We start from the raw sequence: 57,090 nt of genomic DNA, 5'->3' as shown, positions 1-57,090 counted from the left end.
GCACCATTTATTGTCAATATTGATTTATATTTTCAACATCATTTTTTTCAGTACCCCGTGTCCAGCTACCTCACCGCCGCCGAAACCGCCGAACGCCTGGGTGTCTCGCGCGCCACGCTGTACGCGTACGTGAGCCGGGGCATGCTGCATGCCCACCCCGGCCCCACGCCGCGCGAAAGCCGCTATGCGCTGGCCGACGTGGACATGCTGGCGGGCCAGCGCAAGCGCGGGCGCAAGCCGAGGGAGGTGGCCAAGGCCACGCTCAGCTGGGGGCTGCCGGTGCTCGAATCGGCAATCACCTTGATCGAGGACGGCCGGCTGTACCTGCGCGGTGCCAGCATCGAAGGCCTGGCGCAGACCAGCAGCGTGGAGGCCGTGGCCGCCCGGCTCTGGCAGTGCGCGCAATCCGTCTCCTTTGGACCCGTGGCACCGACCTCCCCTGCCGTGTTGGCGCCAGTGCAGGCCCACATGGCCCGCCAGCGGCCCGAAGAATCGCTGCTGCCCCTGTTCACCCTGGCCTCCGAAGACGCCCCCACCGCCCAGTGGCAGGCCACGCCCGAGCGCCTGGCCGACGGCTGCGGTGCCCTGGTGCGCCTGCTGGCCGCCTGCCTGCTGGGCACGGCGCCCAGCGCCGACCCCCTCCACCTGCAATGCGCCAGGGCCTGGCAGCTCGATGGCGAAGGTACCGATCTGGTGCGCATGGCACTGGTGCTGTGCGCCGACCACGAGCTCAATGCCTCCAGCTTCACCGCGCGCTGCGTGGCCTCCACCGGGGCCAGCCTGCGCGCGGCCGTGGTGGGCGGGCTGGCGGCACTGACCGGCGCACGCCACGGCGGAGCCACGGCCCGGGTGGAGGCTCTGTGGGACGAGTTGGGCGATTCTTCGCCCGCCGCAGGCCTGCACCAACGGCTGGCCCGCGGCGAGGCCCTGCCCGGCTTTGGCCACCACCTGTACCCCGAAGGCGACGTGCGCGCGCGGCTGCTGCTGGCGCGCATCCTGCCCCTGCGGCCCACATGGGCGCCCTGGATCAGCGAAGCCCAGGCCCTGGTGGGCCAGCCCCCGTCGCTGGACTTTGCGCTGGTGGCCGTGCGCCGCCACCTGGCCCTGCCGCAGGGCGCCGCCTACGGGCTGTTTGCCCTGGGCCGATCCCTGGGCTGGATCGCGCATGCGCTGGAGCAGCGCAGCAGCGACGGCCTGATACGCCCTCGGGCTGCCTACACGGGCCCACGGCCCTGAGTTTGGAAGTTTTGGCGCTCGGGTTATAATGGAGGGCTTTTTCTGCGGAAAGTACGCTGGATGCTCCACGGCGCAAAGGTTGCTCCGGGTCCAGCACGGCTCCCGCACTTGACAAGGATTGATCATGAAAGAAGGCATTCACCCCAACTACCGCGAAGTTCTGTTCGTGGACCTGTCCAACGGTTTCAAGTTCGTCACCCGCTCGTGCGTGAACACCAAGGAAATGGGCAAGACCGAAGACGGCCGTGAGCTGCCCCTGTTCAAGCTCGACACCTCCAGCGAATCGCACCCCTTCTACACGGGCACGCAAAAGTCCGTGGACAACATGGGCGGCCGCGTGGAACGTTTCCGCAACCGTTTCGGCAAGACCACGTCGACGACCGCTGCGCCTGCTGCTGCCGACAAGTAATCTGCACGCAATGCGCCAAGAGGCAGCCCGGGCAACCGTGCTGCCTTTTTTCTTGGGCGCGCCGTGCCCTGTGACCGGGGTTACCAGATTTACCCTGACCACCACAGCCTGCTGACGGAACCCGGGCGCTTATCCCTTATTCTTGGCGGCTCCCCAAAGCCACTGACCACCGCGTGAACCCACCGACCCCAGCCATCGTTACCCAGAATGCCGTGCGGCCACTGCCGCGCTGGGCCCTGATGCTGCTGTGCATTGCCTACGTGGTCCCCGGCTTCGTCGGGCGCGCGCCCTGGAAGAGCGCCGACATTACCGCCTACGGCTACATGCTGGAGCTGGCGCAAGGGCGCACCGACTGGCTCAACCCGCTGCTGGGCGGCATGGCGCCCGAAACCGAAGGCCTGCTGCCCTACTGGATCGGGGCGCTGGCCATCCAGTGGGCGCCGTCCTGGCTGTCGCCCGAGATGGCAGTTCGCCTTCCGTTTGCCGCCCTGCTGGCGCTCACGCTCATGGCCACCTGGTATGGCGTGTACTACCTGGCGCGCAGCCCGGGTGCCCAGCCCGTGGCCTTTGCCTTCGGCGGCGAGGCCCCCCCGCTCGACTACGCGCGTGCCATTGCCGATGGCGCCCTGCTCGCCCTGATCGCCTGCCTGGGCCTGGCCCAGCTCTCGCACGAGGTGACCAGCTACCTGGTGCAGCTCAGTTGCACCTCCTTCCTGTTCTTCGCCTTTGCTGCGCTGCCCTACCACGCCGGCAAGGCGCTGGGCGCCATGCTGGTGGGCGCCTTCGGCCTCACGCTCGCCGGGGCACCCGCGCTCACGGTGCTGTTGGGTGCCAGCGGCGTGCTGCTGGCCTTGCGTCTGCCAGACAAGGACGAGCGCCAGTGCAAGTCCTGGGCGGTGGCCACGGCGCTGGTCATCGTGGCAGCCGCCGCGCTGGCCTGGCAGCTCGACCTGTGGCGCTGGCGCATCGTGGGCACCGAGGAAGGCGGCAAGGAATGGGCGAGCCTGGCCCGGTTGCTGGTCTGGTTCGGCTGGCCCGCCTGGCCCCTGGCGCTGTGGACACTGTGGCGCTGGCGCAAGCAGATCGCCAGCCGCCAGTGGCACCGCCACCTGCTGCTGCCGCTGTGGTTCACGGCCATCTCCATCGGCGCCACCATCACCACCCAGCCGGCCGACCGTGCGCTGCTGCTGGGCCTGCCCGCACTGGCGGCACTGGCGGCCTTCGCCCTGCCCACGCTCAGCCGCAGCATGGGAGCGCTGATCGACTGGTTCACGCTGCTGTTCTTCAGCGTCTCGGCGCTGGCCATCTGGGTGATCTGGATCGCCATGCAGACCGGCGTGCCCGCCAAGCCGGCCGCCAACGTGGCCAAGCTGGCGCCCGGCTTCGTGCCCGAGTTTTCGCTGCTGGCCCTGGTGGTGGCGCTCGCGGCCTCGGTGGGCTGGTGCGCGCTGGTGTGGTGGCGCGCCTCGCGCAACCGTGCCCCGATCTGGAAGAGCCTGGTGCTGCCCGCCAGCGGCGCCGCGCTGAGTTGGCTGCTGCTCATGAGCCTGTGGCTGCCGCTCCTGGACTTCGCGCGCAGCTACGTGCCGCAGATGCGCGCCATCAACGCCGTCGTGGGCGAGAACCCGGGCTGCGTGCAGACCGTGGGCCTGAGCCGCGCCCAGGTGGCCGCCCTGCAGTACCACGCCGGCTTCACGCTGCGCCCTGCCAGCCTGTCGGTGAGCGGCTGCGAGTGGCTGGTCTCGGACATCGCCTCCTGGCCCGCACCCGCATCCACGGTGGACGGGCTGCAATGGGAACGCGTGGCCACGGTGGTGCGCCCCACCGACAAGACCGATTTCCTGCTCGTGTTCCGGCGCATCGAAACCGAAACCAAAAACTGATGAGCGAGCTGTCGACCATTTCCCGCCACGCCGTGACGGTGCTGGCCGGGCAACTGGCGGTGATGGCCTTCGGCGTGGCCGACACCATCGTCGCGGGCCGCTACAGCGAAGCATCTCTGGCCGCGCTGTCGGTGGGCTCGGCCATCTTCATCAGTGTCTACGTGGCGCTGATCGGGGTGCTCAGCGCCCTGCTGCCGGTATGGGCCGAGCAGCGCGGCGCAGGGCACCAGCGGCAGCTGGGCGCCTCGCTGCGCCAGTCGCTGTACCTGTGTGCCGTGGCCAGCGCCCTGGGCATGGCGGTGCTGCTCTCGCCCGGCGCCGTGCTGCGCTGGACCGAGGTGCCAGATGCGCTGCGCAGCGAGGTCGAAAACTACCTGGCCGTGCTCGCGCTGGCACTGCCGCCAGCCCTGCTGTTTCGCGTCTACAGCACGCTCAACCAGGCCCTCGGGCGCCCGCAGCTGGTCACCTGGCTGCAGGTGGGCTCGCTGTTCATCAAGGTGCCGCTGTCCATCTGGTTCACCTTTGGCGGCGCGGGCCTGCCCGCGCAGGGCGCCGTGGGCTGCGCCTGGGCCACGCTGGTGGTCAACTGCAGCATGCTCGCGCTGGCGGTGTGGCTGCTGCGCACGCAGTCGTTGTATGAGCCGCTGGCCATCTGGAAGCCGCTGGAGCGCCCGCACTGGCCCACCATCGCAGGCTTTGCGCGCCTGGGTGTGCCGGCCGGCCTGGCGGTGATGGTGGAGGTGACCTCGTTCACGCTGATGGCCCTGTTCATAGCGCGCCAGGGCACGATTGCCTCGGCCGCGCACCAGATCGCGTCCAACCTCGCAGCCGTGCTGTACATGGTGCCGCTGTCGCTGTCCATTGCCACCAGTGCGCGCGTGAGCTACTGGCTGGGCGCAGGCGAGCCGCAGCGCGCGCGCCAGGTGGCACTGCTGGGCGTGCGCCTGGCCTGCGCCATCGGCCTGGGCCTGGCGGCGCTGATGTTCCTGGCGCGCAACCACCTGGGTGCGCTGTACTCATCGAACGCACTGGTGGTGGCGGTGACGGGCGGGCTGCTGGCCTGGGTGGCGGCCTACCATGTGGCCGACGCGCTGCAGACCCTGTGCGTGTTCGTGCTGCGCTGCTACCGCATCACGGTGGCACCGCTGGTGGTGTACTGCACGCTGCTGTGGGGCGCCGGCCTGGGCGGCGGCTACCTGCTGGCCTACCAGGGCCTGGGGCCCTGGGGCGCGGTGGCCACACCGGCCACCTTCTGGGCCGCCAGCGCCGCAGCCCTGGTCGTGACGGCCGCCTTGTTCGCGGCCATGCTCTGGCGCGCGATCAGGCTGCCAGCGCCTGCGGCACTGGCGCGCGCAGCCGGCTGACCGGAAAGGTGACGCAGAAGGTCGAGCCCTTGCCCAGGGTGCTCTGGATGTTCAGCGTGGCGCCATGGCGCTGCAGCACATGCTTGACGATGGCCAGGCCCAGGCCCGTGCCACCGGTTTCGCGCGAGCGGCTGCGGTCCACCCGGTAAAAGCGCTCGGTCAGCCGCGGAATGTGCTCGGGCGCGATGCCCGGGCCCGTGTCCTTGACCGAGAACGCGGCCGAGCCATCGTCCTTGCGCACCCAGCTCACCGTGATCGTGCCGCCTGCAGGCGTGTAGCGCACGGCGTTGTTGATGATGTTGGACAGCGCGCTCTGCAGTTCCGCCGGCACACCGGCAATGTCCCCCTGGGCCCGCAGCTCCTGCGCCGATGGAAAGATGAGCGTGTGGTGGCGCTGCTGGGTCTGCGTGAGCAGGGCCGACAGGGCACGGCTTTCCTCCTCGCAGCGCTGCACCAGGCCCTGCACGGGCATCCACTCGGCCATGCCGGGCGGCGGGCTGCCCTCCAGGCGCGACAGCGTGAGCAGGTCCTGCACCACGCTCTGCATGCGTGCAGCCTGCTGGGACATCATGCCCAGATAACGGGCGCGCTCGTCCTGCGCCAGCGGCAGGGTCTGCAGCGTCTCGACGAAGCCCATGAGCACCGTGAGCGGCGTGCGGATCTCGTGCGAGACGTTGGCCACGAAGTCACGGCGCATGGCCTCGGCCTGCTCCAGCGCTGTCACATCGCGCGACAGCAGCAGCGTGCGGCCGTCGCCATAGGGGTGCAGCTGCACCGAGATGCGCACCGGGCGCGACGAGGTGCTGAAGCGCCCTTCCAGCACCACATCGTGCGTGAAATCCTGGGTGGTGTAGTAGGCGGTGAAATCGGGGTCGCGCACCAGATTGCCGATCGACTGCATGACATCGCGCTGCGCGTCGAAGCCGAACTGGCTGGCCGCCATCTGGTTGCACCACTCGATGTGGCCCTGCGCATCCAGCAGCACCACGCCGTTGGGCGTGGCCTGCAGCGCGGCCAGGATCTCCTGCAGGCGGTTCTGGCTGCTCTGCACCTCCTGGGCCTGCAGGCGCAGCAGGCGCCGCGAGCGGTCGGCCGCCTCGCCCCACATGCCGCGCATGACCGGCGCGTTCGACAGGTCGCCCGTGCGCAGCCAGTGCAGCACGCGCGCGCCGCGCAGCAGGTCCCACACGAACCAGGCCCAGGCCGCTATCGCCGCTCCCAGGGCCGCCCCCCAGGGCCCACCCTGCCACCAACCGAGTCCGCCACCGGCGATTTGCCAGAGCAGAAAATACGTGAATCGCCAGAGCATGCGGATTGCAAAGCCTTCTCAGAAAACCGAGGGCGCCACCGTGGCGCCCTGTGACCCGTCAGGCTTGCAGCTGCTGCACCTGGGGTTGCGATTGCGCCGTGAGCCGGTAGCCGGCACCGCGCACCGTTTCCACCATCACCGATGCGGCGCCCAGCGCTTCGCGCAGGCGCTTGACGTGCACGTCCACTGTACGCTCTTCGATGAAGACATGGTCGCCCCAGACCTTGTCCAGGAGCTGCGAGCGGCTGTGCACGCGCTCGGCATGCTTCATGAGGTAATGCAGCAGCTTGAACTCGGTGGGGCCGACCTTGAGCTGTTGACCCTGAAACGTTACCCGGTAGGTGCCCGCGTCCAACGCCAATTCGCCGATGGTCACGCTGTCGCTGACCTGCTCGGGCGCGCGGCGGCGCAGCACGGCACGGATGCGCGCCAGCAGTTCCTGCGTGGAGAACGGCTTGGTGATGTAGTCGTCGGCACCGGCGTCCAGGCCCGCCACCTTGTCCGGCTCGTCGCCGCGGGCCGTGAGCATGAGGATGGGGATGGGCTTGGTGCGCGCATCGGCACGCCACTTGCGCGCCAGCGACAGGCCACTCTGGCCAGGCAGCATCCAGTCGAGCAGGATGACGTCGGGCAGCACGGCATCGAGCTCGCGCTGGGCCGACTCGCCATCTTCGGCCCAGAAGGGCTGGAATCCGTTGTGCCGCAGGTTGACCGCGATCAGCTCGGCGATCGCAGGTTCGTCTTCGACGATCAGAACACGGGGTAGCTTTCTCATACAGCGTTCACGGGCCTACAGTACGGCCGATTCGATCTCATCGAGGGCCGTGTGGCGCACGTCCTTGCCCTTGACCAGGTAGATGATGAGTTCGGCCACATTCTTCGAATGGTCGCCGATGCGCTCGATGGCCTTGGCCAGGAACAAAAGGTCCAGGCTCGGGGAGATGGTGCGGGGGTCTTCCATCATGTAGGTGACCAGCTTGCGCACGAAGCCATCGAACTCCTTGTCGATCAGGTCATCCTCCTTGAGGATGGACACGGCCATCGTGGTGTCCAGGCGGGCGAAGGCATCGAGCGCCTTGCGCAGCAGGCCCGAGGCCAGCTCGGCGGCCACACGCAGGTCGCTCGACGGCAGCGAGCGCGCGGCGCCGCTCTCGATGATGGAGCGCACCATGCGCGCCATCTTGTTGGCCTCGTCGCCCATGCGCTCCAGGTTGGCGGTGGCCTTGGAGAAGGCCATCAGCAGGCGCAGGTCGCGTGCGGTGGGCTGTCGGCGGGCGATGATGGAGGACAGCTCGTGGTCGATCTCCACTTCCATGGCGTTCACGCGCACTTCGATGGCGGCGACCTGTTCCACGGCCTCCAGGCTGAACTGCGACAGGGCGTACACGGCCTGGCGGATCTGCGACTCCACGAGACCGCCCATTTCCATGACGCGGGCGGAGACGCTGTTGAGTTCGGAGTCGAACTGCGACGAAAGGTGCTTGTCGGGCATTGCTGTCTCCTTAGCCGAAACGGCCGGTAATGTAGTCTTCGGTTTCCTTGCGCTGCGGCTTGAAGAACATCTGTTCCGTCTCGCCGAACTCCACCAGGTCGCCCAGGTACATGTAGGCGGTGTAGTCGCTGCAGCGCGCGGCCTGCTGCATGTTGTGGGTCACGATGACCACTGTGTAGTCGTTCTTGAGCTCGGCGATCAGCTCTTCCACCTTGGCGGTCGAGATCGGGTCCAGGGCCGAGCAGGGCTCATCAAGCAGCAGCACTTCTGGCTTGATGGCAATGCCGCGGGCAATGCACAGGCGCTGCTGCTGGCCGCCCGAGAGGCTGGAACCGCTCTGGTTGAGCTTGTCCTTGACCTCGTTCCACAATGCGGCCTTGCGCAGCGCCCATTCCACACGGTCGTCCATGTCGGTGGCGTTCAGGCTCTCGAAGAGCTTCACGCCGAAGGCGATGTTGTCGTAGATCGACATCGGGAACGGCGTGGGCTTCTGGAACACCATGCCGACCTTGGCGCGCACCAGGGCCACGTCCTGCTTGCTCTTGAGCAGGTTCTCCCCGTCCAGCACGATCTGGCCTTCGGCGCGTTGCTCGGGGTACAGCTCGAACATGCGGTTGAAGGTGCGCAGCAGCGTGGATTTGCCACAGCCCGAGGGACCGATGAAGGCCGTGACCTTGTTCTCGGGGATGTCGAGGTTGATAGCCTTCAGGGCATGGAACTTGCCGTAGTAGAAGTTCAGGTCGCGCACCGTGATCTTGGACTTGTTGGGCGCGTCGTTCTTGAGAATAGCGGACATGAGGGTGTCTTTCTTGCTGCTGGGGCTTACTTTTGGCGGGTCAGGACCCGCGCCAGGATGTTCAGGCCGAGAACTGCGACGGTGATCAGGAAGACGCCGGCCCAGGCCAGTTGCTGCCAGTTCTCGTAGGGGCTCATGGCGAACTTGAAGATGGTCACCGGCAGGCTGGCCATGGGCTTGGCCAGGTCGCCGTTCCAGAACTGGTTGTTCAGCGCAGTGAACAGCAGCGGAGCGGTTTCACCGGCGATGCGGGCCACGGCCAGCAGCACACCGGTGATCACACCGGCGCGGGCAGCGCGCAGCGTCACCATCAGGATCACCTTCCACTTGGGCGTGCCCAGGGCGTAGGCGGCCTCGCGCAGGCTGGCAGGCACCAGGATGAGCATGTTCTCGGTGGTGCGGATGACCACCGGTATCACGATCAGCGCCAGCGCCAGGATGCCGGCATAGGCCGAAAAGCTCTTGAAGCGCGCCACCACCACGGCATACACGAACAGGCCGATGACGATGCTGGGCGCCGACAGCAGGATGTCGTTGACGAAGCGCGTGACCGAAGCCAGCAGGCTCTTGGTCTCGTACTCGGCCAGGTAGATGCCGGCCATGATGCCGATGGGCGTACCCACGAAGGTGGCCAGCAGCACCATCACGAACGAGCCGTAGATGGCATTGGAAATGCCGCCCGCTTCGTTCGGCGGTGGCGTCATCTGGGTGAACAGGGCGATGTTCAAGCCCCCCACGCCCAGGCGCACGGTTTCCCACAGAATCCAGACCAGCCAGAACACGCCGAACGCCATGGCGGCGAGCGACAGGACGAGCGCGATCTGGTTGACGCGCTTGCGGCTGTTGTAGCGCGCCTGGCGCTGCTGGTCGAGCTCGGCCGCCGAGATCAGGCGCTGCGAGGTGCTGGTGCTGGTGCTCATGTGCGAGCTCCTTCGTTCTTTTGCAGGCGGGACAGCAGGATCTTGGATAGCGTCAGCACCACGAAGGTGATGAAGAACAGGACCAGGCCCAGGTAGATCAGCGAAGCCTGGTGCAGGCCCTCGCCGGCTTCGGCGAACTCGTTGGCCAGCGCCGAGGTGATGCTGTTGGCCGCCTCGAACATCGACAGCGAGGACAGCTGGTTCATGTTGCCGATGACGAAGGTCACGGCCATGGTCTCACCCAGCGCCCGGCCCAGGCCCAGCATGATGCCGCCGAGCACGCCGGTCTTGGTGTAGGGCAGAACCACCTTCCACATCACTTCCCAGGTCGTGGAGCCCAGGCCGTAGGCCGACTCCTTGAGCAGGGCGGGCGTGACTTCGAACACGTCGCGCATCACCGAGGCGATGAACGGGATGATCATGATGGCCAGGATGATGCCGGCCGACAGGATGCCGATGCCCACCGGGGGGCCCGACACGAAGGCACCCAGGTAGGGCACGCCCGCGAACAGCGCCTGAAGCGGCTGCTGCACATAGGTCGAGAGGATGGGGCCGAACACCATCAGTCCCCACATGCCGTAGACAATGGAGGGCACTGCCGCCAGCAGCTCGATGGCGGTGCCCAGGGGGCGCTTGAGCCATGCAGGCGACAGCTCGGTCAGGAACAGTGCGATGCCGAAGCTGACGGGCACCGCAATGACGAGGGCGATGATGGACGTGGTCACCGTGCCATAGATCATGACCAGGCCGCCGTACTCGTCCTGAACCGGATCCCACACGCTGCTGGTGAGGAAACCGAGGCCGTACTTGGCAATGGAGGGCCAGGCGCCCACGACCAGGGAGCCCAGGATACCGACCAGCAGCAGCAAGGTCAGAATGGCGGCGCCGCGCGCCAGCCAGCCGAACAGCCGGTCGGCCAGCATGCCGGAGATCAGGGGGCGGGAGGGAGGTGGAGGCATGTTTTTGGTGCGCAGAGGGGCCGTCTCGAGGGACGGATTGTCGCGGACCGGCATCGTAGTGGACACGTTGGTAGCCTTGGATTCAGTGAAGTGAAATCGAAAGGCCGGCGTGTCGCCGGCCCTGTGAGATTACTTGAAAGCTACCGCTTTGCCAGAGGTGTCCTTGATGTCACCCCACGACTTGAGGATGATGGCCTTCACGCTGTCGGGCATGGGCACGTAGTCCAGGTCCATCGCGGTCTTGTCGCCCTGGGCATAGGCCCAGTCGAAGAACTTGAGTGCGGTGGTGGCCTGGGCAGGCTTGTCCTGCGATTTCTGCATCAGCACGAAGGTCGCGCCGGTGATGGGCCACGAATCCTTGCCAGGCTGGTTGGTCAGGATCTGGTAGAAGCTCTTGGCCCATTCAGCGCCAGCAGCAGCGGCCTTGAAGGCCGTGTCGTCAGGAGAGACGTAGGCGCCATCGGCGTTCTGCATCTGCACATAGGTCATCTTGTTCTGCTTGACGTAGGCGTACTCCACATAACCGATGGAGTTGGGCAGGCGGCCCACAAAAGCGGCCACGCCTTCGTTGCCCTTGCCGCCGGCACCCGTGGGCCAGTTCACGGCCGTGCCTTCACCGACCTTGGACTTCCACTCGGCGTTGACCTTGCTCAGGTAGTTCGTGAAGATGAAGCTGGTGCCCGAGCCATCGGCGCGGCGCACGGGGGCAATGGCAGCGTCTGGCAGGGCCAGGCTGGGGTTCAGCGCCTTGATGGCGGCGTCGTTCCACTTGGTGATCTTGCCCAGGTAGATGTCACCCAGCACTTGGCCACTCAGGCGGATCTGGCCGGGAGCGATACCCTTGATGTTGACCACCGGCACCACACCACCGATCACGGTGGGGAACTGCACCAGGCCCTTTTTGGCCAGGTCTTCGTCCTTCAGGGGCGCATCCGAGGCACCGAAGTCGACCGTCTTGGCTTCGATCTGGCGCAGACCGGCACCTGAACCCACCGACTGGTAGTTGATCTTGATGTTGGTGGCCTTGTTGTAGTCAGCCGCCCACTTGGAATACAGAGGCGCCGGAAAGCTGGCACCTGCACCGGTGGCTTCCTGCTGCGCCATGGCTTGAGAGAACGCACCAGCAGCGACGACACCAGCAACAAGGACCCGAATCGCGGACATTTTCATGAAGACACCTCTTGGATGAGTGAGTAGGGATGAGGCGACTCTAGGGTCCGTATATGACATTGTCGTGACACACAGGCCGGTTGTCACACATCTCTTCTCCATGGAGGACCGCCCTCTTGTGTCATCCAGTTGTCACGGGAGCTGCTTAGTCTCCCGCCACCGAGATGAATCGGCTATCTACCTGGAGAATCACATGTTCCGCCGTTACGCACTGCAATCCGCTCTCGCCCTAGCTGCCGCCGCCACCCTGGCCGGCTGCTCCAGCATGGGCTCTGCCCCCGCAACCCTCGACGGCACGATTGCAAAGACGCCTTCGCTGAGCACCTTCAGCAAGCTGGCCGTGCAGGCCGGCCTGACCGACACGCTCAAGGCCGCCGGCCCCTACACCGTGTTCGCTCCCTCGGACGACGCCTTCAAGGCCGTGCCCGCCAAGACCCTGGCAGAACTGCAGGCCAATCCCGCCCAGCTCAAGGCCGTGCTCAGCCACCACATCGTGGCAGGCCGCGTGACCGCCGCCGAGGCCAAGGCCGGCAATGCCAAGACCCTGAATGGATCGAACGTGGCACTGGCCCGTGCTGGCGCTTTCGTCACGGTGGACGAAGCCATGGTGACGCAGGCCGACGTGATCGCCACCAACGGTGTCGTACACGTGGTCGACACCGTGCTGATGCCCCCCAAGAAGTAACCGGCCAGCCGCACGACATGACCCGCACACCCCGCCCTGGCCAGACCGGCGTCCTGCGCCGCCACTGGCTGCAAGGGGTGGCGGCCATGGGCCTGACAGGCAATGTCTGGGCCCAGGGGACGGAACCATCCGCCAAAAAAGCGGATGCCGACCGCCCCCATGTGGTGGCGCAGGTGGCGGACCTGTCTGCGGACCAGCAGGATGTGAGCCGCGACTTCCTCGTTGGCTCGCGCACCGCCTGGCAGGAGATCAATGCCAAGGGCGGCGTGCATGGCCGCCCCGTGCAGCACCAGACGCTGGAGACCGACGGCACCCCCGCGAGCCTGCAGTCCGCTTGGCAGAGCGCGCAGCGCCAGGCCAGTTGCATCGCCCTGTCGGGCTGCGTGGGCAACACAGCGGCCAGCGGGCTCATCGCCTTGCAGGCCAAGTCGCCCGGCGATGCCGCACTGCCCTTCGTGGCGCCCTGGCTGCATGACACGGCAGGCATCTCCACGGCCAGCGGAGCCAGCGACACCGTGTTCGACGTGTTCGCGGGGCACGAAGCCCAGATCACCCACGCCATCAAGAACCTGGCCAGCATGGGCGTACAGACGGTGGGCGTGGCCTATGCCAATGCGGTCGTGCGGCGCCAATCCGAGGCCATGGTGGCACATGCGGCCCAATCGATGTCGCTTAAGGGGCAGACCATTTCGCCACCAGGCGGCGCCGCAAAGGCCGGCACCGGAGCGCGCGTGGACCAGACCATCATCCTGTTCATCGGCGGCACACCCGAGCTTTTTTCGTTCCTGGACCAGCTCGCGCTGCCCCAGGGCCGCCAGTGCTATGTGGTGGCCCTGGCCGACGTGAACCTGCAGGTGCTGGCCCAGATGGGCCCCACGGCCGCCAAGGCCTCGGTCATCGTCACCCAGGCCGTGCCCATGGTGAACGCCAGCCTGCCCGTGGTGCGCAGCTACCGCGACGCCCTGGCGCGCTTCTACGACGAACCCCCCTCCCCCCTGGGCCTGGCCGGCTACATCGCGGCGCGCTACACCGCCGAGGTGATGGGCGGCATCACCGGCCCGGTCACCCGCGCCAGCATGCTGGCCGCCCTGCAAAAGCGCGCCGCCGTGAACATCGGCGGCTATGCCATCGGCTACCAGGGGCGCCAGCGCACCAATGCCTATGTGACGCAGAGCATGCTCACCACGAACGGGCGCATCATTGGCTGAACTCACTCTTGCGCGCCGGCCCGGGTGCTATGCTGGGCCGAAAGGAAAAACGCGCACTCCGCGCACCACCATGCACAACGGAACACTGCTCGCAGCTGTGGATCTGGGATCCAACAGCTTTCGCCTTGAAATCGGCCGCTACGAGCACGGCCATGTCCAGCGCGTCGAATACCTCAAGGAAACCGTGCGCCAGGGCAACGGCCTGGACGAGAACCGCAACCTCACCCCCGAGGCCATGCAGCGCGGCTGGGATTGCCTGGCCCGCTTCGGCGAGCGCCTGGCGGGCTTTTCGCGCACGCAGGTGCGCGCTGTGGCCACCCAGACCTTGCGCGAAGCGCGCAACCGCGAAGAATTCATCACCCGTGGCAGCCAGGTGCTGGGCTACCCCATCGACGTGGTCTCGGGCCCCGAAGAGGCCCGCCTGATCTACCAGGGCGTGGCACGCCTGCTGCCGCAATCCGACGAGCGCCGCCTGGTGGTGGACATCGGCGGGCGCTCCACCGAACTCATCCTGGGCCAGCAGTTCACACCGCATGCTGTCGCCTCCTTTCGCGTGGGCAGCGTGGCCTGGTCCTCGCGCTACTTTGCCGGCGGCCTGTTCACGCCCCAGGCTTTCATGGCCGCCGAGATCGCCGCCAAGGCCGTGCTCGACGAAGCCCTGGCCACCTTCCGCCCCGATGGCTGGGACGTGGCCTACGGGTCCTCGGGTACGGCCGGCGCGGTCGGCGACATCCTCACCGCCGCAGGTGGGCCCGAAGGCCTGATTACGCGGGAAGGCCTCGACTGGCTTCATGAACGCCTGCTGCGCGCGCAGAGCGCCGACCGTGTGCGGCTCGATGGTTTGAAGGACGAGCGCCGCGCCGTGATCGGTGGCGGCATCAGCGTGCTGCGCGCCGTGTTCGATCTGCTGCACATCGAGCAGATGCAGGTGGCCCAGGGCGCACTGCGCCAGGGCGCGCTGTACGACCTGCTGGACCGCGAGCAGCCCGGCACCGACCTGCGCAGCACCACGGTCAACGGCCTCATGCAGCGCTTTGGCGTGGACATGGAGCATGCCGAGCGCGTGGCCCGCATCGCCTGCCAGCTGTTCGACCAGGCGGCCCCGGCCGGCAGCGAGCGAGCCTCGCGCAAGCTCGACTGGGCGGCGCGCCTGCACGAGATCGGCTGCCGCATCTCGCACAGCGACTACCACCGCCACGGCGCCTACATCCTGGACAACACCGACGCCGCCGGCTTTGCCATGCCCGAGCTGCACCGCCTGGGCATCCTGGTGCTCGGCCAGCGCGGCAAGGTGCGCAAGCTGGTGGAGGTGGACCTCACCGATGCAGGCTTTGCACTGCAGCTGCTGTGCCTGCGGCTGGCCGTGGCCCTGTGCCATGCGCGCCGCGACCCGGACACCGAAGGCCTGCAGCTGCAGGTCAAGGGCAACCGCTTTGCGCTGGCGGCGCGCCGCGGCTGGGCAGCCGGCTACCCGCAATCGGCCCACCTGCTGCGCGAGGAAATGCTGGCCTGGCAGAAGACCCCATGGGAGCTGGTGGCAGAGCTGCCGTGACGTGAAAAGAAAAACGGTATAAACTGTTTATACCGTTTTATTTTTTGAAGTCATGACCACCACCGCACCAGCAACCACCCCCATCGTTCCCACCGCAGCAGCCACCCCGGCCGTGGCCTCCGCCGCCAAGGCACCCGCCGCCGTGAAAAGCGCCGCCGCGTCCAAGCCCGCCAAGGTAGCGCCCAAAAAGGCGGCGGCCGCCAAGCCTGCCGCCCCCAAGGCAGCCGCCAAGGCCCCCGCGGCCAAGCCTGCAGCCACCGCAAAGCCCGCAGCCAAGGCCGCCGCCAAGCCCAAGACTGTAGCGCCCGCCGTGAGCAAGCCTGCGACCAAGCCCGCAGCAGCCGTGGTACCCGCCAAGGAAACCAAGGCCAAGAAGCCCAAGCTCGTGCGCGACAGCTTCACCATCCCCAAGGACGAGTACGCTGTGGTCGAGACGCTCAAGCAGCGTGCCGCCGCCCTGGCCCAGCCCGCCAAGAAGAGCGAACTGCTGCGCGCCGGCCTCAAGCTGCTGGCCGGCCTGTCCGACACCGCCCTGCGCAGCGCGCTGCAGGCCGTGCCTTCGATCAAGACCGGCCGCCCGAAGGCCGAGGCCCCTGCCGCCAAGAACGGCCGCAAGTAAGAAAGCGGCCCGAGGGCCGCTGTGTGGTAGCAACTGAAGGTGCTGCCGTCAGTGTCAGACGAACTCCGGCGACTGCACGGCCATCAGCACCGTCTGGCTTTCGTCCATGCGCTGGCGCTGGCGCAGCCACCACACGGCGCCCTTGCGCACCGCGCATTCGGGCGCCTGCATGCCCAGCAACTGCGCAATGGTCTGGCCCAGCACGGGCTGGTGGCCCACGATCAGCACGGCACCGCGCGCCCGCGGCCACTGCGCCAGCTCCAGGAGCTCTTCCGTAGTGCCGCCGGGCAGCAGCTCGGCACGCATCTTGAACTTTCGGCCCAGCGCGTCGGCTGTCTGCTCGGTGCGCCGGGATGGGCTGGCCAGCACGCGCAGGCCCTCGGGCAACTGGCGGTCCAGCCAGGCGGCCATGCGCGCCGCCTGCTTTTCGCCCCGTGGCGTGAGCGCGCGGGTCAGGTCGTCCGAGCCGTCCTGGGCCTCTTCGGCCTCGGCATGGCGCCACAGGATCAAATCCATCATCACGTTCCTTGCTGCTCCACCCGCGCCACCGGCGCAGGCGGTCCGTAGCGCACCATGAGCGCCGCCTGCGCGCCCTGCCCGTCTTCGGGATGGGGCGCCCTGGCATAGGTGCCGTCGGGGTTGAGCGTCCATGCATCGCGGTCATCGTGCAGGTAGGCCACCAGGCATTCGTCGACGATCTGGCGGCGCAGGCGAGGCTCGGTCACGGGCCAGGCCAGCTCCACGCGGCGCATCATGTTGCGGTTCATCCAGTCGGCACTCGACAGGTACAGGTCTTCCTCGGCGCCAGCGCGGAAGTAGAAGACCCGCGTGTGCTCCAGAAAGCGCCCGATCACCGAGCGCACGCGGATGTTGTCGGTCACGCCAGGCACCTGGGCCGCGAGCATGCAGGCGCCGCGCACGATCAGGTCGATGCTGGCACCGCGCTGGCCCGCCAGGATCAGGGCACGGATCAGCGCCTCGTCCGTCAGCGCGTTCATCTTGGCGACGATGCGCGCATCTTCGCCACGGCTGGCGGCCAGGCCCACCTGCTCGATCTTCTCGATCATGCGGCGCTGCAGGTGAAAGGGCGCGAGCAGCAGCTTGCGCAACTTGGGCGGCCGGTTCTGGCTGGCCAAGTGGTTGAACACGCCGTCCATGTCGGCCGTGGTGTCCTCGTCGGCCGTGAGGTAGCTCAGGTCGGTGTACAGGCGCGCGGTGCGCACGTTGTAGTTGCCGGTCGACAGGTGGCCATAGCGGCGCAGCTGGCGCCCCTCGCGGCGCGTCACCAGCAGCATCTTGGCGTGGGTCTTGAGGCCCACCACGCCGTACACCACCTGCGCGCCGATGGATTCGAGCGCCTCGGCCCAGTTGATGTTGGCCTCTTCGTCGAAGCGCGCCTTGAGCTCCACCACCGCCATGACCTCCTTGCCGCGGCGCACGGCCTCGGTCAGCAGGTCCATGAGCTCGGAGTCGGCACCCGTGCGGTAGATGGTCTGCTTGATGACCAGCACCTGGGGGTCGTTCACCGCCTCGCGCAGAAAGGCCAGCAGCCCGTCGAAGCTCTCGAAGGGCTGGTGCATGAGCACGTCGCGCTTTTGCAACTGCTCCATGATCGAGACCCCCGGCACCAATTGGCGTGGCCAGGCCGAGCGCCAGGCGGGGAACAGCAGCGCGGGATCGTTCACCAGGTCCACCAGCTGCGTCAGCCGCACCAGGTTTACCGGGCCGTGCACGCGGTACAGCGCGGGCTCGGGCAGGTCGAACTGCTCAAGCAGGAAGCGCGAGAGGAACTGCGAGCATCCGGCCGAGACCTCCAGCCGCACGGCCTGGCCGTAGTGGCGGTGCTGCAGGCCCTGGCGCAGGGCGGTGCGCAGGTTGCGCACGTCTTCCTCGTCGAGCGCCAGATCGGAGTGGCGCGTGACGCGAAACTGCGAGAACTCGGTGACCTCGCGCCCGGGAAACAGGTCCGCCAGGTGCGCGCGGATGATGCTCGACAGGCTCACGAACAGCGATTCGCCTTTGGCGGCCAGGCGCGGCGGCATGCGCACCAGGCGCGGCAGCGCGCGCGGCACCTTGACGATGGCCACCTCGTTCTTGCGGCCGAAAGCATCGTGCCCGTGCAGCCGCACGATGAAGTTGAGCGACTTGTTGGCCACCTGCGGAAACGGATGGGCCGGGTCGAGCCCCACGGGAATCAGCAGCGGGCGCACCTCGCGCATGAAGTATTCGTGCACCCAGGTCCGTTGCGCGGACGAGCGGTCCCCGTGCGAGACGATGCGGATGCCGTGCCGCGCGAACTCCGGCACCAGGGAGTCGTTGTACAGCGAGTACTGGCGCGCCACCAGGTCATGGGCCTTGGACGCCAGCGCCACGAAAGAGGCAGCGGTATAGACCCCCTTGCCCTCTCCGCTCTTGGCAGCGGTCAGGTGCGCGGCGGCGCGCACCTCGAAGAACTCATCGAGGTTGGACGAGACGATGCACAGGTAGCGCAGGCGCTCCAGCAGCGGAACGTCGGTGCGCACCGCCCAGTCGAAGACACGCTCGTTGAAACCCAGGATGCTGTGGTCCCGGTCCAGGAACATGGGAGCCCCAGGCACCACCACTGCGGGCGGGGGTGCGGGCTCGGCTGCCGCAGCGGGGGCGGCATCCTGGCGGTCATCGGGGCTGTCACATTGCGGAATCACGGGTTTTCTGGAGGAGAAGGATGGCATGGACACTCGAAAGCCACGGGAGGCAAGTGCCTGCAGTATTTAACGGCCAGATGACAGTGATGTGACAGTTTTTGTGACAGAAACCGCATCGTCATCTCCGCGCGGGCGGGCTGGAACCAGGAATTGCTGGAACAGCCGGGCTGCATGCGCCCAGGTGAACTCCAGTGCCCGGTTGCGCGCCTCGTGGCGCGGCACGGCCAGCGCGTTCTGGGCGGCGGCCATCAGGTCGGTGTCCAGCACGCCGCCGCGTGCCTGCCCACCGGCATGGGCGCCCAGCACCTCCATCGGGCCGTCCTCGAAGTAGGCGGCCACGGGCGTGCCGCAGGCCATGGCCTCCAGCATCACCAGGCCAAAGGTCTCCGAGCGGCTGGGAAACACGAACACGTCGGCCGCCGCGTATACGCCCGCCAGGGTGGCGCGGTCCAGAATGCCCAGCCAGCGCGCCTGCGGGTAGCGCGCCCTGAGCCGCTCTTCCAGCGGGCCCACGCCGCAGATCACTTTGCTGCCCGGCATGTCCAGCTGCAGGAAGGCCTCGATGTTCTTCTCGTACGAGACGCGCCCCACGTACAGGGCCACCGGGTGGGCCAGCGCGCCCACCAGCGGGTGCGGCGTGGCCTCGCCCTGGTAGGGGAAGGCCGTGGTGTCCACCCCGTGCGTCCATTGCCTGAGGTTGCGAAAGCCTCGCCGTTCCAGCATCTTCAAAACCCCCACCGTGGGCACCATCACACCCGACGAGGGGCGGTGAAAATGCCGGAACAGCGCATAGCCCAGCGAGAGCGGAATCCGCAAAGCCGCTTGCAGGATCTCGGGAAAGCGGGTGTGGAAGGCGGTGGTGAAGGCCAGCTTCCTGCGCAGGCAGTAGCGGCGCCCGGCCCAGCCGATGGGGCCTTCGGTCGCCAGGTGGATGGCGTCGGGCTGCAGTTCGTCCAGGATGCGCTCTATCTCGCGCCCGGGCCGTATGGCCAGGTCGATCCCCGGGTAGCCTGGGCAGGGGCGCGTCTTGAACATGCCCGGCTGGATCACGTGCACCTGGTGCCCGGCACTCTCCATGTGGCGCACCAGTTCCACCAGGGTGGTGACCACGCCATTGATCTGCGGGGCCCAGGCGTCGGACAACAATGCGATTTTCATACGGCCATCTCGCTGCTGCGGGTTTGCGTGCTGGTCTGGTGGCCGGGCACGGTATGCCACTGCACCAGCTCCAGGCGGCCATCCATGTGCTCGACCAGCGCGGTGTGGCTTTCCACCCAGTCGCCATCGTTGCAGTACAGGGTGCCGTCGATCTCGCGCATCTCGGCGCGGTGGATATGGCCGCACACCACACCGTCGTGGCCACGGCGGCGGGCCTCGGCGGCCACGGCCACCTCGAAGTCCGTCACGTAGTTCAGCGCCGTCTTGACCTTGCCCTTGAGGTAGGCCGAGAGCGACCAGTACGGCAGCCCCATGCGTGCGCGCAGGGTGTTCAGGTGCCGGTTGAGCTTGAGCGTGAACTCATACAGGTTGTCGCCCACGTAAGCCAGCCACTTGGCACACTGGATCACGCCATCGAAGTAGTCGCCATGCGTCACCCACAGAGTGCGGCCATCGGCCGTGGTGTGCACCGTGTCCTCCGCAACCTCAATGCCGCCGAACGAATGGCCGACGAAGGCGCGGGCGAATTCGTCGTGGTTGCCGGGCACGAACACCACGCGGCAGCCCTTGCGCGCCCGGCGCAGCAGCTTTTGCACCACGTCGTTGTGGGCCTGGGGCCAGAACCAGCGGCGCCGCAGCTGCCAGCCGTCCACGATGTCGCCCACCAGGTACAGGTGGTCGCTCGGGTGGTGCTTGAGAAAGTCGAGCAGGCCTTCGGCCTGGCAGCCGGGCGTGCCCAGGTGCAGGTCGGAGATGAACACCGCGCGCAAGTGGCGGTGGCCCGGTGGATGCGCGTCGTCGGCGTCGGCAGCAGTGTCCTGCCCACCTCCCACGTGCGCAGTCCAGTCGCCGAGCGCGTCGAACGCGGCGCGCATCAGGCCCCCAGGAAATGCTTGCGGTAGCGGGGATGCAGGTCCGCCAGGCGCATCAGCATGGGCAGGTCTGCGGTGTTGAAGTCCGGGTCCCAGGCGGGGGCACCCAGCACCCGCGCACCCAGGCGCAGGTAGCCCTTGATCAGGGCCGGCGGCTCCACGAAGACCGAGCCATCGAGCTTCTCGATGGGCAGCGGCAGGCGCGGCAGCACGTGGTATTCGATGGGGGCCAGGTGCGTCTGGCGCACCTGGTTCCAGATGCTGGCGGCCGCATCGCCGCTGATCACGCCGTTGTGCAGCATGGGGATGCTGGCGCAGCCGATCATGGTGTCGAGCTGGTTGCGCACCATGAAGTCGGCCAGCGCGCTCCACAGCGCCATGATCACGCCGCCATGGCGGTGCTCGGGGTGCACGCAGCTGCGGCCCAGTTCCACCATGCGCGGGCGCAGGGTGCGCAGGCGGGTCAGGTCGAATTCGGTGTCGCTGTAGGTGCTGCCCACGCGGCGTGCCTGGGCGGGGGTCAGAACCCGGTAGGTGCCAATCACCTGCTGGGTGGCCGTGTCCCGCACCAGCAGGTGCTCACAGTAGTCGTCGAACAGGTCCACGTCGTGGCCGGGAACGGGGGTCGTCAATCGAGCGCCCATCTCCTCGGCAAACACGTCGTACCTGAGTTTCTGCGCCTGGCGGACCTCGTCGAGGTGCCGTGCCCACGAGACCTCCACTGCGCCACGCACGGGGGTGCCAGCCACTGCTGCGACCGCGCCCACTGCTGCGCCAGGACGGTGGATTGCCCCTCTGGACGGTGCAGCTGGGAGCAGCGGCAGGGCGGGGTTGGGCAAATCGCTCATGGTCAACTCCTTCGTACAGGGCGGCCCCATGGCCGCTGGTGCCCCGGATCACCGGGTGGTGTGCTTCAATGCGATGGAGTTTGAAAGCCGCAGGTGACGCCTGCATGTCCGTGCGATGTCAACGCCGTGACAGAGGGGCACGGCATGCCGGTGGGTGCCCGAAGCCCCCCCCTTGCGGCACAGCCAGGGGCCGGTTACCGAGCGGTTACCGCTGTAAGCCTGGGCTGCTACACTTTGGAACATTTTTTTGGGGCATCGCGCCTCTCCCTCCGGGTCCGGCCGCCATGTCCTTGCTGTCCATTGCCCCAGAACGCCTGCCGTCTGGGGACTCTTCCGACGCGTCTTTGGAGCGCACGCTGCGCGAGCAGCAGATGCTGCTGGAGAGCGCGGGCGTGGGCATCGTGTTCATCCGCCAGCGCGTGGTGGTGCGCTGCAACCAGCGCTATGCCGAGATCTTCGGCTACGAGTCGGCGCAGCGCCTGGCGGGCCTGAGCAGCGAGGCCTTCTACCCCGACCGCGATGCCTTCCGTGCACTGGGGCGCGAAGCCTACCCCGTGCTTGCCAAGGGCCAGGCCTACCGCGTGGAACGCCAGATGCGCCGGCGCAACGGGCGGCTGTTCTGGGGCAGCCTCACGGGCCGGCTGATCAACCCGGCCGACACCAGCGAGGGGTCGATCTGGATCCTCGACGATATCGACGAGCACAAACAGGCCCAGGCCCTGCTGAGCGCTGCCGTGCGCGAAAAGCAGGTGCTGTTCGACCAGGCCATGGTGGGCATCGTGTTCCTGCGCGACCGGCACCTGACCCGCTGCAACCGCCACTTCGAGCACATGCTGGGCTATGGCCCCGGCGAACTGGCGGGCAGCCCGTCGCGCCGCTGGTATGCCAGCGACGAGGACTGGGAGGAAGTGGGCCACCGCTGCTACCCGGTGCTCGCGGCCGGCCAGTCGTACGAGGGCGAAGTGGTGCTGTGCCGCAGGGACGGCACACCGCTCACCTGCGAGGTGCGCGCCAAGTTCATCGACCCCGACGACCCGGACCAGGGATCGATCTGGATCACCATGGACATCTCCGAGCGCAAGCAGGCCCAGGAGGCGCTGGCACGCGTGCACGAGGAGCTGGAGCAGCAGGTCCAGGACCGCACGCGCGAACTGCGCGACACGGTGGACAACCTGCACCGCGAGATCAGCGACCGCAAGGCCGACCAGGACCGTATCTACTGGCTGGCCCACTACGACCCGCTGACCGGCCTGCCCAACCGCGCCCTGCTGTCCGAGCGGGCCCAGGAGGCCATCCGCGTGGCACAGGAGGGCCATACGCCGCTGGCGCTGATCTTCCTGGACCTGGACCATTTCAAGCACGTCAACGATTCGCTGGGCCACCGCGTAGGCGATGCCCTGCTGGTGGAGATCGCCAAGCGCCTGCGCGCCGTGGTGCGCGACAAGGACACCGTTTCGCGCCTGGGCGGCGACGAGTTCATCCTGCTGCTGCCGGGCGCCAACGCCCATGGCGCCGCGCGCGTGGCCGGCAAGCTGCAGGAGGCCTCGCGCCAGCACTACCAGATCGACCACCACGAGCTGACCATGGCGCCGTCCATGGGCATCGCCCTGTTCCCGCAGGACGGCAGCGATTTCGACACACTGACCCAGTCGGCCGACGTGGCCATGTACCGCGCCAAGCTCGACGGGCGCAACACCTTCCGCTTCTTCACGCCCGAGATGCAGGCCCAGTCGGTGCGCGCACTGCAGATCGAAAACGCCCTGCGCCGAGCGCTCGAGCGTGGTCAGCTGCACCTGCACTACCAGCCCCAGATCCACCTGGCCACGGGCCAGGTGCACAGCGTGGAGGCCCTGCTGCGCTGGGACCACCCGCAGATGGGCAGCATCACGCCCACCGAATTCATCCCCATCGCCGAGGACAGCGGCCAGATCCTGCAGATCGGCGAGTGGGTGCTGCGCACCGCGCTCACGCAGCTCAAGGACTGGCACGAGAACGGCTTTCCCGCGCTGACCATGGCGGTCAACCTGTCGGCCATCCAGTTCCGCCAGCCGCAGCTGCCCGAACTGGTGAGCCGCATCCTCACCATCTTCGAGCTGCCCCCCGACTGCCTGGAGCTGGAGCTGACCGAGGGCGTGGCGGTGGACGACCCGCATTCGGCCGTGGCCACCATGGACAGCCTGCATTCGCGCGGGGTGCGCATGTCCATGGACGACTTCGGCACCGGCTACTCATCCCTGAGCCAGCTCAAGCGCTTTCAGATCTTCAAGCTCAAGATCGACCAATCCTTCGTGCGCGACCTGGGCGATGACGGCAACGACCGCGCCATCGTCAGCGCCATCATCCGCATGGCCCAGGCCCTGGGCATGCGCACCACGGCCGAGGGTGTGGAGACACCGGAACAACTGGCCTTCCTGCGCGAGCAGGGCTGCGACGAGGCCCAGGGCTACCTGTTCAGCCGGCCGCTGCCGGCCGACGAGCTGGAACTCTTCCTGCGCCAGTACATGCCCGCGTGAGACGCCCCCTGCCGCGCTTTGGGGCAGGTCAGAATGAAGGGCGCAGACACTTGGCCGGGTGCAGGCAAGTCCGCATCAACCGCCACGCCGCCACTGCGCGGGCGGCACCCCCATGGCCTGCTGAAAAACGCGCGCAAAGTGCGATGCATCGGCAAAGCCGCAGCGCCGCCCGATCTCGGCCACCGCCACATGCGCCAGCTGGGGCCGGCGCAGCAGCTGCGCCGCGCGCACCAGGCGCAACTGGCGCAGCGTGCCCGCGAAGGTGCCGCCCTGCGCCGCAAACGCGCGGTGCAGCGTGCGCGGGGAGACGCCCGCCTCCTGCGCAAGGGCCTGGGCCGATACGCCGGGCTGGTCGACGCGCCCCCGCAGCAGTGCGCACAGGTGGGCATGCAGGCCCTGGCCCGCTGAGGCCGCCGGCGCCGCAGGCGGCTCCAGCGCAGCACACAGCAAGGCACCCAGGTGGTCCGACAGCAGCGCGGGCGGCAAGGCCTGGGCCGATGCCGGGTCGCGCGCAAGCTGCACGGCCAGGGCTCCGAGGCTCTGGCCCCAGCCCTGGTCGCGCCAGGCCACGCGGGGCCCTCGCACCTCGGGCTGGGCCAGCCATTGGCCCACCCAGGCGCGCGGCAGCTGCAGCGAGACGCAGTTCACCCCTTCGGAAAAGTGCAGCTCGTAAGGCCGGGCCGAGTCCACCAGCACCATGTCGCCCGGGCGCAGGTGGGCCACCTGTCCGTCCTGGCGCACATGCCACGCGCTCTCGGCCTGGGCGATCAGGTAGAACGGCAGGTTGCGGCTGCGTGCAATGCCCGCTGGCGTGCGGTACACGTCCTGCGTGGAGGCGCGTACCTGGTTGACCGACAGGGCCTGCACCGCCAGGCTCTGCAGCACCCCGCCAAACACAGGGGCCTCGCGCGAGCTGCAGTCCATCTCCAGAAAGGCTTCGCAGATGGCGCCCACCCAGTAGTCCAGGCGCGCTGCGGGCGCGACCCCATCGGTCGTCCACTGGCGCAAGGGCGACGGGGCAGGAGCATGGACTGCGGGCATGGCGCCAATCTAACGGCAAGCGCCACGGGCAGGCAACAGGGCTTGCCCGCCCCCGCTGCGCCATGAAAAAAGCCCCGTGGAGGCAGCCAGGGCTGCGCTCCACGGGGCCTTGGGGCCGTTGCCGGCGCCGGATCAGGCGGCAGCCAACTGCGCGTGCAGCTCCTGCACCGAGTACACGTCCAGGTTGTCCAGGTACTTCATGCCTTCCACGGCCGCTTCGGCGCCGAAGATGGTGGTGAAGGTGGTCACCCGGGCCAGCAGCGACGAGGTGCGGATGGCGCGTGAATCGGCGATCGCGTTGCGGCGCTCTTCCACGGTGTTGATGACCATCACGATCTCGTTGTTCTTGATCATGTCCACGATGTGCGGGCGGCCTTCGGTCACCTTGTTGACCACCTTGACCGGCACGCCGGCCGCTTCGATGGCGGCTGCCGTGCCCTTGGTGGCCACGAGCTCGAAGCCCAGGGCCACGAGCTGGCGCGCGATGTCCACGGCGCGCGGCTTGTCGGCATTCTTCACGGTGAGGAACACCTTGCCCGAGGTGGGCAGCTTGGTGCCCGCGCCGAGCTGGCTCTTCACGAAGGCTTCGCCGAAGGTCTTGCCCACGCCCATGACTTCGCCGGTGGACTTCATCTCGGGGCCGAGGATGGTGTCCACGCCGGGGAACTTCACGAAGGGGAACACGGCCTCCTTCACGCTGAAGTACGGCGGCGTCACTTCCTTGGTGATGCCCTGCGAGGCCAGCGTCTGGCCGGCCATGCAGCGCGCGGCCACCTTGGCAAGCTGGATGCCCGTGGCCTTGCTCACGAAGGGCACCGTGCGCGAGGCGCGCGGGTTCACTTCGAGCACATAGATCACGTCCTTGCCGTCGACTTCCTGGATGGCGAACTGCACGTTCATCAGGCCCACCACGCTCAGGCCTTCGGCCATGGCGGCGGTCTGGCGCTTGATCTCGTCGATGGTCGGCTGCGACAGGTAGTACGGGGGCAGCGAGCAAGCGGAGTCGCCGCTGTGCACGCCGGCCTGCTCGATGTGTTCCATCACGCCGCCGATGAAGGTGACGCCTGCGGAGTCGCGCACGCAGTCCACGTCGCACTCGATGGCGTTGCTCAGGAAGCGGTCGAGCAGCACGGGCGAGTCGTTGCTCACCTTGACGGCTTCGCGCATGTAGCGCTCCAGGTCGCGCTGCTCGTGCACGATTTCCATCGCACGGCCACCCAGCACGTAGCTGGGGCGCACCACCAGGGGGTAGCCCAGGGCGGCAGCCTTTTCCAGGGCCTCGGGTTCGGTGCGGGCCGTGGCGTTGGGCGGCTGGCGCAGGCCCAGTTGACCCAACAGCTTCTGGAAGCGCTCGCGGTCTTCGGCAGCATCGATCATGTCGGGGCTGGTGCCGATGATCGGCACGCCTTCGGCTTCGAGGCCCAGGGCCAGCTTCAGGGGCGTCTGGCCGCCGTACTGCACGATCACGCCGACCGGCTTTTCCTTGTCCACGATCTCCAGCACGTCTTCGAGCGTCACGGGTTCGAAGTACAGGCGGTCGGAGGTGTCGTAGTCGGTGGAGACAGTCTCGGGATTGCAGTTGACCATGATGGTCTCGTAGCCGTCCTCGCGCATCGCCAGCGCCGCGTGCACGCAGCAGTAGTCGAACTCGATGCCCTGACCGATGCGGTTGGGGCCGCCGCCGAGCACCATGATCTTCTTGTTGTTCGTCGGCTCGGCTTCGCACTCGTCCTCGTACGTGGAGTACAGGTAGGCGGTGTTGGTGGCGAACTCGGCGGCGCAGGTGTCCACGCGCTTGTACACGGGGCGCACATTGAGCGCACGGCGCGCTTCGCGCACGGCCTTCTCGGTGGTCTTGAGCAGCTTGGCCAGGCGGCGGTCGGAGAAGCCCTTTTGCTTGAGCGTGCGCAGCGTGGGCGCGTCCAGCGCGGCCAGGGCGCCCTCGCCCTTTTCTGCGGCCAGCTTGTCGATGTCGAGTTCGATCTTCACGATCTGCTCGATCTGCACCAGGAACCAGCGGTCGATCTTGGTCAGCTCGAACACCTCGTCGACCGACAGGCCCATGGCGAAGGCATCGCCCACGTACCAGATGCGCTCGGGGCCGGGCTCGCCCAGTTCCTTTTCGAGCACTTCACGGTCCTGGGTCTTCTCGTTCATGCCGTCCACGCCCACTTCCAGGCCGCGCAGGGCTTTCTGGAAGGATTCCTGGAAGGTGCGGCCCATGGCCATGACCTCGCCCACGGACTTCATCTGCGTGGTCAGGCGGCTGTCGGCGGTCGGGAACTTCTCGAACGCGAAGCGCGGGATCTTGGTGACCACGTAGTCGATGGACGGTTCGAACGAGGCCGGCGTGACGCCGCCCGTGATCTCGTTGCGCAGCTCGTCGAGCGTGTAGCCCACGGCCAGCTTGGCAGCGACCTTGGCGATGGGGAAACCCGTGGCCTTGGAGGCCAGTGCCGAGGAGCGCGAAACGCGCGGGTTCATCTCGATCACGACCATGCGGCCGTCCTGGGGGTTGATCGAGAACTGCACGTTGGAGCCGCCCGTATCCACACCGATCTCGCGCAGCACCGCCAGCGAGGCGTTGCGCATGATCTGGTATTCCTTGTCGGTCAGCGTCTGCGCCGGTGCCACGGTGATCGAGTCGCCGGTGTGCACACCCATCGGGTCCAGGTTCTCGATGGAGCAGATGATGATGCAGTTGTCCGCCTTGTCGCGAACCACTTCCATCTCGTACTCTTTCCAGCCGAGCAGCGACTCTTCGATCAAGAGCTCGTTGGTGGGCGAGGCTTCCAGGCCGCGCTTGCAGATGGTCTCGAACTCTTCGGGGTTGTAGGCAATGCCGCCGCCCGTGCCGCCCAGCGTGAAGCTGGGGCGGATCACGGTGGGGAAGCCCACCTGCTTTTGCACGCCCCAGGCCTCTTCCATGCTGTGGGCGATGCCCGAGCGCGCCGAGCCCAGGCCGATCTTGGTCATCGCGTCCTTGAACTTCAGGCGGTCTTCGGCCTTGTCGATGGCCTCGGGCGTGGCGCCGATGAGCTCGACCTTGTACTTGTCGAGCACGCCATGGTGCCACAGGTCCAGGGCGCAGTTGAGCGCCGTCTGGCCACCCATGGTCGGCAGGATGGCGTCGGGGCGCTCCTTGGCGATGATCTTCTCGACCGTCTGCCAGGTGATGGGCTCGATGTAGGTCACGTCGGCCGTGGCCGGGTCGGTCATGATCGTCGCGGGGTTGCTGTTGATCAGGATGACCTTGTAGCCCTCTTCGCGCAGGGCCTTGCAGGCCTGCACGCCGGAGTAGTCGAACTCGCAGGCCTGGCCGATGATGATCGGGCCAGCGCCGATGATGAGAATGCTTTTGATGTCTGTACGTTTTGGCATGTTGCGTCGATCAGTCGATCGTGGGTTCGGCTGCCTGGGGGCTGGTGGGCGCAGTGGCGGGGGCTGCGGCGTCGCGCCGCACCTTCAGCCTGGCGATGAGCGCCTGCGCGCGCTCGGGCGGCAGGTTCTTCTGCATCAGCTGCAGCAGGCCATCGCCCTGCACCAGGGGAAGCAGCACTTCGGTCTCTGCGTCATAAAACGTCACGTCCCACTCGGCCATGGCTTCGGCGAAGGTTTCGTCGTCCCAGGTCTTGCCCTTGGCCACCAGCGTGACCAGCGGCATGGCCTTGTTCTCGACGAAGGCCTTCTTGTAGGGCTTTTGCGACCAGCGTTCGGTAAACCATTCGCGGTGCGGCGACGGCAGGGTCAGCACACGCTTGTGGATGGCTTTTTCGAGCGAGGCGGCGGGGAAGCTGAAGAGTTTCATGGCGCGATTCCTTCGTTGTGCTTACTGGGTGCGCGCGCTGCGCATCGCGTCGGTGAAGCGGTCGAACAGGTAGGCGATGTCGTGCGGGCCGGGCGATGCCTCGGGGTGGCCCTGGAAGCAGAACGCCGGCTTGTCCTTGTGCACCAGGCCCTGCAGCGTGCCGTCGAACAGGCTGACGTGCGTGGCGCGCAGGTTGGCGGGCAGCGAATCCATCTCCACCGCAAAACCGTGGTTCTGGCTGGTGATGCTCACGCGGCCCGTATCCAGGTCCTTCACGGGGTGGTTGGCACCGTGGTGGCTGTGCGTCATCTTGAAGGTCTTGGCGCCAGCGGCCAGGGCCATGATCTGGTGGCCCAGGCAGATGCCGAAAGTGGGCATACCGCTTTCGACGATAGTGCGCGTGGCCTCGATGGCGTAGTCGCAAGGCTGCGGGTCGCCAGGGCCGTTGGAGAGGAACACGCCATCGGGCTTCATGGCCAGCACGTCGGCTGCGGGCGTCTGCGCCGGCACCACGGTGACCTTGCAGCCGCGCTGCGCGAGCATGCGCAGGATGTTCTTCTTCACGCCGTAGTCGTAGGCCACCACATGGAACTGCGGTGCATCGAGCGTGCCGTAGCCCTTGCCCAGCACCCATTCGGTCTCGGTCCACTCGTAGGCAGCCTGGGTCGACACCACCTTGGCCAGGTCCAGCCCGGCCATGTTGGGGGCGGCCTTGGCGGCGGCCAGGGCCTGGTCGATCAGCGCCTGCGTCACCTCCTGGCCTTCGGCCAGGCCGACAATGGCGCCGTTCTGGGCGCCCTTTTCGCGCAGCAGGCGGGTGAGCTTGCGGGTGTCGATGTTGGAGATGGCGACGGTGCGCTCGCGCACGAGGTACTGGGACAGCGTCTCGGTGGAGCGGAAGTTGCTGGCAATGAGCGGCAGATCCTTGATGATCAGGCCTGCGGCATGGACCTTGTCGGCTTCGATATCCTCGGGGCTGACGCCGTAGTTGCCGATGTGCGGATACGTCAGGGTGACGATCTGCTGGCAGTAGCTCGGGTCGGTAAGGATTTCCTGGTAGCCGGTGATGGAGGTGTTGAACACCACTTCGCCGACGGTGGTGCCGGTGGCACCGATCGAATTGCCGATAAAGACCGTGCCGTCTGCGAGCGCCAGGATGGCGGGCGGGAAGGTTCCCTTGAGAGACAAAAGCACTGGGTTCTCCGAATGGTTACGGTCGCCCGGAGTCGCAGGAAGTGATCCTGGGACTGCTGTTTGTGGGAGGTTTGCTTTGAGTGCGGCCGGGCGACGTGTTTGCGGGAAAGCCTCCAATTGTAGCCTGAGAGGCCCATCTTTCCGTGCCAGCCCGGTACATTCCCCTCCACTGCCGCTGCTGAAGTGCTCCGCGGCCACGGCGGCACGGCGGCGTGCCCTTTCTCGTTCGCTATTGTTTGTATAGCAAACTTGATTGTAACAAGCAGCGACGATTCCAGCGCCTTGTGACAGAGCAGGACCCGCCTCGGACTGCTACCACCCCACCGCCGCGGCGCAACCGAGAAGCTTTTCACGAACCGACACAACTTCGCGCCGCAGCAGGCAGGACCGGCCAGGGCCCTCCGATAGACTTTGCCGCACCGTAGACACCACAAAGAGAGATGGGATGACCAAGAAGACCTCGATTGCATGGGCATGCGCACTGTTGTCCACCCTGGCCGGCGCGCAGGACCTGGCGGCCTACCCGCAAGTATTCTCGGGCCCGCAAGGTCTGGAGGTGGTGCTGGCACCGACCACGGACGGCAAGGCCGCGCTGATGCGCGTGAGCGGCTTCAACAGCCCCATCGACAAGGTGATCTTCCTGGGCAAGCAGGAGCAGCGCGGTAGCGGCACCGAGGCCTATGTGACCACGCTCGATGGCCGGGACTGGGGCTTGGTGCAGAAGCAGACCAACCGCTACGGCAGTGGCGAGCGCTATGTCACCTACCTGCCGGGCCGCCAGGGCGCGGTGGACCTGTCGTTCGACGAGAAGAAGAGCAAGGCCTTGAACGTAGCCGAGCTCAAGAGCGCCTATGCGCGCCAGCAAAAGGACGGCGTGCAGGAAAAGCTGGCCCGCTTCGACCGCGACAAACACCTGGCGTCGGCACAGACGGACCTGGCCAGCACCGACACCTCGGCCAGCTCCGCCTGCGGCAGCCCAATGAAGACGGCGGTGGACTGGAAGTCCATCGACGACGACAAGCTCAAGAAGCTCAGCATCGCCAGTTTCTGCGGAGAGGTAGCTTCGCAGATGGACAGCATGTGCAAGAGCAATGCGAGCTTCAAGGCCAAGGCCGCGTCGCTGGGCCAGATCCAGTGCCAGTTCGGCGCCGAGATGAAGTTGCGCGTGGAAGGTCAGAAGCTGGTGTTCACCACCCACCAGGATGCTTCCAACCAGGGTGACTTCATCCAGCAGTTTCTGCGGAACCAGTAATTCACGGCTTTGGCCTTGCGAGGCGGTGGTTCAGCGCCCCGCCTGCAGCGCACACTGCGCCGCACTCGCATGCAGGCAGATGGCAGCGGCCGCGCCCACATTGAGCGACTCCTCCCCGCCCGGCTGGGCGATGCGGATGTGCTGGCTGGCGCGCTCCTGCAGCACGGTGCTCACGCCCTGCCCTTCGTGCCCCATGACCCAGGCGCAGGGCCAGGGCAGATCGGCGCGGTGCAGGTAGTCGCCCTGGTGCGAGCTGGTGACCAGCATCGGCAGATCCAGGTCGGCAAGGTCCTCGGGCGCGAGGCCCTCGACCAGGTCGAGCGCAAAATGCGCGCCCATGCCCGCACGCAGAACCTTGGGCGACCACAGCGCAGCACTGCCCTTGAGCGCCAGCACCTGCCTAAATCCGAAGGCCGAGGCACTGCGCAAAATGGAGCCGACGTTGCCCGCATCCTGCACGCGATCGAGCACCACGGCAGCCACGCCGGGCCGGGGTTCCCGGCCCTCGGGCAGGTCGAGCACGAAGCCCATCTTTGCCGGCGACTCCAGCCCGCTGATGTCGGCAAACAGTGCGTCGGCCAACACAACCACCTTGGGCGCGGCCTTACCCCATTCGGGCTGGGCCGTGGGCCACAGCGATTCGGCGAACACCGCCACGGCCGGCGCCACGCCGCGCTCCAGCGCCGCACGGCACAGGTGGTCGCCTTCGAGCCAGACGCGGCCCTGCTTGCGGTAGGCGCCATTGTCCTGCGCCAGGCGGCGCAGGTCCTTGACCCAGGCGTTGTCGCGCGAATGGATGGCAGTCACGGAAGAAGAGGTCATGGAACGGCAGTGCCGCAGCGCGTCACGCGCCGATGCCCTGGGAAACGGAGAGGGATGATGAGGAGGACTGCACCAGCACCTGGGCCACCGGGGCAAACGAGCGCCGGTGGTGGATGCAGGCGCCATGGGCACGCAGGGCTTGCATGTGCACCACGGTGCCGTAGCCCTTGTGGGCCGAGAAGCCGTAGTGCGGAAAATGCTCGTGCACCTCGTTGCACCAGCGGTCGCGGTGGACCTTGGCAAGGATGGAGGCGGCCGAGATGGACTTCACCAGCGAATCGCCCTTGACGATGGCCTCGGACGGCACATCGAGCCGGGGCAACTGGTTGCCGTCCACCAGCACGCGCACGGGCTTGAGGCGCAGGCCCATCACGGCTCGGCGCATGGCCAGCAGCGTGGCCTGCAGGATGTTCAGCTGGTCTATCTCTTCCACGCTGGCCTCGGCGATGGCAAAGCACAGCGCCTTGGCACGGATCTCGTCGAACAGGGCCTCGCGGCGCAGCGCGGTGAGCTTCTTGGAATCGTCCAGCCCGGCGATGGGGCGCAGGTCGTCGAGGATCACGGCGGCTGCCACCACAGGCCCGGCCAGCGGGCCACGGCCGGCTTCGTCCACGCCGGCCACCAGGCCGGGCGGATGCCAGTCCAGGCTCACCTGTTCAAACAGCAGCGGTGGTGGCAAGGATTTTCTCGATCGCATCGGCAGCCAGTTGGGAAGTGTCGCGCCGCAGGCTCGCGTGCAGCGCGGAAAAACGCTGTTCCAAAGCGGTGATGGTAGCGGGATGCTGCACTTTTGCGTCAAACCATTGCAAGGTGGCGTCGCACAGCGCCTGCGGCGTGGCCGCGCCCTGGATCAGCTCGGGCACCAAGAATTCGCCGCACAGGATGTTCGGCAGCCCCACCCAGGGCTGCAGCTGCTTGCGCTTCATGAGCCACCAGCTCAAGGGGTGCATGTGGTAGCCAATGACCATGGGGCGCTTGAACAGCGCTGCCTCCAGCGTGGCCGTGCCGCTGGCGATCAGCGTCACATCGCAGGCGGCCAGCACGGTGTGCGACTGGCCAGTGACGATCTGCAGCACATCGGCCACGCTGTGTGCACGCGCAGCCTCTTCGATGCGCGGTTGCAGCGCGGGCACGGCAGGCACCACCATGCGCAGGTTCGGGCGCGCCTTGCGCAGCAAGGCGGCCGCCGCGAAGAACGCGGGTGCGATGTACTGCACCTCGGCAGAGCGGCTGCCGGGCAGGATGGCCAGCACCTCGTCGGCATCCGACAGGCCCAGGCGAGCGCGCGCAGCACGGCGGTCGGGCACCTCGGGGATCACGCTGGCCAGGGGGTGGCCGACGTAGGTGGCGGCAATGCCGTTCTTGGCAAGCAACTCCGGCTCGAACGGGAAGATGCACAGCACATGGCCCGCACTTCTGCGGATCTTCTCGATCCGGTCGGCGCGCCAGGCCCAGATGGAGGGGCACACGAAGTGCACGGTGGGAATGCCGGCAGCACGCAGGTCCGCCTCCAGCGCCAGGTTGAAGTCGGGCGCATCCACGCCGATGAAGATGTCGGGCCGGTCCGCCAGCAGGCGGGTGCGCAGCGCTTTGCGGATGCCCAGCAGCTCGCGCAGGCGGCGCAGCACCTCCATGCTGTAGCCGTGCACGGCCAGCTTGTCGCTGGGCCACCAGGCCGCAAAGCCGCGTTTGGCCATCTGCGGCCCGCCGATGCCGTGTGCCGTGGCGGCAGGCCAGCGGGCCTGCACACCGTCGAGCAGCAGGCCGGCCAGCAGGTCGCCTGAGGCCTCGCCTGCGACCATCGCCACGCGGGGCGCCTTGTCCATCATTCGGCAGTCTCTTGGGTGAGGGATCAGCGCGCGATGCCGTGGGCGGCGCTGTCGAGGAAAGCATCCATCAGCGCCACGTCACCGGCCGCCTCGGGCATGTCACCAGGCAGGGCAAGAATCTGCTTGCGTGCTTCGTCCAGGGTCAGCCCCTGGCGGTACAGCAGCTTGTGCATCTCGCGGATGGCGGCAATGCGCTGGGCCGAAAAATCGCGCCGGCGCAAGCCCACCAGGTTCACGCCGCGCACGGCCAGGGGGTTGCCGTCCACCACCATGTAGGGTGGCACATCCTTGCTGACGTGGCTGGAGAAACCGACCATGGTGTGCGCGCCGATGCGCATGCGCTGCAGCACGCCCGTGAGGCCGCCCACGGTGGCCCAGTCGCCCACCTCCACGTGGCCGGCCAGCGTGGTGTTGTTGGCCAGGGTGGTCTGGTGGCCAATGGCACAGTCGTGCGCCACATGCACATAGGCCATGATCCAGTTGTCGTCGCCCACCGTGGTCTCGCCGCGGTCCTGCACCGTGCCGGTGTTCAGCGTGCAGAACTCGCGGATGGTGTTGCGGCTGCCGATCACCAGGCGCGTGGCTTCGCCAGCGTACTTCTTGTCCTGCGGGGCCGCGCCCAGCGAGGCGAACTGGAAGATGCGGTTGTCCTGCCCGATGGTGGTGTGGCCCTCGATGACGCAGTGCGCGCCCACCGTGGTGCCGGCACCGATCACCACGTTCGGGCCAACCACGGCATAAGGGCCCACCTGCACCGACGGGGCCAGGCGGGCGCCGTCGGCGACAACGGCGGTGGGATGGATATTGCTCACGTTCGACAACCGGCGGAAAGAGGTCAGTTGACGCTGCGCATGGTGCACATGAGTTCGGCCTCGCAGGCCACTTCTTCACCCACGCTGGCCACGCCCTTGAACTTCCAGATGCCGCCGCGCACGCGGTCGATGGTGATCGACAGGATGAGCTGGTCGCCAGGCTCCACGGGGCGCTTGAAGCGCGCGCCATCGATGCCCACGAAGTAGTAGATGTTGTTCTCATCGGGCACCTTGCCCATGGCGTCGAACGCTAGCAGCCCGGCGGCCTGGGCCAGGGCTTCGAGGATCAGCACGCCGGGCATCACGGGACGCCCCGGGAAGTGCCCCATGAAGTATGGCTCGTTGAAGGTGACGTTCTTGATCGCCTTGATGCGGGTGTTGCTCTCCAGCTCCAGCACCTTGTCCACCAGCAGGAACGGGTAGCGGTGCGGCAGTTGCTTGAGAATCGCGTGAATATCCATCATCGAGTTGTTCTTCCGTTCATGCTGCCTTGAGAGCCTGCTCGAGCGCCTTGATGCGATCGCGCAAGCTGTGCAGTTGTTTCAGTGTTGCAGCGTTTTTTTCCCACCGCGCATTGTCGTCGATGGGGAACATGCCGGTGTACTGGCCCGGTTGCGTCAGCGAGCGGGTGACCACCGTGGCCGCTGATATGTGCACATTGTCCGCCAACGTAAGGTGGCCCAGGACAATGGCACCGCCACCCACGGTGCAGTGCGCGCCGATGGTCGCGCTGCCGGCCACGCCGACGCAGCCGGCCATGGCCGAGTGCTTGCCGATGCGCACGTTGTGGCCGATCTGGATCAGGTTGTCGAGCTTGACGCCGTCCCCGATGACGGTGTCGTCCAGCGCCCCGCGATCAATGCAGGTATTGGCCCCGATCTCCACATCGTCACCGATGCGCACCGCTCCCAGTTGCTCGATCTTGACCCACTGGCCCTTCTCGGGCGCAAAGCCGAAGCCGTCGGCACCGATCACCACACCCGCATGGACGATGCAGCGCTCGCCGATGCGGCAGTCCTCACCGACCGTGACGCGGGACTTGAGCACCGTGCCCGCACCGATGTGCGCACCCCGTTCGACCACGCACAGCGGGCCGATGGTGGCGCTGGGATGCACCCGCGCCGACGCATCGACCACGGCGCTGGCATGCACACCGCCCGGCCCTGCGGGTGCCGTGTGCTGGCGCCACAGCTGCGTGGCGCGGGCGAAGTAGACATAGGGGTTGTCCGCCACGATGCAGGCGCCGCGTGCCACGGCAGCCTCGCGCATGGCAGGCGCCACAATGACACAGGCCGCCCGGGAGGCGGCCAGTTGCTGCTGGTAGCGGGGGTTGCTCAGGAAACTGAGGTCGCCCGGCCCCGCAACCTCCAGGGGCGCGATGCGGGAGATGGGGGTGTCACCCGTCCCTCCCTCCAGCGAGCCACCCAGCGCATCGACGATGTGCCTGAGAAGCAAGCTCACGCGCCACCTGCCGGGTTGCGCTGCCGGTGCTTACTTGGCGGCAGGCGCGGCATTGAGCGCCTTGATCACCTTGTCGGTGATGTCGTGCTTGGGGTTGATGTACGCGGCTTCCTGCAGGATCACGTCGTACTTCTCGGCCTCGGCCACCTGCTTGACGACCTTGTTGGCACGGTCCACGACGGCGGCGAGTTCTTCGTTGCGGCGGGCGCTCAGGTCTTCCTGGAACTCCCGGCGCTTGCGCTGGAAGTCACGGTCCTGGTCCACCAGCTGGCGCTGGCGGGTATTGCGCTGGCTTTCGGCCAGGGTCGGGGCTTCGCGTTCGAACTTCTCGGAGGCGGTCTTCAGGGAGTTGCCCATGTCCACCAGCTCTTTTTCGCGGCGAGCAAATTCCTGCTCGAGCTTGGCCTGGGACGCCTTGGAGGTGTTGGCTTCGCGGAAGATGCGGTCGATGTTGACCAGGCCAGCCTTGAACGATTCTTGCGCCTGTACGGGCGCGCCCATGGCAAACGTGCCGAACAGCAGGGCCAAGGCGAAATGGCGGGAAAGGGATTTCATTAGAAAGACGTTCCAATCTGGAATTGCAGTTTCTGGATTCTATCGCCAGCAAACTTGCGTACCGGTTGTGCAAAGGCCAGGCGCAGCGGGCCCAGCGGGGAAATCCAGCTCAGGCCCAGCCCCACGGAGGCTCGCATGTCGCTGGCGGTTACTTTTTCATGCTCGCCATACACATTGCCTACATCCATGAAGGTGAAGACGCGCAGCGTACGGTCGTTGCCCGCACCCGGGAAGGGTGCGATCAGCTCGGCATTGAGGGTGACCTTCTTCGGGCCACCCAGGGAGGAGCCCGTCACGTCGCGCGGGCCCAGGGTGCCCTGGTCGAAACCACGCACCGAACCCAGGCCACCCGAGTAGAAGTTCTTGAACACCGGGAACGGCCGGCCGTTCATGCCCTTGCCGATGCCCAACTCGCCGTTGAAGGCCAGCGTGAAGCGCTTGTTGAGCGGCACGTACTGCTGGTACTGGTAGTTGGCGCGCACGTAGCGTGCATCGCCCGCCACCGACCACTCGGAGTTCACGCGCTGGTAGCGGCCCGAGTTGGGGGCCAGCGCGCTGTCGCGGTCATCGCGCGACCAGCCGATGGTCAGCGGAATCGAGGTGCTCTTGTAGCCGAAATTGTCGGCATAGGCCAGGTAGGTGGCCGGGATGTTGGTGCCGGGCTTGATGGTGGTCTGCTCCAGGCCACCACCGAAGAACACCGTGTCCGTCTCGCTGAAGGGCACGCCAAAGCGCATAGATCCACCGGTGGTCACCAGCTGGTAGTTGCCGCCCTGGTCCTCGTACGGCTTGTCGGTGCGGTAGTACAGGTCCACCGTGCGCGAGATGCCTTCATCGGTGAAGTACGGGTTGGTGGTGCTGAACACCAAGGTGCGGCGGTATTTGCTGGTATTGACGTCCACGCCCAGGTAGTTGCCCGAGCCGAAGAAGTTCTCCTGCTTGATGCCGAAGGACAGGGCCACCTTCTCGGCACTGGAGAAGCCCACGCCCATCTGCAGCGAACCCGTGGGCTTTTCGGCCACGTTGATCACCAGGTCCACCTGGTCGGGCGAGCCGGGCACTTCCTGCGTCTCGACGTTGACTTCGGTGAAGAAGCCCAGGCGGTCCACGCGGTCGCGCGACAGGCGGATGCGTTCGCCGTCGTACCAGGAGGCTTCGTACTGGCGGAACTCGCGGCGGATCACTTCGTCACGGGTGCGGTTGTTGCCGCTCACGTTGATGCGGCGCACATAGGCGCGGCGCGAAGGCTCCACCTGCAGCACCAGGGCCACGCGGTTGTTCTCGCGGTCGATCTCGGGCACGGCCTCCACGCGCGCAAAGGCAAAGCCGAAGCGACCGAAGTACTCGGAGAAGGCCTTGGTGGTTTCGGTCACCTGGTCAGCGTTGTAGGGCTCGCCTGCACGGATGGTGATCAGCGACTTGAACTCGTCCTCGCGCTCCAGGTAGTTGCCTTCGAGCTTGACGCCCGAGACCACGTAGCGCTCGCCTTCGAACACGTTCACGGTGATCGAGATGCCCTGCTTGTCCGGCGAGATGGCGACCTGCGTGGACTCCACACGGAACTCCAGGTAGCCGCGCTGCAGGTAGTAGGTGCGCAGGGTTTCCAGGTCGGCATTGAGCTTGGCGCGCGAGTAGCGGTCGGACTTGGTGTACCAGCTGAGCCAGCCACCCGTGTCCTGGTCGAACAGGCCCTTGAGCGTGGATTCGCTGAAGGCCTTGTTGCCCACCAGGCGCACTTCGTTGATGCGCGCGGGCTCGCCCTCGACCACCGAGAACGTGAGGTTCACGCGGTTGCGCTCGATGGGCGTCACCGTGGTCACGACTTCGGCGCCATACAGGCTCTTGTTGATGTACTGGCGCTTGAGCTCCTGCTCGGCGCGGTCGGTCAGCGCCTTGTCGTAGGGGCGGCCTTCGGTCAGGCCCACTTCGCGCATGCTCTTCTTGAGCGCATCCTTGTCGAACTCGCGGGTGCCCGCGAAATCCACGTCGGCAATGGTGGGGCGCTCTTCGACCACCACCACCAGCACGTTGCCCGAGGCTTCCAGGCGCACGTCCTTGAACAGGCCCAGGCCGAACAGCGCGCGGATGGCCGCAGCGCCCTTCTCGTCGTTGTAGTCATCGCCCACACGCAGGGGCATGGAGGCGAAGATGGTGCCGGGCTCCACGCGCTGCAGGCCCTCCACGCGGATGTCCTGCACCTTGAAGGGCTCCAGTGCCCACGCCGCGTTGGCGACAAAGACCATGGCTGCAATGGCCGATGCGGTACGCACGCCCAGGCGGTTGATTGGATTTTTCATGAATGAAGCTGGAGCCGCTCTTGCAAGGCAAGGGCGGAAAAATGGTTAGCCAAAAAGCCGGGTGATATCGTTGAACAGGGCAATGGACATCATGAGGAGCAGCACTGCGACACCGCCGCGCTGCAGCCGCTCCAGCCATGCGTCCGACACTTGCTTGCCCGTCACGCCCTCCCAAAGATAATACATCAGGTGCCCACCGTCCAAAACAGGCAGCGGCAGCAGGTTCAGCACACCCAGGCTCACGCTGATCAGCGCCAGGAACACCAGATACTGCGTGAGGCCCAGGCTGGCCGAGCGGCCGGCATAGTCCGCAATGGTCAGCGGCCCGCTGAGGTTCTTGAGGGAAGCCTCGCCGATCACCATGCGGCCCATCATCTTCAGGGTGAGCAGCGAAACGTCCCAGGTCTTCACCACACCGGTCCAGAAACCCTCGAGCACGCCGTATTCAACGGTTACAAATTCGGGGGGCGCACCAACGTAGGCGCCGATGCGGCCCACCGTGGCACCGAGCTCGGGCTGGGCATCGGGCAGCACGTCCAGCGTGAGCGAATTGCCCGCACGGTTGATCAGCCAGGGCTGCGACAGCGGCTCCGTGCCGCGCATGGACTGGCGGATCAGCTCGCGCAGCTGCTGGCCATCGACCACCTCGGCGGCACCGATCCTGAGCACCACGTCGCCCTGCTGCAGGCCCGAGCGCTCTGCCGCGCCCTTGGCCACCACCTCACCCAGCACCGGCCGGGTCCAGGGCCCCAGGATGCCGATCTTGCGGAACAGCTGGGCATCGGCCTCGCGGGAGTCGATTTTCGACATGTCCAGCACCAGCTCGCGGTGCGCACCGTTCTGCGGCTGCACGTCCAGGCGCACGGATTCGCCCTCCAGCGCGCCACGGGTCAGCAGCCAGCGCAGGTCTTCGAACGAGCGCACGGGCTCCAGCTCGTCCGACCCCAGGGCGGCGCGCTGCACCAGTTCGCCGCCACGCAGGCCGGCCGCCTGTGCCACCGAGCCGGCCACGGGGCTGGCCAGTACAGCCTTGGGCTCCTCCACGCCGTTCCAGTTGACGATGGAGTACAGCAGCACCGCCAGCAACAGGTTGGCGATGGGACCCGCCGCCACAATGGCCGCGCGCGAGCGCAGGGGCTGGGTGTTGAAGGCCAGGTGGCGCTCTTCGGGCGGCACGGGCGCCTCGCGCTCATCGAGCATGCGCACATAGCCACCCAAGGGGAAGGCGCCGAGCACGAACTCCGTCGGCGAGCCCTTGGGCCGCCAGGTGAACAGCGGCTTGCCAAAGCCCACCGAAAAGCGCAGCACCTTGACGCCGCAGGCCACGGCCACACGGTAGTGGCCGTACTCGTGCACGGCAATCAGCAGCCCCAGGGCAACGACAAAGGCAACAAGGGTCAGCAACATGGAAGGCTCCGTGGGTCAACAGGGACAGCAGCGGCGGCCATCGGATGGGGTCGGTCAGGCGGCCAGCAGGCCGGCGGCCTGCTCTGCCGCCCTGCGCGACTGGGCGTCCAGATCGAGCAGCGCTGCCAGCGAATCCGGCTTGGAGGGGGAAACCGCGTCCAAAGTTGCAAGATTGACGGCATGGATATGGTCGAAACGCAATCTGCCCGACAGAAACCGTCCCACCGCCACCTCGTTGGCGGCATTGAGCACGGCGGTCGTCCCCTCGGCGGCCTTGAGCGCCTGCCAGGACAGATGCAGGCCGGGGAAGCGGATGGCGTCCGCATCCTCGAAGGCCAGCGCGCTCAGCGCCGAGAAATCGAGCCGGCTGGCACCGCTGGCAATGCGCTCGGGCCAGGCCAGGCCCACGGCGATCGGCACGCGCATGTCGGGCGTGCCCAGCTGGGCCAGGATGGAGGAATCGTTGAACTGCACCATGGAATGGATGATCTGCTGCGGATGGATCACCACCTTGATCTGGTCGGGCGCCAGGTCGAACAGCCAGCGTGCCTCGATCACTTCTAGCGCCTTGTTCATCATGGTGGCCGAATCGACCGAGATTTTGCGCCCCATCGAGAAATTGGGGTGGGCGCAGGCCTGGTCGGGCGTGATCTGCGAAAGCGTGGCCGGGTCGCGCTGGCGGAAGGGCCCGCCGGACGCGGTCAGCAAAATGCTGTCCACCCGGTCCGGCCAGGTGGCAGGGTCTTCGGGCAGGCACTGGAAGATGGCCGAGTGCTCGCTGTCGATGGGCAGCAGGGTGGCCCCGCCCTCCTTGACCGTCTGCATGAACAGACCGCCGCCCACCACCAGGGCCTCCTTGTTGGCCAGCAGCAGGCGCTTGCCCGCGCGCGCAGCGGCCAGGCAGGGCGCCAGGCCGGCCGCGCCCACAATGGCGGCCATGACCGCATCCACATCGGGGTGCGAGGCAATGGTTTCGAGCGCGTCGGCCTCGTACAGCACACGGGTGGCCAGGCCATTCTGGCGCAGCTTGTCCTCCAGCGCACGGGCATGGGGCGCGCTGGCCATGACCGCAAAGCGGGGGGTGAACTGCGCGCATTGCGCCAGCATCAGGTCGACCTGCGTGGCCGCGCTCAGTGCAAAGATCTCGAAGCGTTCAGGGTGGCGCGCCACCACGTCCAGGGTACTGGTCCCGATGGAGCCGGTGGAGCCAAGAACGGTAAGCCGTTGTTTCATAAAGGGGTCGTCAGGCTCGTGAGCATCATGGCCAGGGGAAGGGTGGGCAGCAGGGCATCCACGCGGTCGAGCACGCCGCCGTGGCCAGGCAGCAGGCCACTGCTGTCCTTGACGCCGGCGCTGCGCTTGATGAGCGATTCCACCAGGTCGCCGGAAACACTCATCGCCGTCATGAACAGGGCCGCCACCACCAGCAGCCACCAGCCCTGGCGGGCCATGCGGCTGTAGAAACTGAGCACCTCGGCCTGCCAGTGGGCATCGGCCGCCACCCAGGCGAACGAAAGCACCAGCACGCCCGCCAGGCCGCCCCACACACCTTCCCAGCTCTTGCCGGGGCTGATGGCGGGGGCCAGCTTGCCCTTGGTGAAGCGCAGGCCGAAGGCGCGGCCCGCAAAATAGGCAAAGATGTCGGCCACCCACACGAGGACCAGCACCGACAGCAGGAAGTTGATGCCCACGTGGCGCGCCTGCACCACCGCCAGCCAGGCCAGCCACAGGGCAAGCACGCCGGCCACCAGGCGCACCGCCGCCGGGATGCGTGGCCAGCCGGGCACACCCGCGCGCAGCAGCCAAGCAGTGCCCAGCACCCACAGGGCCCCGCCCACGATCCACAGCACCGTCAGCGGCTGGGTGAGCCAGCCCAGCGCCCACGAGCCCAGGCACAGCGCCATGCAGGCGGCGCCCACGGCGAGCGAGCCCGCCTGGCCAAAGCCGCACAGCCGGCCCCACTCCCACGCGCCCGCGGCCATGAGCACCAGCACCACCACGGTAAAGGGCAGGGGCGAGCCGTAGAACAGCGCTGGCAACAGGATGGCCAGAAGGACAAGGGCAGTGATGACGCGCTGTTGGAGCATGGGGCCTTTTCAGCCCGGCATCGGATCGGGATGCGCGGACAGGGTGATCTGTTCTGAGGTTTTGCCGAAGCGGCGCTCCCGCGCACTGTAAGCCGCAATGGCTTCGTCCAGTGCGGATTCGTCGAAATCCGGCCACAGCCGGTCACTGAAGACCAGCTCCGAATACGCGATCTGCCACAGCAGGAAGTTGCTGATGCGCATCTCGCCACCGGTGCGCACGACAAGGTCCGGGTCGGGCACGTGGGACATGCCCATGGCCGCATTCAGGCTGGCTTCGGTGATCGGCTCGCCCTTGGCAGCCAGGGCCGCCGCTGCCTGGGCAATGTCCCAGCGCCCGCCATAGTTGAAGCAGACGTTGAGCACCAGGCGCGTGTTGTGGGCCGTGGCGGCCTCGGCCTGGGCCAGGCCACCCTGCACCTTGGGCGACAGGCCCGTGCGCTCGCCCACGAAGTACAGGCGCACGCCGTCCTTCATGAGCTGGGGCACCTCGCGCGCCAGCGCCATGGCCAGCAGCTCCATGAGGCCGGAGACCTCATCGGCCGGCCGGTTCCAGTTTTCGGACGAGAAGGCGAAGACGGTGAGCACACCCACGCCGCGCTGCACGCAGGCGCGTGCGCAGCGGCGCAATGAATCAACCCCTTGCTTGTGGCCAGCCAGGCGCGGCAGGAAGCGGCGCGTGGCCCAGCGGCCGTTGCCATCCATGACGATGGCAATGTGGTGTGGCACCACCGGAGATACTGGCATGCGAATGTTCGAGCCTCTGGCTCAAACCGCCATGATTTCCTGTTCCTTGGCCGCCACCAGCGCATCGATCTCCAGGATGTGGCGGTCGGTGAACTTTTGCACGTCGGCTTCGGCGCGCTTTTGGTCGTCTTCGGAAGCCAGCTTGTCCTTGACCAGCTTCTTGACCGCCTCGTTGGCGTCACGGCGCAGGTTGCGCACGGCGATCTTGGCGCTCTCACCTTCGGTGCGGGCCAGCTTGGTCATTTCCTTGCGGCGCTCTTCGCTCATGGGCGGCATGGGCACGCGGATCAGGTCGCCCATGGAAGCGGGGTTCAGGCCCAGGTCACTTTCGCGGATGGCCTTTTCGATCTTGGCGCCCATGCCCTTTTCCCAGGGCTGCACGCTGATGGTGCGCGAGTCGATCAGCGCCACGTTGGCCACCTGGGAGAGGGGCACGAAGGAGCCGTAGTACTCGACCTGCACGGAGTCGAGCAGCGAGGGGTTGGCGCGACCCGTGCGGATCTTCTGCAGGTTGTTCTTGAAGGCCGAGATGGACTGGTCCATCTTGGTTTCAGCGTTTTTCTTGATATCGGCAATCGTCATGTTTTTCTCCTCGGGGCAGACCAGAGACGGGCAGGCGCGCAGCCCACCCGTGCATCGTCATCAGGCGTAAACCAGCGTACCCTCGTCCTCGCCCATCACCACGCGCTTGAGCGCGCCGTGCTTGATGATCGAGAACACCCGCACCGGCAGCTTCTGGTCGCGGCACAGGGCAAAGGCGGTCGCATCCATGATGCCCAGGTTGCGGGACATGGCCTCGTCGAAGCTGAGCTTCGTGTAGCGCGTGGCCGTGGGATCCTTCTGGGGGTCGGCAGTATAAACGCCGTCCACCTTGGTGGCCTTGAGCACCAGCTCGGCGCCGATCTCGGCACCGCGCAGGGCCGCAGCCGTGTCGGTGGTGAAGAAGGGGTTGCCCGTGCCGGCCGCGAAGACCACCACCTTGCCCTCTTCAAGGTACTGCAGCGCCTTGGGGCGCACGTAGGGCTCGACCACCTGCTCGATGGCAATGGCGGACATCACGCGGGCGATCAGGCCCTGCTTGTCCATGGCATCGGCCAGGGCCAGTGCGTTCATCACGGTGGCCAGCATGCCCATGTAGTCGGCGGTGGCCCGGTCCATGCCGACCGAGCCGCCCGCGACGCCACGGAAGATATTGCCCCCACCGATCACCACCGCCACCTGCACACCCAGGCGGGTGACCTCGGCGATCTCCTCCACCATGCGCACGATGGTGGCACGGTTGATGCCGAAGGCGTCATCCCCCATCAGCGCCTCACCAGACAGCTTGAGCAGGATGCGCTTGTGGGCTGGTGCAGCGTTGGACATGGGAAACTTCTCCGGTAGGTGGTGCAGGGCTTGGGTGGGGTTGTTGCAGGGAGCGATCAGGCAGCGGCCTTGGCGGCAGCCACCTGGGCGGCCACTTCGGCGGCGAAGTCGTCAACCTTCTTCTCAATGCCTTCGCCCACCACGTACAGGGTGAAGCCCTTGACGGTGGTGTTGGTGGCCTTGAGCATCTGCTCGACGGTTTGCTTGCCGTCCGCAGCCTTCACGAAGACCTGGTTGAACAGCGAGACTTCCTTGAGGAACTTCTGCACGCCGCCTTCGATGCGCTTGGTCACGATTTCGTCGGACTGCACGGGCTTGCCTTCGGCTTCGGCCTTGGCCTTGTCTTCAGCCGCCTTGGCAGCAGCCACCGAGCGCTCTTTTTCGATCAGGTCGGCAGGCACGTCGGCGCTGGTCAGGGCCACAGGCTTCATGGCGGCGATGTGCATGGCCACGTCCTTGGCAGCCACTTCGTCACCCTCGAACTCGACGACCACACCGATGCGCGAGCCGTGCAGGTACGAAGCCAGCTTGCTGGTGCCGCCGAAATGCTTGAAGCGGCGGAACGACATGTTCTCGCCGATCTTGCCGATCAGGCCCTTGCGCACGTCTTCCAGCGTGGGGCCGAAGCTGTCTTGCTCGTAGGGCAGTGCACCCAGGGCCGCCACGTCGGCAGGGTTGTGCTTGGCCACCAGTTCGGCAGCGGCCTTGGCCAGTGCCATGAAGCTGTCGTTCTTGCTCACGAAGTCGGTTTCGCTGTTCACTTCGATCAGGCCACCGGTGGTGCCGTCGATGAAGCTGGCGACCACGCCTTCGGCGGTGATGCGCGAAGCGGCCTTGCCAGCCTTGGTACCCAGCTTGACGCGCAGCAGTTCTTCGGCCTTGGCCATGTCGCCTTCGGCTTCGGTCAGCGCCTTCTTGCACTCCATCATCGGTGCATCGGTCTTGCCACGCAGTTCGGCGACCATGCTTGCGGTAATTGCAGCCATCTTTATTCCTTCGGTGTTCAGTTCAATCGATTCAGATTCGGGCTAAAAAAAAGGGGGCTAACCAGGAGCCCCGCTTTTGTTCGCGACGGATCGCGCAGCCGGGCTATCAGGCGGCGGCTTCTTGCACTTCCACGAATTCGTCGCTGCTCTCGGACGTAGCGGCCTTCACGACTTCGTTCACGGCATTGGCACGGCCTTCGATGATCGCGTCGGCGATACCGCGGGCGTACAGCATCACGGCCTTGGCCGAGTCGTCGTTGCCGGGGATCACGTAGTCGATGCCTTCGGGCGAGTGGTTGGTGTCAACCACGCCGATCAGCGGGATACCGAGCTTCTTGGCTTCGGCCACAGCGATCTTATGGAAGCCCACGTCGATGATGAAGATGGCGTCTGGCAGCGCAGCCATGTCCTGGATGCCGCCGATGTCCTTTTCGAGCTTCTCGATCTCACGGGTAAACGTGAGCTGCTCCTTCTTGCTCAGGCTGTCCAGGCCGGTTTCCAGCTGGGCCTTCATGTCCTTCAAGCGCTTGATCGAGGTCTTCACGGTCTTGAAGTTCGTCAGCATGCCGCCCAGCCAGCGCTGGTCAACGAAAGGAACACCGGCGCGCAGGGCTTCGGTGGACAGGATTTCGCGGGCCTGGCGCTTCGTGCCGACCATCAGGATCGTGCCGCGGTTGGCAGCCAGTTGCTTGGCGAACTTCTGTGCCTCCTGGAACAGCGGCAGCGACTTTTCCAGGTTGATGATGTGGATCTTGTTGCGATGGCCGAAGATGTAGGGGGCCATCTTGGGGTTCCAGAAGCGGGTTTGGTGACCGAAGTGGACACCGGCTTCCAGCATTTCGCGCATGGTAACGGACATAAGAATACTCCAAAGGTTAGGTCTAAAATCAGCCCCAATATTTGCAACGCCGTGTTTCCCACGACCGCTGCAACACCTTGACAGGGCTGGTTTGCGATTGGTTTTGCTACAAGCCCCACGCACAAAGCGCTACTGCTCCCAGCAAAACCCAAGGATTCTAGCACACCCATGCTCCCCGACCTTCTTGCCACCCGCTCGGCCCTGCGGGCCGGCACCAGCACCCCGGCCGCCGAACTCGAAAGTTGCATCGCGGCAGCAGAGGCGCCGGCCAATACCCACAGCTTCCTGCAAACCCATTTCGACACCGCACGCACCGCCGTGGTGCAGCCGGGCATGGCGCAAAGGCCCCTGGCCGGGCTGGCGGTTTCGGTCAAGGACCTGTTCGACATCGCGGGCCAGCCGACGGCAGCCGGCTCCACGGCACTCGCCGACAGCCCCCCGGCGCAGCAGGACAGCCCGGCCGTGGCACGGCTGCGCGCCGCCGGCGCGAGCCTCATCGGCCGCACGAACATGGTCGAATTCGCCTTTTCCGGCGTGGGTGTGAACCCCCACTTCGGCACCCCGGCCGCCTGGGATGCGCGCTTTGGCGCGCTGCCCGGAGAGGCGCGCGTGCCCGGCGGATCCTCCTCCGGCGCGGCCGTCTCGGTGGCCACCGGCGCAGCCTTCGTGGGCCTGGGCTCGGATACGGGCGGATCCATCCGCATCCCGGCCGCGCTCAACGGCATCGTGGGTTTCAAGAACACGCAGCGCCTGGTGCCCACCTCGGGCGCCGTGCCGCTGTCCACCACACTGGACACGGCCTGCGCCATGACGCGCAGCGTGGGCGATGCCATCGTGGTGCACGAACTGCTGTCGGCCACGCGCGTCACGCGCAGCCCCGCCCCATTGGCCGGCTACCGCCTGGCCGTGCCCACCACCCTGTTCCTGGACGGCCTGGACGCCACGGTGGCCCAGGCCTTCGAGCGCACGCTCGCCACCCTGCGCCGCGCGGGCGCGCGCATCGACACCATCGCCCTGCCCGAGTCGGCCCAACAGCCCGCGTACGGTTTCTCGCCGCCCGAGGCCTATGCCTGGCACCGCGAGTTGCTGGCCGCCAAGGGCAGCCAGTACGACCCCCGGGTGCGCGCCCGTATCGAAAAAGGCGCCACGCTCACCGCCTGGGAATACCTGGCCCTCATCGACGCCCGCCACCACTGGCAGCGGCGCATGCACGCCGCCATCGATGGCTACGACGCCCTGCTCTCGCCCACGGTGCCCATCACTGCCCCCACCATCGCCAGCGTGGCGCCGGGCGCAGAGCGCGACGAGGAGTTCTTTCGCGTGAACACCCTGCTGCTGCGCAACACCAGCCTGGTGAACCTGCTGGACGGCTGCGCGTTGTCGCTGCCCTGCCACGTTCGAGGGGAACTCCCGGTCGGCCTGATGGTCTGGCATGGGGCGCTGCGCGACGACGGCGTGCTCAACGCCGGTCTGCGCATTGAAGCAGCACTGCAAGAAAAATAACAATTGCCGTTTGCTGCAAAGCAGCAAACGCAACCCATACTCCCCATTCATGAAGATTGCCATCGTGGGCGCCGGCATCATCGGCGTCACCACCGCATACGAACTGGCCCGCGACGGCCATGAGGTCACCGTGTTCGAGCAGCGCAACGCCGCTGCCGAAGATGCCAGCTTTGCCACCGCCGGCCTGCTGGCCCCCCTGCTGACGACGCCCTGGTCGCTGCCGGGCATGGCCCCGGCCGCGCGGCTCATGGGCGCGCAATCGACCGTGCGCCTGGCGCAGGGCTTCGGCCGTGCCGACGTGTCCTGGCTGTGGCACTGGAAGCGCCTGGCAAAGCGCGGCCCTGGCCCGGCCACCGCACTTGAGCGCCTGGCCCAGTACAGCCTGGCACGCACGCTGGAGATCGCCACCGAACACGAGCTCGACTTCGAGACCAGCCCCGGCCGCCTGCTGCTGCTGCGCACCGAACAGGACCGCGCCCACCTGCAGCCTGCGCTGCAATGCCTGCGCGACGCGGGCGTGGCCGTGCAGGAGATCGATGCCGCCGCCGCCCAGAAACTCGAACCCGGGCTGTCGCCCGAAACACCGCTGGCCGGTGCCATCTCGCTGCCCGGCGCTGCTGCAGGCAACTGCCGGCTGTTCGCACAGCTGCTGCGCCAGGGCACACAGGCAGGGGGCGTGCAGTTTGCCTTTGGCACGCGCGTGGACCGTCTGGCGACCAACCCCATGGGCGTGCTGGTGCAGGGCGAAGCCACGCCGCGCCGTTTCGACGCCGTGGTGCTGTGCGCCGGCATGGCCTCGGCCGCCCTGCTGCCGGCCCTCGGCCTGCCGCTGCCGATGACGGCCGTGTACGGCTACTCCGTCAGCGCGCCGCTGCGCGAAGACACCCACGCCCCGCAGGCCAGCGTGGTCGACGTGCAGCAGCAGATCAGCATCACCCGCCTGGGGCTGCGTGTGCGCGTGGCTGGCGGGGCCGAGCTGGGCAGCGCCGACGCAGAGCACCACGCCCCCACCGTCGCGCGCCTGTACCGCACGCTCAACGACTGGTTCCCTGGCGGCGCACAGCTCTCGGGCGGCGTGCAGACCTGGCGCGGCGCACGCACCCTGCTGCCCGATGGCGCACCCGTGATCGGCGCCAGCGGCATACCCGGCCTGTGGCTCAACACCGGCCACGGCACGGGCGGTTTTGCCCTGGCCAGCGGCAGCGCGCGCGCCATCGCCGACCTGGTGGCCCAGCGCAGCCCCGAGATCAACCTCGACGGACTGGGCTTGCGGCGGTTTTGAGCCTGCGGGGAACAGGTCGGCGCACAATGCAGCGGCCACATTGCCCGCCTGCCATGCACCGCATCACCCCCCACCAGCCCCACGCCCTGCACCACACTGCCGCCACGCGCCGCATCGAGCGCGCGGCCGCCGACAGCCTGCCGCCCCACACGCTGATGCGGCGCGCCGGCCAGGCCGTGGCGCAGCTGGCCCAGGCCCTGGCACCCCACGCGCGCACGGTGTGGATTGCCTGCGGCGCGGGCAACAACGGTGGCGATGGACTGGAGGCCGCCATGCACCTGCGGCGCAGCGGCCGCCGCGTGGTGGTGACCTGGCTGGGCACGCCCGAGACCGCCCCGCCCGATGCGCGCCAGTCGTGGGAGCGCGCCCTGGCCGCAGACGTGGAATGGGCCGACACTGCCCCCGACACCCTGACCGAGGCAGACCTGTGCATCGACGCCCTGCTCGGTATCGGCATCAACGCACCCGCCCACGGCAGCGCCCCACGCCCGCCCAACGAGCGCCTGCTGGCCTGCCTGCGGCAGCTGCAGGCCAGCGCCGCCCCGGTGCTGTCGGTGGACCTGCCCTCGGGCCTCGATGCGGACACCGGTCAGTTCGGCGCAGGCCTGGCATCCGAAGCGCTCCTGCACCATGCCGCCTCACCACGGCATACGCTGAGCCTGCTCACACTCAAGCCCGGGCTGTTCACCGCCGCCGGGCGCGATGCGGCCGGCAGCGTCTGGCTCGACGACCTGGGTGTGGCACCCGGGCACGAGCCGCCCAATGCCTGGCTCTGCGGCCCGCCACTGCCCGAGCCACGCCAGCACGCCAGCCATAAGGGCAGCCATGGCGACGTGGCCGTGATCGGTGGTGAAGGCCTGGCCCAGCGCGGCATGGGCATGGCCGGTGCCGCCCTGCTGGCAGCCTCGGCCGCACTGCACCAGGGCGCGGGCCGCGTGCTGGTGGCCCCGCTGGACGCCGGCCATCTGGAGGTGGACACGGGCCAGCCGGAGTTGATGCTGCGCCGCTTCGGCGCGCTGGACCTCGCGGCACTCACCGTGGTGTGCGGCTGCGGCGGCGGCGAGGCCGTCGCCAGCGTGCTGCGCGAGGTGATCACGCGCGCCGCACGCCTGGTGCTGGACGCCGACGCCCTGAACGCCATCGCCCTCGATGCCGCACTGCACGCCCTGGTGGTGGCGCGCGGCCAGCACGGCCAGCCCACCGTGCTCACGCCGCACCCCCTGGAGGCCGCGCGCCTGCTCGGCCTCACCACCGCCGAAGTACAGGCCGACCGGCTGAATGCCGCCCAGCAACTGGCCGCACAGTTCAACTGCGTGGCCGTGCTCAAAGGTTCGGGCACGGTGATCAGCGCGGCCGACCGCGTGCCCGCCATCAACCCCACGGGCAATGGCCTGCTGGCCACCGCCGGCACCGGCGACGTGCTGGCCGGCATGGTGGGCGCCCGCCTGGCCGCCGGCGCCAGCGCGCTGCGCGCCGCGAGCGAGGCCGTCTACGCCCATGGCCTGGCTGCGGACCACTGGCCCGAGGGCCTGGCCCTGACGGCCAGCGCACTGGCACGGCGGATCGGCCGCTGACCACCACTACGGCACCAGCACCACCTCCTTCAAGGGCTTGAGCACGCTCGACGGCGTCATGCCGAAGGTCTGGCGGAACATGCGGCTGAAATGTGCCGAGTCGGAAAACGCGCCATGCAGGGCCGCGTCCGTCAGGCGCGGGCTGGTCGCGAGCCCCGCCATGGCCAGGCGCACCTGCGACCAGACCCGGTAGCTGCGCAGGCTGACACCCATCTCGGCGCGGAACAGGTGGTTGAAGCGCGAGGCCGACAGCTGCACGCCCGCCGCCAGTCCGTCGCGCAAAAGCCGCTGATCCCCCGGGGTGCGCAGGGCCTGCAGGCTGCGCAGCACGCGCGCATCGAGCGGTGCCGCCGGTGCCCACGGCAGCCGCAGCAGGGCGTGCAGGTCGAAATGGCGCAGGTACCCATCCATGGCGCTGCGCGCACCCACAGGGATGGCCACATCCAGGATCACGGGCCCTCGCCGATCGAACTGGCGGCGCAGGCCACGCGCCTCGCGCGAATCGGGCTCCAGGTACATCAGCGCCACCTGCTCGCCGCAGGGGTCCAGCAGATGCTCCACCCCCGCATCGACCAGCGCGCTGTGGCAGGACTCGACGACGCCAGGCCCCAGGTGCAGCGCAAAGCGGCCCGAGAGGCCGACCAGCAGCACCGGCGCCGCATGGCAATGCCAACCCGTGGGCGGCAGGTCGCCGACATACAGGGCCCGGTCCGGGCCCAAGGTCAAGGTGTTGTGCGCAGGCATAGCCCAAACATGCAAGTTTTCAAACGGCACTCCCAGTAGCCTTCAACGGCAATCCATCCCACAACGGAGACCTGTTCTTGAAGCGCATCCTCTTTTCTACCGCAGCGGCACTGGCACTGGTCACCACCGCGCTCTACTACGGCACCCCCACCCTGTTCAAGCAGCCGCTGCTGGACCTCAATCGCCAGCTCTCAGGCCTCTCGGCCAAGACCGTCCGCATCGCGGGTCACCAGGTGCACTACCTGGACAGCGGCCCCACCCAGCCCGGGACTGCACAAGGCCACGACGGCCTGCCCATCATCCTGCTGCATGGCATTTTTGCAGAGAAGGACCACTGGGCAGACTTTGCGCGCCCGATCACCGCCACGCGCCGCGTGATCGCCCCCGACCTGCCAGGCTTTGGCGAAAGCACGCGCGACGAGGCCCAGCCCTATGACTACGCAGCCCACACCAGGCGCCTGCGCGAGCTGATGGATGCCTGGGGCATAGCCAAGGCCCACCTGGCGGGCAACTCGATGGGCGGCACCATTGCCGCGCTGCTGGCGCTGGAACACCCGGACCGCGTGGCCAGCGTGGCCTTCGTCGGCGCACCGCATGGCCTGCGCTCGCCGCAACCGAGCCGCATGGACCGGCTCATCGACGCCGGGCAGCGCCCGCTGGTAGCGCACGATGCGGCAGCGTTCAAGGCCATGATGGCGCTGGTGTTCGAAAAGCGCCCCTTCCTGCCCTACCCCATCCTGCGCGCCAGCGAGCAGGACGCGCTGCGCAACGCGGCATCCAACACACGGCTGTGGGACGCGCAGCTCAAGGACCGGTACTTGCTGGAACAACGGCTGGCGACCGGCCTGCCGCAGCCCACGCTGGCCCTCTGGGGCGAGCAGGACCGGGTGTTCGACATCTCGGGCAGCCAGGCGCTGCGCACCCTGCTGCCAGGCGCGCACATCGAGCGCCTGCCGGGCATCGGGCACCTGCCCATGATGGAGGCCCCGGGCGATACGGCACGGCGGTACACGGAGTTCCTGACGCGGCAGGCACCGGCTGGCGCCTCGCACGCGCTCACGGATGCACACTCCTGGCCTGCCCGATGACAGCATCGCTGGCGCCACCAGTCAGCACCCGCGAGAACGACTGGCACATGCCCGCAAAGGTGTCGGCCGCGCCCGTGAGCAAGGCATCGGAGCGGTAGATCAGGCAGTTGTCGAAGCTGGGAGGATGCTCGTCAATGGCGAAGGCCACCATGCCATCGCCCAGCAACTGGTTGTCCACCATGGCGGCAGGCACCATGGCCAGCCAGTTGGTCCCACCCAGCAAAGGCGCGAGGTGCGAGAACGACTCGCAGGTCGCTGCCACCCGCGGCAGGGGCAGCCCTTGCTCCGCATGAAAGCGCAGCACGGTTCCCCCAGGTCCGCCCGGTGGCCCGAGCAGCACCCACTCCTGCCCCTGCAGGGCTTTGAGCGTTCGTGCATCCGCGAGGGGATGGCCGCGCCGCGCAATCACCACCAGCGCGCTGCGAAACAGCCGGCGCACCTCGAAGCCCGTGGCCACGCCGGCATCGGGCACGGCGGTCACCGCCAGTTGGATGCGCGCCTGCTGCAGCTCCGGCAGCAACTGCTCATAAAAACCGCTGAACAAACGCAGCTGCACCGCCGGAAAGCGGCGATGGAACTCCGGCACCACCAGGGGGAGCAGCACGGCAGCCGGCGTGGGGCCCAGGCCGATAGCCAGGTTGCCTGTCTCGGCACCGAGCGCATGCAGCGCATCCTCTTCGGCCTGGTACGCCTCGCGCGCGATCAACCGGGCACGGGGCAACAGGCGCTCGCCCTGCTCCGTCAGGACGACACCCTGCACGGACCTGCGCAGCAACGGAACGCCCAGCGCGGTCTCCAGCGCCTTCAGGCTCATCGTCAACCCGGCCTGGGACATGCCGAGCCGGCGCGATGCGGCCCGAAAGCCGCCGCACTCGACGACGGCCAAAAAAGCCTTCAACTGCTGCAGCGTCATGGGCTCATTGATAAGTAATCGTGATCACTATAAGCGTTGACTGGCTTACGCCCGGTGCCCATCGCCCCTAGATTCGTGGGTGCAACGCATGCACATCGCCCCACAACCCTTTGGAAACCCAATCATGAAAACACAAGTTGCCATCATTGGCGGCGGCCCCGCAGGGCTGCTGCTGTCCCACCTGCTGCACCAGGCGGGGGTGGACAGCGTGGTGCTGGAGCACCGCAGCCGCGCCCAGGTCCAGTCGCGCATCCGCGCCGGCGTGCTGGAGCAGGGCACGGTCGACCTGCTGCGCAGTTGCGGCCTGGGCGATCGCATGGACCGCGAGGGCCATCCCCACGACGGAATGCAGGTGGCCTGGGCGGGCCAGGAAAGTTTTTTCATCGACGTACGCAAGCACCTGGGCAATCGCTTCATGGCCTACGGGCAAACACAGATCCAGGAGGATCTGCATGCGGCCTGCGACGCCCGCTCTGCCCGCGTGATCCATGAGGCGCTGGACGTCACGCTGCATGGTGTGGAGAGCGCAACCCCGCACGTCACCTTCGTGCATGCGGGGCAGATGCAGCGGCTGGACTGCCAGTTCATCGCGGGCTGCGACGGGTTCCACGGCGTCTCGCGCAAGGCCATCCCGGCGAACGTTCTGCGCGAGTTCGAAAAGGTCTATCCCTTCGGCTGGCTGGGCATCCTCTCGGAGACGCCGCCGCTCTCCGACATCGTCTACGCCAACCATCCACGCGGTTTTGCGCTGGCGTCCATGCGCAGCCCCACATTGAGCCGCTACTACCTCCAGGTGCCATTGGACACGCGCATCGAAGACTGGCCGGACGAACGCTTCTGGCAGGAACTCAAGGCGCGCTATCCACGCGAAATCGCGGACCGCATCGTCACCGGCCCAACAATTGAAAAATCGATCGCGCCCCTGCGCAGCTATGTGGCCGAGCCCATGCGGCACGGCCAGCTGTTTCTGGGGGGCGATGCGGCGCACATCGTTCCGCCCACCGGCGCCAAGGGACTCAATCTGGCCGTATCGGATGTGTTCTACCTCTCGCGGGCGCTGGCCGATTTCTACGGCACGGGCTCACCGTTCTTGCTGGACGGCTACAGCGACATGGCCTTGCGCCGCGTCTGGGCATCGGTGCGCACCTCCTGGTACCTCACCAACCTGCTGCACCGGTTTCCCGACAGCACGGCCTTCGACCAACGGGCCCAGGAGCACGAACTGGAATACCTGCGCAGCAGCCCCTCGGCCCAGCTTGCACTGGCAGAGCAGTATGCCGGCCTGCCGTTCGAGGCACCTGGCGGTGCCTGACCAGGCAAAGCCGAAGCGCCAAACGCCCGAAGGCATACGCCTTCCCGGCGCCCACATGTCAGGCAGGCAGGCAGGAAGGCGCAGCGCCCCCAGGGCCGCGAAATGGGCGCTCAGCCGCGGCGCGGCTTGCGCCCCTTGCCACCGGCCTTGCCGCCTGCAGCCTTCTTCACCGACGCCTTGAGCTCCTGGATGGGCGAGCGTGCAGCACGCTCGCGCGTGAGCGAGGCCATCTCGGTGGCGGACGCCTCAGGTGCCTTGGCCTTGGAGCGCCCACCACCGGCACGGCCAGCGTTGGCCCCGCCCTTGCGCGGGCCCTTGCCGGAACCACCGGGGCCGTCCTGCGACACGCCCTTGTCCTTGAGCGCGCGGCCCACCAGCTCCTCGCCCTCGCGCACCAGGCGGAAGTCGATCTTGCGGCCATCGAGGTCCACGCGGCTGACCTGCACCCGCACCCGCGCGCCGATGGCGTAGCGGATGCCGGTGCGCTCGCCGCGCAGCTCCTGGCGCGCCTCGTCGAACTTGTAGTATTCGCCACCGAGCTCGGTGATGTGCACCAGGCCTTCGACGTACATCGCGTCCAGCGTCACGAAGATGCCGAAGCTCGTCGCCGCACTGACCACGCCGCTGTACTCCTCGCCCAGATGCTCGCGCATGTACTTGCACTTGAGCCAGGCTTCCACGTCGCGGCTGGCCTCGTCGGCACGGCGCTCGTTGGCGCTGCAGTGCAGGCCTGCGGCCTCCCAGGCCTGGACTTCGCGGCTCGGCGGCTTGACGTCCTTGCGCGGCTTGGTGCCCGGCGCCGCCACGCGGGACGCCAGGCGCTTGGCCAGCTTGGCATGGGCTTCGCCCGGCGTGGGCAGCGAGGGCAGCTTGTACTGCGTCTTGGCCAGGATGGCCTTGATCACGCGGTGCACCAGCAGATCGGGGTAGCGCCGGATGGGGCTGGTGAAGTGGGTGTAGGCCTCGAACGCCAGGCCGAAGTGGCCGCTGTTGACGGGCGTGTAGATGGCCTGCTGCATGGAGCGCAGCAGCATGGTGTGGATCTGCTGGGCGTCGGGCCGGTCCTTGGTGGCCTCGGCGATGGCCTGGAATTCCGAGGGCTTGGGATCGTCGCCGATGGTCATGCCCACGGCCATGGCCTTGAGGTAGTTGCGCAGGATCTCCTGCTTCTCGGGCGTGGGGCCTTCGTGCACGCGAAACAGGCCGGGCTGGCCGCCCTGGGCGATGAAGTCGGCGCTGCAGACGTTGGCGGCCAGCATGGCCTCCTCGATGAGCTTGTGCGCGTCGTTGCGGGTGCGCGGCACGATCTTCTCGATGCGGCCGTTCTCGTCGCAGATGATCTGCGTCTCGGTGGTCTCGAAGTCCACCGCGCCGCGCTGGCGGCGCGCGATCAGCAGCGCACGGTACACGTCATGCAGGTTCAGCAGGTCGGGCACGCGCTCCTTGCGCTTGCTGGCCTCGGGCCCGCGCGTGTTGGCCAGGATGGCTGCCACCTCGGTGTACGTGAAGCGCGCATGGCTGTGCATCACCGCCGGGTAGAACTGGTAGGCATGCACCTCGCCCTTGGCGTTGACCAGCATGTCGCAGACCATGCACAGGCGCTCAACATCGGGGTTGAGCGAGCACAGGCCGTTGGAGAGCTTCTCGGGCAGCATGGGGATCACGCGGCGCGGGAAGTACACGCTGGTGGCGCGGTCGTAGGCATCGATATCGATGGCGCTGCCGGTCTCCACATAGTTGCTCACGTCGGCAATGGCCACCAAAAGGCGCCAGCCCTTGCCACGGCCCACGCGGGCGGGCTCGCAGTACACGGCATCGTCGAAGTCGCGCGCGTCCTCGCCATCGATGGTGACCAGGGGCACGTCGGTCAGGTCCACGCGGCGCTTCTTGTCCTGCGGGCGCACCTTGTCGGGCAGCTCCTTGGCCTGGGCCAGGCACTCGGCCGAGAACTCGTGCGGCACGCCGTACTTGCGCACCGCGATCTCGATCTCCATGCCCGGGTCGTCGACCTCGCCGAGCACCTCGGTGATGCGGCCCACGGGCTGGCCAAACAGGGCCGGGGGTTCGGTCAGCTCGACCACGACCACCTGGCCAGGCTTGGCGGCGCCGGTGGCGCCCTTGGGGATCAGAACATCCTGGCCGTAGCGCTTGTCTTCGGGGGCCACCAGCCACACGCCACTTTCCTGCAGCAGCCGGCCGATGATGGGCTGAGGCGGGCGCTCGATGATCTCGACCACGCGGCCTTCGGGACGGCCGCGGCGGTCCTGGCGCACGATGCGCACGCGCACGCGGTCCTTGTGCAGAACAGCGCGCATTTCATTGGGGGGGATATAGATGTCGCCTTCGCCATCGTCACGGATGACGAAACCATGACCATCACGGTGCCCCTGCACGCTTCCTTCAATTTCGTCCGACAAATGCGCGGACTGCGCGCCGGGGGTGGTTTTCTTGATATACAATCTGAGTCTTTCCTGAAAT

50 protein-coding genes are annotated in these 57,090 nt (G+C 67.3%); 15 read left to right on the top strand and 35 right to left on the bottom strand.

The window, feature by feature from the left end:
* The first annotated feature begins 57 nt into the window (after positions 1-57).
* From ASE31_RS27055 to ASE31_RS27040, 4 genes are all read left to right on the top strand, one after another.
* Positions 58-1,236, top strand: coding sequence for a citrate synthase family protein (locus ASE31_RS27055; RefSeq protein ID WP_057205671.1), 1,179 nt, complete (start codon positions 58-60; stop codon positions 1,234-1,236).
* Between the two features lie 124 nt (positions 1,237-1,360).
* Positions 1,361-1,645 carry a type B 50S ribosomal protein L31 gene (locus ASE31_RS27050; RefSeq protein WP_057206201.1) on the top strand — a complete coding sequence of 95 codons (285 nt, stop codon included), beginning with the start codon at positions 1,361-1,363 and terminating at the stop codon, positions 1,643-1,645.
* Between the two features lie 173 nt (positions 1,646-1,818).
* Entirely contained in the window at positions 1,819-3,528 is a 1,710-nt protein-coding gene (locus tag ASE31_RS27045) for a hypothetical protein (protein WP_057205669.1), read from the top strand.
* Positions 3,528-4,892 carry an MATE family efflux transporter gene (locus ASE31_RS27040; RefSeq protein WP_057205667.1) on the top strand — a complete coding sequence of 455 codons (1,365 nt, stop codon included), beginning with the start codon at positions 3,528-3,530 and terminating at the stop codon, positions 4,890-4,892. Before ASE31_RS27045 ends, ASE31_RS27040 begins: the two co-directional genes overlap by 1 nt.
* Here the strand turns inward: ASE31_RS27040 and phoR are convergent.
* The 7 genes from phoR to pstS all read right to left on the bottom strand — a co-directional run bounded on the left by phoR (position 4,849) and on the right by pstS (position 11,538).
* Positions 4,849-6,201: a phosphate regulon sensor histidine kinase PhoR gene (gene phoR, locus ASE31_RS27035; RefSeq protein WP_057205665.1), complete on the bottom strand. Its 1,353-nt coding sequence runs from the start codon at positions 6,199-6,201 to the stop codon at positions 4,849-4,851. The genes ASE31_RS27040 and phoR overlap by 44 nt on opposite strands.
* Positions 6,202-6,259: 58 nt before the next feature.
* Positions 6,260-6,976, bottom strand: coding sequence for a phosphate regulon transcriptional regulator PhoB (gene phoB, locus ASE31_RS27030; RefSeq protein WP_057205663.1), 717 nt, complete (start codon positions 6,974-6,976; stop codon positions 6,260-6,262).
* A 15-nt stretch (positions 6,977-6,991) separates the two neighbouring features.
* On the bottom strand, positions 6,992-7,693 hold the full coding sequence (phoU, locus tag ASE31_RS27025) for a phosphate signaling complex protein PhoU (protein ID WP_057205661.1): 702 nt from the start codon (positions 7,691-7,693) through the stop codon (positions 6,992-6,994).
* Positions 7,694-7,703: 10 nt separating this feature from the next.
* Complete coding sequence (gene pstB / locus ASE31_RS27020; RefSeq protein ID WP_057205659.1) at positions 7,704-8,489, bottom strand: phosphate ABC transporter ATP-binding protein PstB; 786 nt, start codon at positions 8,487-8,489, stop codon at positions 7,704-7,706.
* A gap of 26 nt (positions 8,490-8,515) precedes the next feature.
* Complete coding sequence (gene pstA, locus ASE31_RS27015; protein WP_057205657.1) at positions 8,516-9,409, bottom strand: phosphate ABC transporter permease PstA; 894 nt, start codon at positions 9,407-9,409, stop codon at positions 8,516-8,518.
* Complete coding sequence (gene pstC / locus ASE31_RS27010; RefSeq protein WP_082604392.1) at positions 9,406-10,422, bottom strand: phosphate ABC transporter permease subunit PstC; 1,017 nt, start codon at positions 10,420-10,422, stop codon at positions 9,406-9,408. Before pstC ends, pstA begins: the two co-directional genes overlap by 4 nt.
* A 75-nt stretch (positions 10,423-10,497) precedes the next feature.
* Entirely contained in the window at positions 10,498-11,538 is a 1,041-nt protein-coding gene (gene pstS, locus ASE31_RS27005) for a phosphate ABC transporter substrate-binding protein PstS (protein ID WP_057205655.1), read from the bottom strand.
* Positions 11,539-11,731: 193 nt separating this feature from the next.
* On the opposite strand from pstS, the gene ASE31_RS27000 reads away from it, so the two are divergent.
* The 4 genes from ASE31_RS27000 to ASE31_RS26985 all read left to right on the top strand — a co-directional run bounded on the left by ASE31_RS27000 (position 11,732) and on the right by ASE31_RS26985 (position 15,602).
* Positions 11,732-12,223, top strand: a complete 492-nt coding sequence (locus ASE31_RS27000) for a fasciclin domain-containing protein (RefSeq protein ID WP_057205654.1) — start codon at positions 11,732-11,734, stop codon at positions 12,221-12,223.
* Between the two features lie 17 nt (positions 12,224-12,240).
* Positions 12,241-13,431, top strand: a complete 1,191-nt coding sequence (locus ASE31_RS26995; protein ID WP_057205652.1) for an ABC transporter substrate-binding protein — start codon at positions 12,241-12,243, stop codon at positions 13,429-13,431.
* A 70-nt stretch (positions 13,432-13,501) separates the two neighbouring features.
* On the top strand, positions 13,502-14,983 hold the full coding sequence (locus tag ASE31_RS26990; protein ID WP_057205650.1) for a Ppx/GppA phosphatase family protein: 1,482 nt from the start codon (positions 13,502-13,504) through the stop codon (positions 14,981-14,983).
* 52 nt (positions 14,984-15,035) lie between these two features.
* A complete protein-coding gene (locus ASE31_RS26985) occupies positions 15,036-15,602 on the top strand; it encodes a hypothetical protein (protein WP_057205648.1) in 567 nt (188 codons plus the stop codon).
* Between the two features lie 54 nt (positions 15,603-15,656).
* Here the strand turns inward: ASE31_RS26985 and ASE31_RS26980 are convergent, their stop codons facing one another.
* From ASE31_RS26980 to ASE31_RS26960, 5 genes are read right to left on the bottom strand one after another with little or no spacing between them, the layout of a single operon-like run.
* Entirely contained in the window at positions 15,657-16,121 is a 465-nt protein-coding gene (locus ASE31_RS26980) for a histidine phosphatase family protein (RefSeq protein WP_057205647.1), read from the bottom strand.
* On the bottom strand, positions 16,121-18,313 hold the full coding sequence (gene ppk1, locus ASE31_RS26975; protein WP_082604391.1) for a polyphosphate kinase 1: 2,193 nt from the start codon (positions 18,311-18,313) through the stop codon (positions 16,121-16,123). Before ppk1 ends, ASE31_RS26980 begins: the two co-directional genes overlap by 1 nt.
* Positions 18,314-18,352: 39 nt before the next feature.
* Positions 18,353-19,444 (bottom strand): glycosyltransferase family 1 protein, encoded by a 1,092-nt coding sequence (locus tag ASE31_RS26970; RefSeq protein ID WP_057205643.1) that lies wholly within the window; start codon positions 19,442-19,444, stop codon positions 18,353-18,355.
* Positions 19,441-20,319, bottom strand: a complete 879-nt coding sequence (locus ASE31_RS26965; RefSeq protein WP_057205641.1) for a UDP-2,3-diacylglucosamine diphosphatase — start codon at positions 20,317-20,319, stop codon at positions 19,441-19,443. Before ASE31_RS26965 ends, ASE31_RS26970 begins: the two co-directional genes overlap by 4 nt.
* Positions 20,319-21,164: a GNAT family N-acetyltransferase gene (locus tag ASE31_RS26960; protein ID WP_057205639.1), complete on the bottom strand. Its 846-nt coding sequence runs from the start codon at positions 21,162-21,164 to the stop codon at positions 20,319-20,321. The genes ASE31_RS26965 and ASE31_RS26960 overlap by 1 nt, the downstream gene beginning before the upstream one ends.
* 284 nt (positions 21,165-21,448) lie before the next feature.
* Here ASE31_RS26960 and ASE31_RS26955 point away from each other — a divergent pair, with 284 nt between their 5' ends.
* Positions 21,449-23,677, top strand: a complete 2,229-nt coding sequence (locus tag ASE31_RS26955) for an EAL domain-containing protein (protein WP_057205637.1) — start codon at positions 21,449-21,451, stop codon at positions 23,675-23,677.
* 75 nt (positions 23,678-23,752) lie between these two features.
* Here the strand turns inward: ASE31_RS26955 and ASE31_RS26950 are convergent, their stop codons facing one another.
* The 4 genes from ASE31_RS26950 to carA all read right to left on the bottom strand — a co-directional run bounded on the left by ASE31_RS26950 (position 23,753) and on the right by carA (position 29,720).
* Entirely contained in the window at positions 23,753-24,718 is a 966-nt protein-coding gene (locus ASE31_RS26950) for a helix-turn-helix domain-containing protein (RefSeq protein WP_057205635.1), read from the bottom strand.
* Between the two features lie 132 nt (positions 24,719-24,850).
* The gene (gene carB, locus ASE31_RS26945; RefSeq protein WP_057205633.1) at positions 24,851-28,099 is read right to left on the bottom strand and encodes a carbamoyl-phosphate synthase large subunit; all 3,249 of its coding nucleotides are present in this window, start codon (positions 28,097-28,099) and stop codon (positions 24,851-24,853) included.
* Positions 28,100-28,109: 10 nt separating this feature from the next.
* Positions 28,110-28,526, bottom strand: a complete 417-nt coding sequence (locus ASE31_RS26940) for a hypothetical protein (RefSeq protein ID WP_057205632.1) — start codon at positions 28,524-28,526, stop codon at positions 28,110-28,112.
* 21 nt (positions 28,527-28,547) lie between these two features.
* Positions 28,548-29,720, bottom strand: a complete 1,173-nt coding sequence (gene carA / locus ASE31_RS26935) for a glutamine-hydrolyzing carbamoyl-phosphate synthase small subunit (protein ID WP_057205631.1) — start codon at positions 29,718-29,720, stop codon at positions 28,548-28,550.
* 445 nt (positions 29,721-30,165) lie between these two features.
* On the opposite strand from carA, the gene ASE31_RS26930 reads away from it, so the two are divergent.
* The gene (locus ASE31_RS26930; protein ID WP_057205629.1) at positions 30,166-30,972 is read left to right on the top strand and encodes a hypothetical protein; all 807 of its coding nucleotides are present in this window, start codon (positions 30,166-30,168) and stop codon (positions 30,970-30,972) included.
* A 30-nt stretch (positions 30,973-31,002) separates the two neighbouring features.
* Here the strand turns inward: ASE31_RS26930 and ASE31_RS26925 are convergent, their stop codons facing one another.
* From ASE31_RS26925 to rpsB, 16 genes are all read right to left on the bottom strand, one after another.
* Complete coding sequence (locus tag ASE31_RS26925; RefSeq protein WP_057205627.1) at positions 31,003-31,794, bottom strand: RNA methyltransferase; 792 nt, start codon at positions 31,792-31,794, stop codon at positions 31,003-31,005.
* Between the two features lie 22 nt (positions 31,795-31,816).
* On the bottom strand, positions 31,817-32,491 hold the full coding sequence (rnhB, locus tag ASE31_RS26920) for a ribonuclease HII (RefSeq protein ID WP_057205625.1): 675 nt from the start codon (positions 32,489-32,491) through the stop codon (positions 31,817-31,819).
* Positions 32,451-33,620 carry a lipid-A-disaccharide synthase gene (gene lpxB / locus ASE31_RS26915; protein ID WP_057206197.1) on the bottom strand — a complete coding sequence of 390 codons (1,170 nt, stop codon included), beginning with the start codon at positions 33,618-33,620 and terminating at the stop codon, positions 32,451-32,453. Before lpxB ends, rnhB begins: the two co-directional genes overlap by 41 nt.
* Before the next feature lie 26 nt (positions 33,621-33,646).
* Positions 33,647-34,444: an acyl-ACP--UDP-N-acetylglucosamine O-acyltransferase gene (lpxA, locus tag ASE31_RS26910; protein WP_057205623.1), complete on the bottom strand. Its 798-nt coding sequence runs from the start codon at positions 34,442-34,444 to the stop codon at positions 33,647-33,649.
* Positions 34,445-34,458: 14 nt separating this feature from the next.
* On the bottom strand, positions 34,459-34,899 hold the full coding sequence (gene fabZ, locus ASE31_RS26905) for a 3-hydroxyacyl-ACP dehydratase FabZ (RefSeq protein WP_057205621.1): 441 nt from the start codon (positions 34,897-34,899) through the stop codon (positions 34,459-34,461).
* Between the two features lie 16 nt (positions 34,900-34,915).
* Positions 34,916-35,896: a UDP-3-O-(3-hydroxymyristoyl)glucosamine N-acyltransferase gene (gene lpxD, locus ASE31_RS26900; protein ID WP_057205619.1), complete on the bottom strand. Its 981-nt coding sequence runs from the start codon at positions 35,894-35,896 to the stop codon at positions 34,916-34,918.
* Between the two features lie 30 nt (positions 35,897-35,926).
* Entirely contained in the window at positions 35,927-36,451 is a 525-nt protein-coding gene (locus ASE31_RS26895) for an OmpH family outer membrane protein (protein ID WP_057205617.1), read from the bottom strand.
* The gene (bamA, locus tag ASE31_RS26890; RefSeq protein ID WP_057205615.1) at positions 36,451-38,748 is read right to left on the bottom strand and encodes an outer membrane protein assembly factor BamA; all 2,298 of its coding nucleotides are present in this window, start codon (positions 38,746-38,748) and stop codon (positions 36,451-36,453) included. The genes ASE31_RS26895 and bamA overlap by 1 nt, the downstream gene beginning before the upstream one ends.
* Before the next feature lie 45 nt (positions 38,749-38,793).
* Positions 38,794-40,155 (bottom strand): RIP metalloprotease RseP, encoded by a 1,362-nt coding sequence (rseP, locus tag ASE31_RS26885; RefSeq protein WP_057205613.1) that lies wholly within the window; start codon positions 40,153-40,155, stop codon positions 38,794-38,796.
* 54 nt (positions 40,156-40,209) lie between these two features.
* Positions 40,210-41,388: a 1-deoxy-D-xylulose-5-phosphate reductoisomerase gene (gene ispC, locus ASE31_RS26880; protein ID WP_057205611.1), complete on the bottom strand. Its 1,179-nt coding sequence runs from the start codon at positions 41,386-41,388 to the stop codon at positions 40,210-40,212.
* Positions 41,385-42,242, bottom strand: a complete 858-nt coding sequence (locus ASE31_RS26875; protein WP_057205610.1) for a phosphatidate cytidylyltransferase — start codon at positions 42,240-42,242, stop codon at positions 41,385-41,387. The genes ispC and ASE31_RS26875 overlap by 4 nt, the downstream gene beginning before the upstream one ends.
* A 9-nt stretch (positions 42,243-42,251) precedes the next feature.
* Positions 42,252-42,986 carry a polyprenyl diphosphate synthase gene (uppS, locus tag ASE31_RS26870; protein WP_057205608.1) on the bottom strand — a complete coding sequence of 245 codons (735 nt, stop codon included), beginning with the start codon at positions 42,984-42,986 and terminating at the stop codon, positions 42,252-42,254.
* 21 nt (positions 42,987-43,007) lie between these two features.
* Positions 43,008-43,568 carry a ribosome recycling factor gene (gene frr, locus ASE31_RS26865; RefSeq protein ID WP_057205606.1) on the bottom strand — a complete coding sequence of 187 codons (561 nt, stop codon included), beginning with the start codon at positions 43,566-43,568 and terminating at the stop codon, positions 43,008-43,010.
* Positions 43,569-43,628: 60 nt separating this feature from the next.
* Positions 43,629-44,351, bottom strand: coding sequence for a UMP kinase (gene pyrH / locus ASE31_RS26860; RefSeq protein ID WP_007852283.1), 723 nt, complete (start codon positions 44,349-44,351; stop codon positions 43,629-43,631).
* Between the two features lie 56 nt (positions 44,352-44,407).
* Complete coding sequence (gene tsf / locus ASE31_RS26855; RefSeq protein WP_057205604.1) at positions 44,408-45,337, bottom strand: translation elongation factor Ts; 930 nt, start codon at positions 45,335-45,337, stop codon at positions 44,408-44,410.
* Positions 45,338-45,443: 106 nt separating this feature from the next.
* Complete coding sequence (gene rpsB, locus ASE31_RS26850; protein WP_057205602.1) at positions 45,444-46,196, bottom strand: 30S ribosomal protein S2; 753 nt, start codon at positions 46,194-46,196, stop codon at positions 45,444-45,446.
* A 168-nt stretch (positions 46,197-46,364) separates the two neighbouring features.
* Here rpsB and ASE31_RS26845 point away from each other — a divergent pair, with 168 nt between their 5' ends.
* Genes ASE31_RS26845 through ASE31_RS26835 form a run of 3 tightly spaced genes read left to right on the top strand, consistent with a single transcriptional unit; the run spans position 46,365 to position 50,555 of the window.
* Positions 46,365-47,699, top strand: coding sequence for an amidase (locus tag ASE31_RS26845; protein WP_057205599.1), 1,335 nt, complete (start codon positions 46,365-46,367; stop codon positions 47,697-47,699).
* A 49-nt stretch (positions 47,700-47,748) separates the two neighbouring features.
* Complete coding sequence (locus ASE31_RS26840) at positions 47,749-48,981, top strand: FAD-dependent oxidoreductase (protein ID WP_057205597.1); 1,233 nt, start codon at positions 47,749-47,751, stop codon at positions 48,979-48,981.
* A gap of 53 nt (positions 48,982-49,034) precedes the next feature.
* Entirely contained in the window at positions 49,035-50,555 is a 1,521-nt protein-coding gene (locus tag ASE31_RS26835) for an NAD(P)H-hydrate dehydratase (protein ID WP_057205595.1), read from the top strand.
* A gap of 6 nt (positions 50,556-50,561) precedes the next feature.
* Here ASE31_RS26835 and ASE31_RS26830 read toward each other — a convergent pair whose 3' ends face one another.
* On the bottom strand, positions 50,562-51,281 hold the full coding sequence (locus tag ASE31_RS26830) for an AraC family transcriptional regulator (RefSeq protein ID WP_235514783.1): 720 nt from the start codon (positions 51,279-51,281) through the stop codon (positions 50,562-50,564).
* A 95-nt stretch (positions 51,282-51,376) separates the two neighbouring features.
* Here ASE31_RS26830 and ASE31_RS26825 point away from each other — a divergent pair, with 95 nt between their 5' ends.
* Positions 51,377-52,387 (top strand): alpha/beta fold hydrolase, encoded by a 1,011-nt coding sequence (locus ASE31_RS26825; protein ID WP_057205591.1) that lies wholly within the window; start codon positions 51,377-51,379, stop codon positions 52,385-52,387.
* On the opposite strand, the gene ASE31_RS26820 is transcribed toward ASE31_RS26825, so the two are convergent.
* Positions 52,356-53,300: a LysR substrate-binding domain-containing protein gene (locus ASE31_RS26820; protein WP_057205590.1), complete on the bottom strand. Its 945-nt coding sequence runs from the start codon at positions 53,298-53,300 to the stop codon at positions 52,356-52,358. The two genes, ASE31_RS26825 and ASE31_RS26820, sit on opposite strands and share 32 nt — an antisense overlap.
* A gap of 124 nt (positions 53,301-53,424) precedes the next feature.
* Here ASE31_RS26820 and pobA point away from each other — a divergent pair, with 124 nt between their 5' ends.
* Positions 53,425-54,612, top strand: coding sequence for a 4-hydroxybenzoate 3-monooxygenase (gene pobA / locus ASE31_RS26815; RefSeq protein WP_057205588.1), 1,188 nt, complete (start codon positions 53,425-53,427; stop codon positions 54,610-54,612).
* Positions 54,613-54,722: 110 nt separating this feature from the next.
* Here the strand turns inward: pobA and rnr are convergent, their stop codons facing one another.
* Positions 54,723-57,071 carry a ribonuclease R gene (gene rnr, locus ASE31_RS26810; RefSeq protein WP_057205586.1) on the bottom strand — a complete coding sequence of 783 codons (2,349 nt, stop codon included), beginning with the start codon at positions 57,069-57,071 and terminating at the stop codon, positions 54,723-54,725.
* Positions 57,072-57,090 lie beyond the last annotated feature (19 nt).

The organism is Acidovorax sp. Root217, assembly GCF_001428645.1.
GTDB lineage: Bacteria > Pseudomonadota > Gammaproteobacteria > Burkholderiales > Burkholderiaceae_C > Acidovorax.
Note: the sequence above shows the minus strand (reverse complement) of the source record. Positions and strands in the feature narration are given on the sequence as shown.

Excerpts from the sequence above, each read along its gene's own strand:
- ASE31_RS27050 (WP_057206201.1), top strand. The coding sequence starts at position 1,361 with ATGAAAGAAGGCATTCACCCCAACTACCGCGAAGTTCTGTTCGTGGAC.
- ASE31_RS27040 (WP_057205667.1), top strand. The coding sequence starts at position 3,528 with ATGAGCGAGCTGTCGACCATTTCCCGCCACGCCGTGACGGTGCTGGCC.
- phoR (WP_057205665.1), bottom strand. The coding sequence starts at position 6,201 with ATGCTCTGGCGATTCACGTATTTTCTGCTCTGGCAAATCGCCGGTGGC.
- phoB (WP_057205663.1), bottom strand. The coding sequence starts at position 6,976 with ATGAGAAAGCTACCCCGTGTTCTGATCGTCGAAGACGAACCTGCGATC.
- phoU (WP_057205661.1), bottom strand. The coding sequence starts at position 7,693 with ATGCCCGACAAGCACCTTTCGTCGCAGTTCGACTCCGAACTCAACAGC.
- pstB (WP_057205659.1), bottom strand. The coding sequence starts at position 8,489 with ATGTCCGCTATTCTCAAGAACGACGCGCCCAACAAGTCCAAGATCACG.
- pstA (WP_057205657.1), bottom strand. The coding sequence starts at position 9,409 with ATGAGCACCAGCACCAGCACCTCGCAGCGCCTGATCTCGGCGGCCGAG.
- pstC (WP_082604392.1), bottom strand. The coding sequence starts at position 10,422 with ATGCCGGTCCGCGACAATCCGTCCCTCGAGACGGCCCCTCTGCGCACC.
- pstS (WP_057205655.1), bottom strand. The coding sequence starts at position 11,538 with ATGAAAATGTCCGCGATTCGGGTCCTTGTTGCTGGTGTCGTCGCTGCT.
- ASE31_RS27000 (WP_057205654.1), top strand. The coding sequence starts at position 11,732 with ATGTTCCGCCGTTACGCACTGCAATCCGCTCTCGCCCTAGCTGCCGCC.
- ASE31_RS26995 (WP_057205652.1), top strand. The coding sequence starts at position 12,241 with ATGACCCGCACACCCCGCCCTGGCCAGACCGGCGTCCTGCGCCGCCAC.
- ASE31_RS26990 (WP_057205650.1), top strand. The coding sequence starts at position 13,502 with ATGCACAACGGAACACTGCTCGCAGCTGTGGATCTGGGATCCAACAGC.
- ASE31_RS26985 (WP_057205648.1), top strand. The coding sequence starts at position 15,036 with ATGACCACCACCGCACCAGCAACCACCCCCATCGTTCCCACCGCAGCA.
- ASE31_RS26980 (WP_057205647.1), bottom strand. The coding sequence starts at position 16,121 with ATGATGGATTTGATCCTGTGGCGCCATGCCGAGGCCGAAGAGGCCCAG.
- ppk1 (WP_082604391.1), bottom strand. The coding sequence starts at position 18,313 with ATGCCATCCTTCTCCTCCAGAAAACCCGTGATTCCGCAATGTGACAGC.
- ASE31_RS26970 (WP_057205643.1), bottom strand. The coding sequence starts at position 19,444 with ATGAAAATCGCATTGTTGTCCGACGCCTGGGCCCCGCAGATCAATGGC.
- ASE31_RS26965 (WP_057205641.1), bottom strand. The coding sequence starts at position 20,319 with ATGCGCGCCGCGTTCGACGCGCTCGGCGACTGGACTGCGCACGTGGGA.
- ASE31_RS26960 (WP_057205639.1), bottom strand. The coding sequence starts at position 21,164 with ATGAGCGATTTGCCCAACCCCGCCCTGCCGCTGCTCCCAGCTGCACCG.
- ASE31_RS26955 (WP_057205637.1), top strand. The coding sequence starts at position 21,449 with ATGTCCTTGCTGTCCATTGCCCCAGAACGCCTGCCGTCTGGGGACTCT.
- ASE31_RS26950 (WP_057205635.1), bottom strand. The coding sequence starts at position 24,718 with ATGCCCGCAGTCCATGCTCCTGCCCCGTCGCCCTTGCGCCAGTGGACG.
- carB (WP_057205633.1), bottom strand. The coding sequence starts at position 28,099 with ATGCCAAAACGTACAGACATCAAAAGCATTCTCATCATCGGCGCTGGC.
- ASE31_RS26940 (WP_057205632.1), bottom strand. The coding sequence starts at position 28,526 with ATGAAACTCTTCAGCTTCCCCGCCGCCTCGCTCGAAAAAGCCATCCAC.
- ASE31_RS26930 (WP_057205629.1), top strand. The coding sequence starts at position 30,166 with ATGACCAAGAAGACCTCGATTGCATGGGCATGCGCACTGTTGTCCACC.
- ASE31_RS26925 (WP_057205627.1), bottom strand. The coding sequence starts at position 31,794 with ATGACCTCTTCTTCCGTGACTGCCATCCATTCGCGCGACAACGCCTGG.
- rnhB (WP_057205625.1), bottom strand. The coding sequence starts at position 32,491 with ATGCGATCGAGAAAATCCTTGCCACCACCGCTGCTGTTTGAACAGGTG.
- lpxB (WP_057206197.1), bottom strand. The coding sequence starts at position 33,620 with ATGGACAAGGCGCCCCGCGTGGCGATGGTCGCAGGCGAGGCCTCAGGC.
- fabZ (WP_057205621.1), bottom strand. The coding sequence starts at position 34,899 with ATGATGGATATTCACGCGATTCTCAAGCAACTGCCGCACCGCTACCCG.
- ASE31_RS26895 (WP_057205617.1), bottom strand. The coding sequence starts at position 36,451 with ATGAAATCCCTTTCCCGCCATTTCGCCTTGGCCCTGCTGTTCGGCACG.
- bamA (WP_057205615.1), bottom strand. The coding sequence starts at position 38,748 with ATGAAAAATCCAATCAACCGCCTGGGCGTGCGTACCGCATCGGCCATT.
- rseP (WP_057205613.1), bottom strand. The coding sequence starts at position 40,155 with ATGTTGCTGACCCTTGTTGCCTTTGTCGTTGCCCTGGGGCTGCTGATT.
- ispC (WP_057205611.1), bottom strand. The coding sequence starts at position 41,388 with ATGAAACAACGGCTTACCGTTCTTGGCTCCACCGGCTCCATCGGGACC.
- ASE31_RS26875 (WP_057205610.1), bottom strand. The coding sequence starts at position 42,242 with ATGCTCCAACAGCGCGTCATCACTGCCCTTGTCCTTCTGGCCATCCTG.
- uppS (WP_057205608.1), bottom strand. The coding sequence starts at position 42,986 with ATGCCAGTATCTCCGGTGGTGCCACACCACATTGCCATCGTCATGGAT.
- frr (WP_057205606.1), bottom strand. The coding sequence starts at position 43,568 with ATGACGATTGCCGATATCAAGAAAAACGCTGAAACCAAGATGGACCAG.
- pyrH (WP_007852283.1), bottom strand. The coding sequence starts at position 44,351 with ATGTCCAACGCTGCACCAGCCCACAAGCGCATCCTGCTCAAGCTGTCT.
- tsf (WP_057205604.1), bottom strand. The coding sequence starts at position 45,337 with ATGGCTGCAATTACCGCAAGCATGGTCGCCGAACTGCGTGGCAAGACC.
- rpsB (WP_057205602.1), bottom strand. The coding sequence starts at position 46,196 with ATGTCCGTTACCATGCGCGAAATGCTGGAAGCCGGTGTCCACTTCGGT.
- ASE31_RS26845 (WP_057205599.1), top strand. The coding sequence starts at position 46,365 with ATGCTCCCCGACCTTCTTGCCACCCGCTCGGCCCTGCGGGCCGGCACC.
- ASE31_RS26840 (WP_057205597.1), top strand. The coding sequence starts at position 47,749 with ATGAAGATTGCCATCGTGGGCGCCGGCATCATCGGCGTCACCACCGCA.
- ASE31_RS26835 (WP_057205595.1), top strand. The coding sequence starts at position 49,035 with ATGCACCGCATCACCCCCCACCAGCCCCACGCCCTGCACCACACTGCC.
- ASE31_RS26820 (WP_057205590.1), bottom strand. The coding sequence starts at position 53,300 with ATGACGCTGCAGCAGTTGAAGGCTTTTTTGGCCGTCGTCGAGTGCGGC.
- pobA (WP_057205588.1), top strand. The coding sequence starts at position 53,425 with ATGAAAACACAAGTTGCCATCATTGGCGGCGGCCCCGCAGGGCTGCTG.